General features: G+C 73.3%; 51 protein-coding genes and 3 pseudogenes (1 of these 54 only partly in view). 23 read left to right on the top strand and 31 right to left on the bottom strand.

The window, feature by feature from the left end:
- The 10 genes and pseudogenes from AVW11_RS14510 to AVW11_RS14470 form a co-directional block, all read right to left on the bottom strand.
- Positions 1-649: the 5' portion of an FAD-dependent monooxygenase gene (locus AVW11_RS14510; RefSeq protein ID WP_240528178.1), read on the bottom strand. It extends 413 nt beyond the left edge of the window; only the first 649 of its 1,062 coding nucleotides appear in the window; its start codon is at positions 647-649; the stop codon falls past the left edge of the window.
- A gap of 71 nt (positions 650-720) precedes the next feature.
- Positions 721-801, bottom strand: a pseudogene (locus AVW11_RS38335) (hypothetical protein); the annotation flags it as partial.
- A 190-nt stretch (positions 802-991) separates the two neighbouring features.
- A complete protein-coding gene (locus AVW11_RS14505) occupies positions 992-4,141 on the bottom strand; it encodes a DUF4132 domain-containing protein (protein WP_076044175.1) in 3,150 nt (1,049 codons plus the stop codon).
- 102 nt (positions 4,142-4,243) lie between these two features.
- Positions 4,244-4,819 carry a hypothetical protein gene (locus AVW11_RS14500; protein ID WP_060181092.1) on the bottom strand — a complete coding sequence of 192 codons (576 nt, stop codon included), beginning with the start codon at positions 4,817-4,819 and terminating at the stop codon, positions 4,244-4,246.
- Positions 4,816-6,198: a hypothetical protein gene (locus tag AVW11_RS14495; protein WP_076044174.1), complete on the bottom strand. Its 1,383-nt coding sequence runs from the start codon at positions 6,196-6,198 to the stop codon at positions 4,816-4,818. Before AVW11_RS14495 ends, AVW11_RS14500 begins: the two co-directional genes overlap by 4 nt.
- Positions 6,195-7,028 (bottom strand): ABC transporter ATP-binding protein, encoded by an 834-nt coding sequence (locus AVW11_RS14490; RefSeq protein WP_060181094.1) that lies wholly within the window; start codon positions 7,026-7,028, stop codon positions 6,195-6,197. Before AVW11_RS14490 ends, AVW11_RS14495 begins: the two co-directional genes overlap by 4 nt.
- Positions 7,025-7,882, bottom strand: a complete 858-nt coding sequence (locus AVW11_RS14485; protein WP_076044173.1) for a hypothetical protein — start codon at positions 7,880-7,882, stop codon at positions 7,025-7,027. Before AVW11_RS14485 ends, AVW11_RS14490 begins: the two co-directional genes overlap by 4 nt.
- Positions 7,879-8,442 carry an RNA polymerase sigma factor gene (locus tag AVW11_RS14480; RefSeq protein ID WP_076044172.1) on the bottom strand — a complete coding sequence of 188 codons (564 nt, stop codon included), beginning with the start codon at positions 8,440-8,442 and terminating at the stop codon, positions 7,879-7,881. The genes AVW11_RS14485 and AVW11_RS14480 overlap by 4 nt, the downstream gene beginning before the upstream one ends.
- Before the next feature lie 220 nt (positions 8,443-8,662).
- A complete protein-coding gene (locus AVW11_RS14475) occupies positions 8,663-9,889 on the bottom strand; it encodes a cytochrome P450 family protein (protein ID WP_076044171.1) in 1,227 nt (408 codons plus the stop codon).
- A 174-nt stretch (positions 9,890-10,063) separates the two neighbouring features.
- Entirely contained in the window at positions 10,064-10,609 is a 546-nt protein-coding gene (locus AVW11_RS14470) for a hypothetical protein (RefSeq protein ID WP_076044170.1), read from the bottom strand.
- A 249-nt stretch (positions 10,610-10,858) separates the two neighbouring features.
- On the opposite strand from AVW11_RS14470, the gene AVW11_RS14465 reads away from it, so the two are divergent.
- Positions 10,859-12,931, top strand: a complete 2,073-nt coding sequence (locus AVW11_RS14465; RefSeq protein ID WP_076044169.1) for a SpoIIE family protein phosphatase — start codon at positions 10,859-10,861, stop codon at positions 12,929-12,931.
- A gap of 32 nt (positions 12,932-12,963) precedes the next feature.
- Here the strand turns inward: AVW11_RS14465 and AVW11_RS14460 are convergent, their stop codons facing one another.
- The 11 genes from AVW11_RS14460 to AVW11_RS14410 all read right to left on the bottom strand — a co-directional run bounded on the left by AVW11_RS14460 (position 12,964) and on the right by AVW11_RS14410 (position 22,751).
- Entirely contained in the window at positions 12,964-13,716 is a 753-nt protein-coding gene (locus tag AVW11_RS14460; protein WP_107423275.1) for a class E sortase, read from the bottom strand.
- Positions 13,717-14,065: 349 nt separating this feature from the next.
- Positions 14,066-14,695 (bottom strand): hypothetical protein, encoded by a 630-nt coding sequence (locus AVW11_RS14455; protein WP_076044168.1) that lies wholly within the window; start codon positions 14,693-14,695, stop codon positions 14,066-14,068.
- Between the two features lie 64 nt (positions 14,696-14,759).
- Positions 14,760-15,164 carry a helix-turn-helix domain-containing protein gene (locus tag AVW11_RS36555; RefSeq protein ID WP_143568841.1) on the bottom strand — a complete coding sequence of 135 codons (405 nt, stop codon included), beginning with the start codon at positions 15,162-15,164 and terminating at the stop codon, positions 14,760-14,762.
- A gap of 148 nt (positions 15,165-15,312) precedes the next feature.
- The gene (locus AVW11_RS38970) at positions 15,313-15,921 is read right to left on the bottom strand and encodes a hypothetical protein (protein ID WP_167389226.1); all 609 of its coding nucleotides are present in this window, start codon (positions 15,919-15,921) and stop codon (positions 15,313-15,315) included.
- 1,176 nt (positions 15,922-17,097) lie between these two features.
- On the bottom strand, positions 17,098-17,958 hold the full coding sequence (locus AVW11_RS14435; protein WP_030854403.1) for an MIP/aquaporin family protein: 861 nt from the start codon (positions 17,956-17,958) through the stop codon (positions 17,098-17,100).
- A 267-nt stretch (positions 17,959-18,225) separates the two neighbouring features.
- The gene (locus tag AVW11_RS37695) at positions 18,226-18,396 is read right to left on the bottom strand and encodes a hypothetical protein (RefSeq protein ID WP_167389225.1); all 171 of its coding nucleotides are present in this window, start codon (positions 18,394-18,396) and stop codon (positions 18,226-18,228) included.
- 756 nt (positions 18,397-19,152) lie between these two features.
- Complete coding sequence (locus tag AVW11_RS14430) at positions 19,153-19,533, bottom strand: DUF3618 domain-containing protein (RefSeq protein ID WP_076044166.1); 381 nt, start codon at positions 19,531-19,533, stop codon at positions 19,153-19,155.
- Positions 19,530-19,943: a phage holin family protein gene (locus AVW11_RS14425; protein WP_030854397.1), complete on the bottom strand. Its 414-nt coding sequence runs from the start codon at positions 19,941-19,943 to the stop codon at positions 19,530-19,532. The genes AVW11_RS14430 and AVW11_RS14425 overlap by 4 nt, the downstream gene beginning before the upstream one ends.
- A 99-nt stretch (positions 19,944-20,042) precedes the next feature.
- Positions 20,043-21,104, bottom strand: coding sequence for a YihY/virulence factor BrkB family protein (locus AVW11_RS14420; protein WP_076044165.1), 1,062 nt, complete (start codon positions 21,102-21,104; stop codon positions 20,043-20,045).
- 356 nt (positions 21,105-21,460) lie between these two features.
- Complete coding sequence (locus AVW11_RS14415; protein WP_076044185.1) at positions 21,461-22,129, bottom strand: hypothetical protein; 669 nt, start codon at positions 22,127-22,129, stop codon at positions 21,461-21,463.
- A 193-nt stretch (positions 22,130-22,322) separates the two neighbouring features.
- Positions 22,323-22,751 carry a CBS domain-containing protein gene (locus AVW11_RS14410; protein ID WP_030854388.1) on the bottom strand — a complete coding sequence of 143 codons (429 nt, stop codon included), beginning with the start codon at positions 22,749-22,751 and terminating at the stop codon, positions 22,323-22,325.
- 191 nt (positions 22,752-22,942) lie between these two features.
- Between AVW11_RS14410 and AVW11_RS14405 the strand changes: the two genes are divergently transcribed.
- The 3 genes from AVW11_RS14405 to AVW11_RS14395 all read left to right on the top strand — a co-directional run bounded on the left by AVW11_RS14405 (position 22,943) and on the right by AVW11_RS14395 (position 26,020).
- On the top strand, positions 22,943-24,193 hold the full coding sequence (locus AVW11_RS14405; RefSeq protein ID WP_076044164.1) for a cytochrome P450: 1,251 nt from the start codon (positions 22,943-22,945) through the stop codon (positions 24,191-24,193).
- 278 nt (positions 24,194-24,471) lie between these two features.
- On the top strand, positions 24,472-24,855 hold the full coding sequence (locus tag AVW11_RS14400) for a VOC family protein (RefSeq protein ID WP_076044163.1): 384 nt from the start codon (positions 24,472-24,474) through the stop codon (positions 24,853-24,855).
- 511 nt (positions 24,856-25,366) lie between these two features.
- Positions 25,367-26,020 (top strand): DUF5701 family protein, encoded by a 654-nt coding sequence (locus AVW11_RS14395; RefSeq protein ID WP_076044162.1) that lies wholly within the window; start codon positions 25,367-25,369, stop codon positions 26,018-26,020.
- A 150-nt stretch (positions 26,021-26,170) separates the two neighbouring features.
- Here AVW11_RS14395 and AVW11_RS14390 read toward each other — a convergent pair whose 3' ends face one another.
- Positions 26,171-26,854: a response regulator gene (locus tag AVW11_RS14390; RefSeq protein WP_030854378.1), complete on the bottom strand. Its 684-nt coding sequence runs from the start codon at positions 26,852-26,854 to the stop codon at positions 26,171-26,173.
- Positions 26,851-27,978 (bottom strand): sensor histidine kinase, encoded by a 1,128-nt coding sequence (locus AVW11_RS14385; RefSeq protein WP_030854374.1) that lies wholly within the window; start codon positions 27,976-27,978, stop codon positions 26,851-26,853. Before AVW11_RS14385 ends, AVW11_RS14390 begins: the two co-directional genes overlap by 4 nt.
- Before the next feature lie 205 nt (positions 27,979-28,183).
- Between AVW11_RS14385 and AVW11_RS14380 the strand changes: the two genes are divergently transcribed.
- From AVW11_RS14380 to AVW11_RS14370, 3 genes and pseudogenes are all read left to right on the top strand, one after another.
- A complete protein-coding gene (locus AVW11_RS14380; protein ID WP_240528175.1) occupies positions 28,184-28,666 on the top strand; it encodes a DUF6223 family protein in 483 nt (160 codons plus the stop codon).
- 435 nt (positions 28,667-29,101) lie between these two features.
- Positions 29,102-29,435 (top strand): annotated as a pseudogene (locus tag AVW11_RS38320) (hypothetical protein); the annotation flags it as partial.
- A gap of 64 nt (positions 29,436-29,499) precedes the next feature.
- Complete coding sequence (locus AVW11_RS14370) at positions 29,500-30,708, top strand: alpha/beta hydrolase family protein (protein WP_079250625.1); 1,209 nt, start codon at positions 29,500-29,502, stop codon at positions 30,706-30,708.
- A 459-nt stretch (positions 30,709-31,167) separates the two neighbouring features.
- On the opposite strand, the gene AVW11_RS14365 is transcribed toward AVW11_RS14370, so the two are convergent.
- From AVW11_RS14365 to AVW11_RS14355, 3 genes are all read right to left on the bottom strand, one after another.
- Positions 31,168-31,593 carry a pyridoxamine 5'-phosphate oxidase family protein gene (locus AVW11_RS14365; protein ID WP_079250624.1) on the bottom strand — a complete coding sequence of 142 codons (426 nt, stop codon included), beginning with the start codon at positions 31,591-31,593 and terminating at the stop codon, positions 31,168-31,170.
- A 35-nt stretch (positions 31,594-31,628) separates the two neighbouring features.
- A complete protein-coding gene (locus AVW11_RS37130) occupies positions 31,629-31,955 on the bottom strand; it encodes an STAS domain-containing protein (RefSeq protein WP_051700730.1) in 327 nt (108 codons plus the stop codon).
- Positions 31,956-32,226: 271 nt separating this feature from the next.
- Positions 32,227-33,102 (bottom strand): universal stress protein, encoded by an 876-nt coding sequence (locus AVW11_RS14355; RefSeq protein WP_060181123.1) that lies wholly within the window; start codon positions 33,100-33,102, stop codon positions 32,227-32,229.
- A gap of 308 nt (positions 33,103-33,410) precedes the next feature.
- On the opposite strand from AVW11_RS14355, the gene AVW11_RS14350 reads away from it, so the two are divergent.
- Together AVW11_RS14350 and AVW11_RS14345 are read left to right on the top strand one after the other, a co-directional pair.
- The gene (locus AVW11_RS14350) at positions 33,411-34,130 is read left to right on the top strand and encodes a response regulator (protein ID WP_030854356.1); all 720 of its coding nucleotides are present in this window, start codon (positions 33,411-33,413) and stop codon (positions 34,128-34,130) included.
- Between the two features lie 49 nt (positions 34,131-34,179).
- Positions 34,180-34,644 carry a Crp/Fnr family transcriptional regulator gene (locus AVW11_RS14345; RefSeq protein WP_060181122.1) on the top strand — a complete coding sequence of 155 codons (465 nt, stop codon included), beginning with the start codon at positions 34,180-34,182 and terminating at the stop codon, positions 34,642-34,644.
- 8 nt (positions 34,645-34,652) lie between these two features.
- On the opposite strand, the gene AVW11_RS14340 is transcribed toward AVW11_RS14345, so the two are convergent.
- The gene (locus tag AVW11_RS14340) at positions 34,653-36,383 is read right to left on the bottom strand and encodes a sensor histidine kinase (RefSeq protein ID WP_060181121.1); all 1,731 of its coding nucleotides are present in this window, start codon (positions 36,381-36,383) and stop codon (positions 34,653-34,655) included.
- A gap of 449 nt (positions 36,384-36,832) precedes the next feature.
- Here AVW11_RS14340 and AVW11_RS14335 point away from each other — a divergent pair, with 449 nt between their 5' ends.
- From AVW11_RS14335 to AVW11_RS14315, 5 genes are all read left to right on the top strand, one after another.
- Positions 36,833-37,501: a CBS domain-containing protein gene (locus AVW11_RS14335; protein ID WP_076044159.1), complete on the top strand. Its 669-nt coding sequence runs from the start codon at positions 36,833-36,835 to the stop codon at positions 37,499-37,501.
- Between the two features lie 63 nt (positions 37,502-37,564).
- Positions 37,565-38,557, top strand: a complete 993-nt coding sequence (locus tag AVW11_RS14330; protein ID WP_076044158.1) for an Acg family FMN-binding oxidoreductase — start codon at positions 37,565-37,567, stop codon at positions 38,555-38,557.
- A gap of 141 nt (positions 38,558-38,698) precedes the next feature.
- Positions 38,699-39,034: an ArsR/SmtB family transcription factor gene (locus AVW11_RS14325; RefSeq protein ID WP_030854344.1), complete on the top strand. Its 336-nt coding sequence runs from the start codon at positions 38,699-38,701 to the stop codon at positions 39,032-39,034.
- Positions 39,035-39,134: 100 nt separating this feature from the next.
- A complete protein-coding gene (locus AVW11_RS14320; protein WP_076044157.1) occupies positions 39,135-39,773 on the top strand; it encodes a methyltransferase family protein in 639 nt (212 codons plus the stop codon).
- A 127-nt stretch (positions 39,774-39,900) separates the two neighbouring features.
- Complete coding sequence (locus AVW11_RS14315; protein WP_076044156.1) at positions 39,901-40,848, top strand: cation diffusion facilitator family transporter; 948 nt, start codon at positions 39,901-39,903, stop codon at positions 40,846-40,848.
- 85 nt (positions 40,849-40,933) lie between these two features.
- On the opposite strand, the gene AVW11_RS14310 is transcribed toward AVW11_RS14315, so the two are convergent.
- Complete coding sequence (locus AVW11_RS14310; RefSeq protein ID WP_030854336.1) at positions 40,934-41,911, bottom strand: phage baseplate protein; 978 nt, start codon at positions 41,909-41,911, stop codon at positions 40,934-40,936.
- A gap of 291 nt (positions 41,912-42,202) precedes the next feature.
- Between AVW11_RS14310 and AVW11_RS14305 the strand changes: the two genes are divergently transcribed.
- The 3 genes from AVW11_RS14305 to AVW11_RS14295 all read left to right on the top strand — a co-directional run bounded on the left by AVW11_RS14305 (position 42,203) and on the right by AVW11_RS14295 (position 43,812).
- Positions 42,203-42,466: a hypothetical protein gene (locus tag AVW11_RS14305; protein ID WP_060181116.1), complete on the top strand. Its 264-nt coding sequence runs from the start codon at positions 42,203-42,205 to the stop codon at positions 42,464-42,466.
- 154 nt (positions 42,467-42,620) lie between these two features.
- Complete coding sequence (locus AVW11_RS14300) at positions 42,621-42,863, top strand: hypothetical protein (protein WP_076044155.1); 243 nt, start codon at positions 42,621-42,623, stop codon at positions 42,861-42,863.
- A 10-nt stretch (positions 42,864-42,873) separates the two neighbouring features.
- Entirely contained in the window at positions 42,874-43,812 is a 939-nt protein-coding gene (locus AVW11_RS14295; RefSeq protein WP_076044154.1) for a sigma-70 family RNA polymerase sigma factor, read from the top strand.
- A 225-nt stretch (positions 43,813-44,037) separates the two neighbouring features.
- On the opposite strand, the gene AVW11_RS14290 is transcribed toward AVW11_RS14295, so the two are convergent.
- Together AVW11_RS14290 and AVW11_RS14285 are read right to left on the bottom strand one after the other, a co-directional pair.
- Complete coding sequence (locus AVW11_RS14290; protein ID WP_076044153.1) at positions 44,038-44,679, bottom strand: carbonic anhydrase; 642 nt, start codon at positions 44,677-44,679, stop codon at positions 44,038-44,040.
- Positions 44,680-44,747: 68 nt separating this feature from the next.
- Complete coding sequence (locus AVW11_RS14285; RefSeq protein ID WP_030854323.1) at positions 44,748-45,392, bottom strand: L-threonylcarbamoyladenylate synthase; 645 nt, start codon at positions 45,390-45,392, stop codon at positions 44,748-44,750.
- A 395-nt stretch (positions 45,393-45,787) separates the two neighbouring features.
- Here AVW11_RS14285 and AVW11_RS14280 point away from each other — a divergent pair, with 395 nt between their 5' ends.
- The 3 genes from AVW11_RS14280 to AVW11_RS14270 are packed head-to-tail and all read left to right on the top strand — an operon-like array spanning position 45,788 to position 50,673.
- Complete coding sequence (locus AVW11_RS14280; RefSeq protein ID WP_076044152.1) at positions 45,788-49,141, top strand: CHAT domain-containing protein; 3,354 nt, start codon at positions 45,788-45,790, stop codon at positions 49,139-49,141.
- Positions 49,138-49,659, top strand: coding sequence for a hypothetical protein (locus AVW11_RS14275; protein WP_076044151.1), 522 nt, complete (start codon positions 49,138-49,140; stop codon positions 49,657-49,659). The genes AVW11_RS14280 and AVW11_RS14275 overlap by 4 nt, the downstream gene beginning before the upstream one ends.
- A 3-nt stretch (positions 49,660-49,662) precedes the next feature.
- Entirely contained in the window at positions 49,663-50,673 is a 1,011-nt protein-coding gene (locus AVW11_RS14270; RefSeq protein WP_076044150.1) for a hypothetical protein, read from the top strand.
- Between the two features lie 516 nt (positions 50,674-51,189).
- Here AVW11_RS14270 and AVW11_RS14265 read toward each other — a convergent pair.
- Positions 51,190-52,119, bottom strand: a complete 930-nt coding sequence (locus AVW11_RS14265; protein ID WP_076044149.1) for a LysR family transcriptional regulator — start codon at positions 52,117-52,119, stop codon at positions 51,190-51,192.
- A gap of 79 nt (positions 52,120-52,198) precedes the next feature.
- Between AVW11_RS14265 and AVW11_RS14260 the strand changes: the two genes are divergently transcribed.
- From AVW11_RS14260 to AVW11_RS14250, 3 genes and pseudogenes are all read left to right on the top strand, one after another.
- Positions 52,199-52,951, top strand: coding sequence for an SCO6745 family protein (locus tag AVW11_RS14260; protein WP_076044148.1), 753 nt, complete (start codon positions 52,199-52,201; stop codon positions 52,949-52,951).
- Between the two features lie 51 nt (positions 52,952-53,002).
- On the top strand, positions 53,003-53,605 hold the full coding sequence (locus tag AVW11_RS14255) for a gamma carbonic anhydrase family protein (RefSeq protein WP_030854305.1): 603 nt from the start codon (positions 53,003-53,005) through the stop codon (positions 53,603-53,605).
- 318 nt (positions 53,606-53,923) lie between these two features.
- A pseudogene (locus AVW11_RS14250) lies at positions 53,924-56,037 on the top strand (hypothetical protein); the annotation flags it as partial.

The following is a 56,037-nucleotide window of genomic DNA, read 5'->3' as shown; positions in this document are numbered from 1 at the left end:
ACAGGTCGTTCTGGAGGACGTCGGCGGGGTCGAAGCGCCCGACGCGGTCCAGTAGGGCGGGGATCGGGTCGTGCCACGAGCCGAAGCGGCGGCTCAGTTCCGCGCGGGCGTCGGCCGGCCGGGTGCCGGCCGGGACGACCGCGGTGGCGTAGAGGTAGTACCGGCCGTCGGCGAGCGGGGTGACGCCGAAGCGTTCCCCTCGCCCCCACGTCTCGCTCATGGACGGGATCCGCAGGTCCGGGGCGTCGACGAGGGTCCGCCAGGCCGTCTCGCCGATGTAGTGCAGGCCGGGGTGGTCGGGAAAGCAGGCGCGGCGCAGGGGGCTGTGGATCCCGTCGGCGGCGACGACCAGGTCGGCGGGGAGGTCCGGGCCTTCGGCCGTGCGGACGGTGGGGCGGCCGGCGGGGTCGTCGACGCCGGTCACGGTGGTGCCGTAGCGGAGGGCTTGCGGCGGCAGGGCGGCGGCGAGGGCCGCGGTGAAGGCCGGCCGCGGTACGGCGATCGGCGCCATGCCGTAGCGGGCGGCCATGTGGGAGGTCTCGGCGCGGGTGAGCCACAGGCCGTCGGAGCGGCGTACGCCCATCGTGGCGGGTACGGCGCTGCCGGCGGCCCGGGCGGCGGCCACGCCGAGGGTGTCGAGGGCGCGCAGGGCGTTGGGGCGAGTCCGATGCCGGCGCCGGTGGTGGGCGGTGCGGGGGCGCGTTCGCAGACGGTGACCCGCCAGCCGCGGCGGTGCAGTGCGATGGCGGCGGTCAGGCCGCCGATACCGGCCCCGGCCACCACCGCGTGACGTCTCTGCATGGGCACCTCTCCGTTCGTCGCGTGCTGGTACGTCTTCAGGACCCGGTCCGACTCGGCGAGGGCCTCCTCGTAGTCCGGACGGCACCGGGGGGCGCGGCCGGCGAAGGCGGTGGCCAGGTCGTCGGAGGGATGCGCGATCACGCCTCCGGATCCTTCCAGACGTCCCTCCCGCGGCGGAGGGCGGCCCGCTTCACCGGAGGGACCGCCGGAGCGTCGTCTGCCACGCCTCGCACCACAGCACGCCCTGGACGAGCCCGAGCGCACGCGACCTGCAGGAGCCGTCCGCGATGTGCGGCAGGGACTTCTCGATGACGGGCAGCAGGTCCTGCGCGAACGCGGTCCCTTCACGGTGGTCGAGGTACCGGCTGCGACGGGTGACCGGCTCGACGGCGAACACCTGCGCATGGCGGTGGCGTACGTCGGGGTCCGTCGACTCCAGCAGGTCCCGGGCGTGGTCGGCGGTCACTTCCCGCAACCCGCACGGGGCCGTCCGGTCGCCGTCGTGCCCGTGGGCGAGACAGCCGGCGTGCAGGGTGTCCGCCAGCAGGTCGGCCGGTTCGACGGCCAGTGCCTGCCGGACGTGGGCATCGAAGTGCTTCGCGGCCCCGGCGACGACGAACGGTTCCACATGGAGCAGCAGGTCCTGGAGGGCGAACAGCCGGTCCTCGCCGCCCGCCGCCACGCGCAGCGCACGCTCGTCGAGGATCCCGGCCATCAGCTCCCGCAGTGCTTCGAGCGCGGCCACCTTCCTCGTGACCTTCGGGAACGGCGTGAGGTGGTGCCGGGTGACGGTGTATCCGAGGCTTCCCCGCACGCCGGCGGTCAGTTCTGCGCGGATCGCCTCCCGGAAGGCGGGGTCGGCCAGGACGGGCTCGACGCCGTCGGTCCCCCGCCGCTGTATCCACTGCAGCGCCCGCAGACGCCCGCCTCCGGCCGGGTCGTCCATCGGCATGTCGACCCGCTTCATGAGGGCGAGCAGCCCGAGGTCCACACCGACGCCCCCGAAATCGCCCGCCAGCGTGTCGCTCTGCAGCCCGAGCAGGGGATCACGCCGCTCGCCCGCCTCGCGCATGCGTGCCGCGATCGAGGCGACCACCGGCTCCAGGCCCGCGGCCGGCAGCCGCAGTCCGGCGTACCGCCGCAGGAACAGCGTCAGCCAGTCGTTCGCGGCCCTCGCGGACTCGGCGGCGGCGGCTTCCGGCCCGCCGGTGAACGGCTCCAGCAGGCCCGTGCGCGCCAGCAGCGCCAGCCATGCCTCGGCGGCCGCGGTCTTCGCCGCGGCCGAGGTGCCCCGGGGCTCGGGAAGGTGGGTCCGCAGGTGTCGGGCCGTGTCGGGGTGCTCGGACAGGTCCCGCTCCAGCGGCGCCGCCCAGGCCTCCCACACGGGCGCCGTGGCCTTCTCCAGTCCGCCGCCCCGCAGCAGCAGGTGGAAGATCTCCGTGTTGGTGTCGTCGGCGGGCAGGGGGCCACCGCCGGCTCCCTGCGCCAGGTCGACGGCGAACGACGCGGGAAGGCCCCGCGGCCGCGTGTGGGTCATCCCGTCCTGCACGAGGGACCCGGGAAGGCCGCTCTGTCTGCGGCACCAGGCCAGGACGAGCCTGCGATGTTCCTCGTGGGCCTCGCCCGCCGAGGAGCGCGCGGCGATGTCGTCCCGGTGCTGCCCGAGCAGCTTCGCGTCGACGACACCGAGCACGCCGAACTCCGAGACGGTCTCCCGCAGCGCGGACTCGTCGATACCGCCCAGCCGCTTCTGCGCGGCCCGTGCCTGCGTGTAGAGCGGCCTGGCCATGGCCACGCTGCCCGCCGCGGCCACGATCCGTGCGCCCTCGTCCAGGGCGTGGGGCAGGAGCTCGGGGTGAGCGGCGGTCAGCTTCACCAGATTCGCCCGGAGTTGGGTCGCGGCCCGGCCCGGCTTCGTCCGGGCCGTCGTCGCGCACGTGCGCAACGGTGCGAGCAGCGCCATCGCCTGCCGGGCCAGCCCGGGGTGGAGCCCGCAGACCCTGGTGAGGAAGTCCAGGGGCCGTACCGATGTCCTGCCGATCGGTGTGGCCCCGCCGGCGTCCGGTTCCAGGCCCAGGGTGCGAGCCACCGCGTCCTGCGCCGCGACCGCCCGTGCCGCGACGGGCCGTACGAACCATTCGCCGTCCTCCAGGAGCGGCGATCCGTAGCGGCGCGCGGTCAGCGGCTCCTCGCCCGGTCCGGCGGGTTCGCCGGCCAGGACCGCGCCCGCGTCCAGGAGTCGGCGTGCGTCGGCCGGTGGGCGCGGTCTCGGGGAATCGGCCTGCGGTGCGCCGGCCGCGGCGTACGCGGCGCAGTCGACGAGGAAGGACTGGTAGCCGGAGGAGGAGTCGGCCGGCAGGGCGCCGAGCGGGCGCCCCTCGCCGGGCTCCCGCTCGTCGTGGAGGGCGGCGAGCGCTCTGATCCCCTCGGACCAGACGGGCCGGGGCACCGCGTCGTACGCCCCCGATCCGTGGCGTCCCCGGCCGTCGGCGAACCGGAAGTCGTACAGGCTCACCGGCGCCGCGGGGCCCTGGTGGCGCAGGTCGGCCACCATGCCGTAGGTGCTCCCCCGGTGCGGGAACGTGAAGTGGGCGCGCTCACCGGCGATGCGTCCGCCGAACCGCGCGACCAGGCGCTCGAACCGGGCGCCGGACTCGTACGCGGCGCCGTGGAAGGCGGTGATGCCGTCACGGGTGGTGCCCGTTCCTCCTGCTGTCGGGGGTGGGGGCGCCGGGGAGCAGTCCGGGCGGACGTACACCGCGCGGTGCAGTTGCTCGATGCCCTGCTTCCCGCCCCACGCGTCCAGCAGCCCGCGCCAGCGGCCGAGCCGGCCGGTGCCGCGCGGGTCGAGGAGCACCGGGTGCGGGACCGCGACGAGGGTGTCGTGCAGCTCGTGTTCCCCGTCGAGTCCCGTCACGAGCAGCGGACCGTCCGGGCCCGCGGCGATGCCGGTGAGTATTCCGGCGCGCCGCACGTCCTGCCCCTCCTGCCCGTCGGCGGGGGCGCCCGCCCCGCCGTCGTAGGGTGCGATCACCGCATGGTGCAGGGCCCGCCGCCAGTACGGGTCGGGCCACACCTGTCGTATCAACGCCGCCGGCACCGGCAGGGATTGGGTCATCCACCGCTCGACGCTCGTGAGCGCCTGGCCGGCGTGGTCGCCGATCCATTCGGCCAGCGCGGTCAGTTCCTGCACCAGCGGATCGGCCTTGAGTGCGGGCGGTACCTTCTTCAGCTCGCGCCCCCCGGCCGTACGGCAGCGGAGCACGGGCTCGGGCCCGCTGCGGACGTCGAGCGTCAGCTCGTGGTCCCCGGCGGCCCTCCATGCGGTGCTCGGACCCATCGCGTCGTACCCCCGTGGTGCGTCGGTGCCCGCACGTCACCTTGCGGGCCCTGCCAACCTACCGGCAGGCACCGACAACGCCGGGGGGCGTCCCCGGCGTTGTCATCGTCTCGGCCCGGTCACCGCGTAGGCGGCCGTCCCTGCCGCCGTGACGGTCAGCGCGGTCCAGGTGCTCGCCGCCGTACCCGGCGGTTGCAGCATCCAGGTCACGACCTCCATCGGCACGCCGGTGAGGGGTGGGGCGAACGACGACAGGGCCAGCCACCCGACCGGCAGGGTCCAGGCGTGGGCCGCGCCGCACACGGCCGCCCCGAGGGCTGCGAGTCCCATCAGCCCGGCGGCGTCCCGGACGACGAGCGCGGTGGGTACCTGGTCCGCGCCCACGGCCCGGAGCCCGAGGAGCACCGCGCAGGCGACGGTGCCCGCGATCAGGACGTGCGCGGTCCTGCGGGTCCACCAGCGGATCGCGGCGGTCCGGTCCAGGGCGGGGTCCTGTCCGCCGAGCCCGGTCGAGGCCGCGGCGGCCGCGACGGTGAGGACGAGCGCGGCCGGCCGCGGATCGCCGGGCGCGGCGCCGCCGTCCCGGGCCAGCGCCCACACCACCAGTGCGCCGGTCACCGCGGCGGCGAGCGCCGCGGGCACCTGACGCGAACGCGCGTACAGCACCAGCCACCTCACGGCGACTCGCCCGTGCCCGCGAGCGCGCCCAGCGGGTCGCCCTGGCAGCCGAGTGCGGCCGTGCGCATGGCGTTGACCCGTGCGAGCTGTTCGGGCCTCGGCAGTGCCGTGAGCTCCCGCCACACCGGTTCGGCCAGGGCGAGCTGTTCTGCCCCGGAGTGGCCGTTGCCGTCGAGGGGCCGGAGGTCGCCGAGGACCCAGCCCGCCGCGACGCTCTGCGCGGCGCTCTCCGCGGCCGGACCGCCCTCGCGGTCGCTGCGCGGGCGGCAGACCGGGGCCATGCCCTGGGCGACCAGGGCCCTGACCAGGGCGTCGCCGCGCGCGTCGGCGATCGTCCCGTCGTCGAAGTCGACCACGAGGACGCCGTCGTACCGTGCCGGGGTGGCGCCGAGCTCCCGCGGCGTGGCGCTCTCGTGGATGACGACCGGAGCCCCGTCGCCCAGTGCCTCGCGCAGCAGGCCCAGGGCCTTCCTGCCGGGGTCCGCCAGGTCGGCGAGTCGCGCCCGGTGCGCCTTCGTCACGCACACGGGGCCGTCGCACACCTGCCGGGCGGCCGCCTCGTCGACGACGTAGGTCCGGCGGGGGTCGGAGGGCAGGACGAGCAGGGCGAGCACCGCACCCGCCAGGGCGGGTGCCAGGGCGAGCAGCCGGGCGCGCGGGGTCGCCGCGGCCAGCAGCGCGAGTCCGGTGGCGGCCAGCCCCAGGAGCCACAGGGTCTGTCCGACGTGCACGGAGGCGGACAGGGTGAACAGCACCTCGCGTACCTGTGCCACCGCCGGCGACAGCAGCGAGAGCCGGTTGGGGACGGCGGCCTGCGGTACCGCCGTCTCGTCCGAGACGCGCAGCACGTTGGTGAACACCAGTGCGCCCACGGCCAGTACGGGCGGGGTCAGTACGGACGGCACGGCCCGCCCGACCCCCATGCCCAGGACGGCGCCCGCGGCCAGGGAGAGCGCTCCCACCAGCGAGATCGGCAGCCATCCGAAGTGCGGGTAGGCGCTGTCGGCGAGCACCTGGACGGCTCCGACGAGGACGACGAGCGCGAAGGCCGAAGTGAGCGCGAGGGCCGTGGCGCCGGCGACCGCGGCGGCGCGGTGGCGGGCGGGCCGCGGCGTGCTCGCCAGGAGTTCGGCGGTGCCGGAGCGGTGGTCCCGCAGTCCCTGGAGCGCCCCCAGTCCCACGGCGACCGGCCACAGCAGGATGAGCAGGGAACGGGTCCACAGGGCCAGGGAGGTCCACTGGGCCGTCCACCGCGCGGTGCCGGTCCACCACGTTCCGGGGATCAGGTAGAGGAGTGCCAGCGGTGCCGCGAGGATCACCAGACCGGCCCAGGGGGCGACGGAGCGCCGCAGTTCGGTGCGCAGGACGCGGGGGTTCACCAAGTCCCCCTCTGCTGACGGGGATCGAGCAGGAGCGCCGAGTAGCCGCGCTCCAGCGGACTGTCGCCGACGTGCTCGGGGCCGCCCGCGGCGGCGAGCCGGTCGGGGGTGCCCTGGAAGACCAGCCGGCCCTCGGCGAAGAGCACGACGTCCGTGCACGCCGCGGCGACGTCCTCGACCAGGTGGGTGGAGACGACCACGCAGGCGTCCATGCCGAGTTCCTGGAGCAGTTGGCGCAGCCGCAGCCGCTGTGCCGGGTCGAGGCCGACGGTGGGTTCGTCGAGCAGGAGCAGCGCGGGATCGTTGACGATGGCCTGGGCGATGCCGACCCGGCGGACCATCCCGCCCGAGAGGGTCTTCATCCGGTGGTCGGCCCGGTCCGCGAGGCCGACCCGCTCGACGGCGCGTTGCACGGCGTCGGGGATGTCCGCTTCCGGCACTTCCTTCAGCCATGCCATGTACTCGACGAACTCGCGCACGGTGAAGCGCTTGTAGTAGCCGAACTCCTGCGGCAGGTAGCCGATCCGGCGGCGCAGCGCGCGGTGTCCGCCGGGGCCGCCGACGGACTCGCCGAGCAGTTCCAGGGTGCCGGCGGTGGGGCGCAGGACGGTGGCGAGCGCCCGGATGAGGGTGGTTTTGCCTGCTCCGTTGGGGCCGAGCAGGCCGTGCACTCCGGTGCCGAGCGACAGGTCGAGCCCGTCGACGGCCGTACGGTTCCTGCCGGCCGCGACCGTGAGTCCGCGGGCCTGGACCTCCCAGGCGTAGGCGGTGGGGGCGAGGTCGGCGGAGTTCACCGCGCGCATGGGGTGGTGGTCCTTCCGGTGGGTCATCGATGGGCTCCGAGTGCGCAGTAGGCGCCCCTGCGGGCGATGACGACCGCGGTGCCGAGGGCGAGGGCCAGGGCCCATGCGGGCAGTGCGGCGCTCTGGAGGGCGAAGGGGGCGCGGCCGGCGGCCAGGGCCGGTGCCACGATCACGGCGGCCCACACGGCCACGAGGGCGACGGCGGCGCGGGTGACGCCGACGGCACCGCCGAGTGCCAGGGTCGCGGAGGTGAAGGCCAGGCAGGGCAGCAGCCACACCGCGATCATGACGCCGGTGGCCCATCCGGCGACGAGCAGTACGGGGAGGAGCACGGCGAGGACGGCGGTGGTGCGCCGCAGCACCAGGGGCAGCCCGGCTCTGGGCGCGGAGGCCGTCAGTTCGTACGCCGGGTCCAGGCCGCGCGACCAGGACGCGGCGACGCCGAGCACGGGCAGGACCGGGGCGAGCAGCAGTACGAGCGACACCTCGCCGGCGGCCGTGGCGACGCCGGGGCCCGCGAGGTCGAGCACGAGGGCGAGCACCGTCACGGCCGCGATCATGGCCAGCCAGGGCGCCGCCGTCGGCGTCAGCGATCTCGACAGCCGCCGTGCCAGGCGGGCCGTCCGGCCGGCCGCACGACGGCGTCGCCCGTGCGGCACGGCGGGGGCGGCGGACAGCTCGGCTTCGAGGCCGGACCGCACGGTGTCGACCAGCGCCATCACGGCCGGCGCCTGTTCCGCGACGGCGGCCGCCAGCCGGTCACGGCAGACCCGGCATGTCTCCAGGTGGGCCTCCAGCGCCCACAACTCGTCGGCGGCGATGTCCTCGTCGCCGCGCGCGTAGGCGTCGACGGTCCGCCCCGAAGCGTGTTCCACGCTCATGACAGCGCCTCCCTCATCGCGATCCGGGCCCGGCGGGCGCGGGTCTTGACCGTGCCCTCGGGCAGTCCGAGCAGCACGGCGGTCTCCCGGACGGACAGCCCGTCGAGGACCATCGACTGCAGTACCTGTCTGAGCTCGGGCGCGAGGCGCCGCAGCGCGTCGCCGACGTCGGAGCCGACGGTCGCGGCGAGCGCCTCCTCCTCGGCGGCCGGCGCGGCCGGTTGCGGGGCCGCGGCGGGTGGCGGCTGGGCGTGGTGGGCCCGCCGCCGGAAGGCGTCGACGAGGCGGCGGGCCGCTATCGTCCACACCCAGCCGACGGCGGTCCCGCCCGCGGCGCTCCCGGCGAACGCGCCGGCCGCGCGCCACACCGCCAGGTACGTCTCCTGCATCACCTCGGCGACGATCTGTTCGTCGGCGCAGCGGCGGCGCAGCCGCACCGCCAGCCACGGCGACGTGCGCCGGTACAACTCCTCGAATGCGGCACGGTCGCCCTTCGCCACGAGCCGGACGAGGCGTTCCTCGTCCACTTCGCGCGGTGCCGCCGCCCTGACTGATCTCACGCCTGATAGACGCCCGGTTCGGCCTGCGGGTTTTCGATCACGAGTGATCTGGGTCACGGGTGGGATGGCGACGCCCGGTGCGGGACGCGGTGTCCGGCGAGGGGCACAACAGGCGGCGGGCGCGGACCGGCCCGGTCCGGGCGCAGACCGTCCGGGCGCAGGCGGGTCCGGGTGCAGACCGTCCGGAATCAGGCCGGTCCCGGATGGGGCCGGTCCGCGATCAGTGCGGGGCGGGCGCCGCGTCGTAGTGGACCGGAAGCTCCGTCAGGCCGCGGGCACGCAGGGAGGGCCGCCAGCGGGGAGCGGGGCTCGCGGGCTGGAGGACGGGGTAGCGCTCGAGGAGCGCGGCCAGGGCGATCTCGGTCTCGGCGCGGGCCAGGGGGGCGCCGAGGCAGTAGTGAATGCCGTGGCCGAGGGCGAGGTGGCCCGAGGTGTCGCGGTCCAGGTCGAGGAGGTCGGGGCGGGGGAAGCGGGCCGGGTCGCGGTTGGCCGCGGAGAGCGAGAGCAGGACCGTCTCCCCCGCCGGGACGGTCACCCCCGCGATGGTGACGTCCTCGGTCGGGAAGCGGCGGATGGCGAGGGGCGCGGGGCCCTCGTACCGGGCGAGTTCCTCGACGGCGCCCGGGAGGCCGGCCGGGTCCTTGCGCAGGCGCGCGAGCTCGTCGGGGTGCTCCAGGAGGGTGTGGATCGCGTTGCCGATGAGTTGGACGGTGTTCTCGTACCCGGCGAAGAGGATGAGGAAGGCGAGCGACATCAACTCGTCCTCACTGAGCCGGTCGCCGCCGCTGCCCCCGTTGCCGCCGCTGCCCCCGCTGCCCTCGCCGTCCCGGACGGCTATCAGGTCGGACAACAGGTCGTCGCCGGGCCGGCTGCGCTTGTGCGCCATGAGCTCGGTGAAGAAGCCGAGCATCGCCACCACCGCCTCCTTCGCGGCGCCGGGCCGGCCGGGGTCCGGGGAGATCAGCGCGTCCGTCCAGGTGCGGAAGTCGAGGCGGCGGTTCTCCGGGACGCCCAGCAGGTCGCAGATGACGACGATCGGCAGCGGGGCTGCGTACGCGGCCACCAAGTCGGCGGTCCCGGCCGGGCCGAGGGCGTCGAGGAGGCGGTCCGCGGTCGCGCGGATGGGCGTGCGGAGCTGCTCGGTGCGGCGCGGGGTGAAGGCACGGCTCACGAGCCTGCGGATGCGGGTGTGGTCAGGGGGGTCCATGTTGAGCAGATTGGCGTCCAGGGCCGGCGGCAGCGACAGCCCGCGGTAACCGCCCGCGGTGGCATGGGACTTGTCCAGGGAGAGCCGGGGATCGGCGAGGGCGGCGCGTACGTCGTCGTACCGCGTGACCAGCCATGCCGGTGTGCCGTCGGTGCCGGTGATGCGGCAGACGGGCGCGGTGTCGCGCAGCCGGTCGTAGACGGAGTGGGGGTGCTCGATCAGTTCGCCCTGAAGATCCATGGGCTCACCTTAGGGTGATGCGGCGGCCGGCCCTTTCGGCGAGACTCGCTCGTCGCCCGGGCCGGCCGGCGGGGGAACGCGTCCGCCTCCCGGTACGGGACCGGGAGGCGGACCGGGCGCCGGGCGGACGGCTCGGCGGCTCAGCGGCTCCGGGGAACAGCGGGCTCAGCGGGCTCAGCGGAACAGCATGGACGCGTCCCCGGCCGGGGTGGTCACCGAGCCCGGGCACAGGAAGCTGCCCGAGGCCTTGGTCGCCGTGAAGGCCCGGTTGACGTACTTCCGGCTCGTGCCGTCGCGGTCCCACACGATGTTCGTCGCCTTGTAGCGGCAGGAGATGAAGCTCTGCTTGCCGGTGATGTCGATCAGATCGGTCCTGGCTGTGCCCGCCGTGTCGTCGAACGTGAAGGCGGGGTTGTTGTTGAGGGTGGCGGCGATGCCGCCGCCACAGGCGAGGTTGCCTCCCGGCGTGTTGATCGTGGTGCGGTCGACGGTGAGGGCGTTGGGGGCGGCGGCGCTGGTGCTCGCGTCGGTCCAGCTACAGCTGTTGCCGGCGACGGCCATCACGCCGTCGACCTTCTGCTCGGCGGCGGGGGCTGCGCGGCCTGCCGCCAGGGCGGTGCCGGTACCGGCCAGGCCGGCGGCGACGACGACGACGAGTGTCGCGATCCCGGCGGCGCGGGCGAGTCGAGTGGTGCGGGGGATGGGCGGGGTGTGCCTCATAGGTCGCTCCTCCATGCCACGTACTGGTGGGGGTGGGCGAGGCGCTGGGCCTCTCAGGGGGTGCGGAGTGCGTGCCGGGAGCGTCCCACAGCCATCTCCAAGTGTCAGGAGCCTGTCAGGTGCATGGCAATATTTGGCTTGAATTACCGGTCGGTACGGCAGGGTGGCCGCCGCGGGACGCGCTGTGAGGTCCGCCTGCCCGATGACGGGCACAATGAGGTGAGACCTCGATCGAAGGGGGGCCTGGCGATGCCATCGGACCGGCCAGGGGGTGTGGACGCCGACACTCCTGGTCCGATCCGGTCCGAGCCGGGGTCCCTGTTGGAGCACGTGCCGGTCGCCGTGTTCGGCCTGGACGACGAGGAGCGGGTCCGCTACTGGGGCCCGGGCGCACGGAACCTGTTCGGATACCGGGCCGAAGAGGTGCTGTCCCGGCCGGCTTCGATCCTCTTCCCCGACCCGGCGCCGGAAACCCCCGGCGGGGCCGCGCAGCTGGTGGAGCGCGGCCGCAGCCTCGGCTACTGGCGGGTCCGGATGCCCGCCCGGCACCGTGAGACGGGGGTCTTCGACTGCGGCTTCCGCGTTTTCCCGGTGACCGGGGCCGCGGGGGACTCCGTGGTCATGGGCCTGGCCAGCAGGGGTGACGAGCTCGACCGAGTCAAGACGAACCTCGTCTTCCTCGACGCCCTCTTCGAGACCTGCCCGATCGGGCTGGTGATGCTCGACGAGGGGCTGCGGTACGTCCACCTCAACCAGGTGCTGGCCGACATGGACGGGGTCCCCGTGGTGGAGCACCTCGGGCGGCGCATGACCGACATCATGATCACGTCCGACGGGGGCGAGTACGAACGCATGCTCCGCGCCGTGGCCGAGAAGGGCGAACCCCTCGTCGGCGCGCTGGTGGGGCTGCGGACACCGGGCCGACCGGACCGGGACCAGGTCCGCTCCGTGAGCTTCTTCCCGCTGAGCGGCGCCGGCGACACCCGGCCCGGCGTGGGCGGGCTGCTCGTCGACGTGACCGACCGGGAACAGGCCCTGCTCGAAGCGACCGCGGCCCGCCAGCGGCTGGACCTCCTGGACCGGGCATCGGCCCAGGTCGGAACCACCTTGGACCTGGATACCACCGCCCGCGAACTGATCGACGCCGTCATTCCCGACTTCTGCGACGGCGCCGTCGTGGAGATGGTCGAGTGGATGTACGAGGACGAGCGGTTCGACCCCGCGCTGCCGCTGACCACCCGCCGGATCGCCGCCGACACGATCCTCCCGCCGCCCGCCCCCGAGCTGGTCGGCGGCCTGGATCGGGTCACCTACCCGCCGGGCTCCGGCATCCACCAGATGCTGAGCAGCGGCCGTCCGCTCTCCGTCGTCGTCGACGAGGCCTTCGCGACCCGCACGGCCGCCCACCAGGACCGGGCCCGCCTGCTGCTCGAAAGCGGTCTGGACGGCATCGTCCTCGCCCCGCTCATCGCGCGGGGCACGGTCCAGGGCATCGCCATGTTCGGCCGCTCCCCCGACCGCCCGGCCTTCACCGAACAGGACGTCACCCTCGCCGGCGAGCTGGCCTCGCGCGCCGCCCTGTGCCTGGACAACGCACGCCTGTACGGCCGCGTCCAGGACATCGCACTGACCCTCCAGCGCGCCCTGCTCCCCAGCGCCGTGGCATCGGGCGCCCACGTGAGCGTCGCCCACCGCTACCTGCCGGGCAGCCGGATCACGGAGGTCGGGGGCGACTGGTACGACGTGATCAACCTGCCCGGCGACCGGGTCGCGCTCGTCGTCGGGGACGTCATGGGGCACGGGGTGCCGGCCGCCGCGTCGATGGGCCGGCTGCGCATCACGGCCAAGGCCGTGGCCGCACACAGCCGCACCCCCGAGGCGCTGCTCACCGAACTCGACACGTGCGCCCGCGAGTCCGGGATCCAGCTGGCCACCTGCCTCTACCTCGTCTACGACCCGCACACCGGCCGCGCCCGCATCGCGAACGCCGGCCATCCACCGCCCCTGCTGCGCCACCCCGACGGCACCGTCCAGACCATCGGCGAGGGGCTGGGGATCCCGCTGGGGGTGGGCGGCGTCCCCTACCGGTCCTCGGCGATCGACCTGCCCGAGGGGGCGGTCCTCGCCCTCTACACCGACGGCCTCATCGAGGCGCGGGGCCAGGACATCGGAGCCGGTCTGGACGCGCTGCGCGAACAACTGCGCACGGTGTCGGGGTCGTTGGATGAGGCCGCCGACCGGATCATCGCGAACCTGCTGCCCGCCGAGGCGACCGACGACACGGTCCTGGTTCTGGCCCGGATCCGCCGCGCCGCACCCTAGGGGGCGCGGTCTCCAGACAGGGCGAGGGCGAGTTAGGGCGCAGTGGTCGTCCTGCGCAGGACACCGATCTTGTCGATGCGGTGTTCGGGGTTGCCTTGGGCGTCGCTCCAGAAGTTGCCCTCGGCGTGGTCTTCGGGCGTGGCGCACGTGGAGATCGTGATCATGGCCTGGGTGGGGGGCGCACCGGGCGAACCGGGTACCGCCGCCCGCTGCTCGTCGAGGGAGCGCTGCGACCGGAAGGACGTCTTGCGGGTCGCGGTGATCTCGTAGGTGTACTGCACCCCGTCCACCGCCACGGTCACCGTGTCGCCCTCACCGACGGCGGGCAGGTCCCGCAGCGGGCCGCCGGCCGACAGTCGGTGCGCGGTGACCAGGAAGTTCCCCACCTGGCCGGGTCCGACCCCGCCCCGTTTCCCGTAAGGGCTGGCCGCGTGCCCGCGGTCCTGGATACGGGTGCCGGGCACGTCGTCGGTGGTGCCCTCGTACGGCACCACGCGCAGCCCGGACACGCCGGCGGCGGGTATGGACAGTGTCGACTCGCGGGTGCGGGCGTCGGCGGGGTCGCGAGCGGGCGTGGCCGCGGGTGCGGGCGCGGAGGCGGCCGCGGACGGGGTGGGCGGGGCGGACGCCGGGCCGGTGGCGGGGACGGTGGCGGCGGGGGCCGTCGCCGTCCGGGGCGAGGCCGTGGGGCCGGCCGCGGCCGAGGGCCCGCAGGCCGCCACCAGGGCGGTCACGGCGCCGGCCAGAACGACGGGGAGGGCTCGGGGCGGGAACGGCAGGGGCATGGGCGCATCCGTGGGGGTCGGTCGCCCGGGTCGAGCGGCAGGTGGGTGACCCGGTTGACGGCCAGGGTGACATACGGAGCAAGAAGTCCATAAGGGTCCACGTCTGTGACGTCCCTCCCCGCCTCGCGGGGCCGAGGGGCGCCCCGCACCGGGCAGTGCGGGCGGGACCGCCGGGCGGGCGCGACGGCTCGGCGCCGGCGGCCGCAGGCCGCGGGCGTCGGTGGGGGCGCGCACCGACACCGTTACTGATCGGCGCACGTCGGCCGGCCGGAGGGCGATTACGGCGGCGACCCGGAGCCGGGGGGAGGCGGGGGTGGGGCGACACGGCGGTGGACCGGGGTCCTGCGGTTCACTTGACGATCACGCCTGCGGAGCCGTCGTCGGCCGACGCCGACCGTTCGCGGCCCGGTGAGTCGCCGTCCGGCCAGTCGTGCGTGGAGGGCTCGTCCGGCTCCCAGGGCTTGTCGCCGTGGTCCTTGTGGTCATTGTGGTCCGGGTTCGACGGGGTGGGGTCGGGGCAGTACGGCTTGCCACCGCCACCGCCACCACTGCCGTTGCTCCCGCTGTTGCCGTTCCGGCCGCCGCACGCTCCCCGGCCGCCGCGTCCGCCCGCGCCACCGGTGCCGCTCTGGCCCGGGGCGGTGCAGACGGGGGTGGTGCCTGTGCCGTTGCCGCCGTCACCACCGTTGCCGCCGTCCCCGCGCCGGCACATGTCCTTGTCACCGTGGCGCCGGTGCTCGTCGTGCCACCGGTCGTGATGCTTCCCATGGCGATGTCTGCTCTTGTCCTTGTGCTTCTTGTGGTCGTCGTGCTTGCGGCCGGAGTGCCTGTCGGCGTTCTCCGTGGTGTGCGTGCCGACCTGGGCGTGCGTCGCTGGTGCTGCGAGGACTGGACCCGCCGGCAGGAGGACACCACCCATGGTGAGGAGGACGGAGGCGGCTGCCGCAGCCAGGGAGTTCCTGCGGGTGTTGCCGTTCATGAGAATCCATTGCCTTTCGATCGTGCCGAAGTACAGGGGCGGGAAGGGTGAGGGTTTCGAAGCTTCAGGAATCATTCATCAGCACGGGCCAGTCACGCTTCAGGTAGGCCTTTTTCCAGAGCCTGACCGTGTCCGGCGACATCTTGTACTTCTCGGCGATTTGCGCCTCGGTCGCACCGTCGTTCATCAGGACCAGCACCACGCGGACCTTGTCGGCCACGGTGAGTTTCGCCTTGGGTTTGTCCGGCAGGTCGCTGTACCGGGTGCATTCATGGGTGCCGGGCTTGCCGGGCTCACCGGGTCGGCCGGGGCTGCCGTCCTGTCCGCCGTCGCCACCTCTGCCGCCTTCGCCGCCCGAGCCGCACTCAGGGGAGCCGAGGGGGCCGAACGCCGCGGATGCGGGAAGGGACGAAGGCGGGTGGACGGGCAGGGCACGGGCGGTGCCGGCGGCAGCAGCGGCGGCTGCCACGGCCGCCGCCAGGGCGATCGCTCGGTGCCGCAACTTCTTGGACATGGGGCGCCTCTCGGTGGACGAGGACAACGGGGTGGAACGGCGGGGGTGAAGGGGCTCAGCCCTTCCCCCCGCCGTCGGCTGTCAGGCGTTGCCGTCGCCCGGGTCAGGCATCGCCACCGGCTCCGCCGTCGCCGCCCTTGACTCCGCCGTCGCCACCGCGACCGCCGGTGCCGCCGGTCTCACCACCGTTGCCACCGCGACCGCCGTCGCCGCCCTCGACTTTGCCGTCGCCTCCGCGACCGCCGGTGCCGCCGTCGCCACCGCGACCGCCGTCACCGCCCTCGACTCCGCCGTCGCCTCCGCGACCGCCGGTGCCGCCGGTCTCACCACCGTTGCCGCCGGGACCGCCGTTGCCGCCCTTGGCCCCGCCGTTGCCGCCGGGACCGCCGTTGCCGCCGGTCCCGCCCTTCGATTCGTGCCCCTTGCCTTCGTTGTGGTGCTTGCAGTGCTTGTGGTGGTCGTGCTTGCAGTGCTTGTGGTGGTCGTGCTTGTGGTGGTTGTGGTGCTTGTGCTTGTGCTTGTGCTTGTGGTGGTTGTCGTGATGGGCGACCACCGTCACCGCTGAGGATTCGGGCATACCGGCCGCCATCGCCCCGGTGGCCGGAAGAAGTACACCTCCGGCGACCACCACGGCCGAGGCGGCGACTATGGAGAGACGGAGGCCGCGCTTCGAGGAACGCTTTTCCTGGGGGTTGTCGTGGTTGCGCTTCATATTTTTCTCCTACGTGAAGGAGCCTTTTCGGTCACCGGTTTTCCGGTGCGGCTCGTGCTTCAAGTAGGCACGACCGTGGAATGCGGGGTCATGTTCCGATGACTCGGGACTTGACGATCGGGCCGGCGCGTGGTTCCACCGGCCGCGGTGAGGGTTCCGGAGGGTGGGGGGCCGTCATCGGTCGGGGGATGAGGCGTTGACAGCGATCATCTTCGTGGCAGCCTCGGGCGGCACGTGGCGGCAGAGGCCTCCGGTGTCCGGCCCAGGCTCCGCATCGCGCGCAAGGGTGCCGAGTCCTGGCAGCGGCTGGTCCGCCGCCGCTGGGTGGTGGAGAACCGTGCCGTGGGGCGGGCCGGGGGCGGCTCGGACGGCAGTCCGGCCGATACTGGGCCGCCCGCGGTGCCGGGGGCGGGCGGCAGGGGGCGCGGTGGTGTCGGCACCGCGCAATTCCGAGCTTCCGACTCAGTGACGTACTCCCACTCGGGGCAGGCGAAGGTGTCGAGTCCTGGATCGGAAAAGGCGACGGTCGTCGGCATGCCGGGCCGGGGGGCGACTGTCCCCGTGCGCGCCGCCGCGTCGAAGATCGACGCAGGTGTGGGAACTACGACGAGGCCGGCCGGCCTGCCGGGACGACCCACATGTCACGCCCTCCGTCTCTGTGCCCGGATCGGCTCGCGGAGCGGCGAGGTGCTTCTGCACGCACTCCTTGCCGCCGTCGACGACGAGGTCTCGAAGGTCACGAGCGCACCGGTCGAAGTCCTCCGCGAGCGTCAGCACCGATCGCGGGGCAGGGCGCGGTGAACGTGTGGTGCCCGCACTCTTCGTCGGTCAGCACGAGCCCGGGGAGCACCCGCAGCCTGGTGCGGGTGCTCCCCGTAGGAAGCGAAGTACCGCGCGGAGACCTCGGGCTCAGCTCGGGCCGTTCCCCGGCACTGCTCCACGAGGAGGGTCGTGTCGGCAGGCGGCGATCGCGCCAGGAGCGTTTCCGCGAGGAGCAGCCACGTCATCCCCCGGCCCTCGGCCGGCACGGTGCTCCTCGACATCGCATCCGCTCCCGGCGTCACGGGGCCGGGAACCGCGGCGCCCGGTGCGGGACCCGGGCGGCGGTCGTCCCCGGGATGCCGCGGGCGGGGCTCCGGTCGGGACGGTCGGCGGACCGGTCCGTCCCGTCCGGGGTCAGCTCTTCTCCGGCTCCGGTTCTGGTTCCGGAACGAGCCCGGGCGGCTCCGCTTCGGCGTCCGGCAGGAACCGGCCGATGAGCACCTTGTAGAGACCCGCTCCGAGCACACCGCCGATGAAGGGCCCGACGATCGGGACCCAGAAGTAGAGCTGCCCGTACTGGTCTCGCCACGCCCCGCCGTATCCGGTGAGGAAGCTTGCCAGGCGGGGGCCGAGGTCACGGGCCGGGTTGATCGCGTAGCCGGCGTTGGTGCCCCACGCCATGCCGATCGCCACGACGATCAGTCCGACGATGAACGGGGCGAGGTTGGCGCCGGGCGGCGTGCCCAGCAGGTCCGTCACGGCGAAGATCAGCAGGAGCAGGATGGCGGTGCCGATGATCTGGTCGCGCAGTGCGCCCCACTCGGTCACCGGCAGGTTCGTGTTCCCGTTGGCCGGAAGCGTCGAGAAGACGCCCTGCGTCTTGATGGTGTGGCCGGGGTCGGCTTTGGCCAACGCCTCGGTGTAGTTCCAGCGGACGATGAGGGCGGCCACGAACGCGCCGGCCAGCTGGGCCAGCGCGTAGGGTGCCACCTTCTTCCACGGGAAGCCCTTGAACGCGGCCAGCGCGACGGTCACCGCCGGATTGAGGTGAGCACCGCTCAGCCTCGCCGCGACATAGACGCCCAGAGTCACTCCGAGACCCCAGGCCCAAGCGATGCTGTCGTGGTTCCCGAGGCCCCCGGCCGGATCCGTGAGGGCTCCGCCGGCGACCACCTGGGCCACCACACCACAGCCGAACAGGATGAGGATCATGGTGCCGGTGAACTCGGCGAAGAGCTCGCCGGTCAGGCCCGATCCCTTGAGGCGCTCCGTCATGGATGCCTGCTTCCCGCCGGGCCGAAGACCGGCTTCGAACTGCCCCGAGTCCTCTGTCTGACCGCACGGCGGGCCCGCTCCGCGCGAGGGACGGCGGGCCCTGCGCAGTGATGCCCGACTGCGGTTGGCTCGTTCCTCCCTCGTCCTGCCGCCCGTTCGGCGGAGCCGACGCGGATGTGACAGGGCCCGGCCGGGGTGACTACAGGCTCCGGCCGGGCCCTGCGTGCGTGGGGTGTTGCTCGGGAGCGGATGCTCTGCCGCTCCGGGTCAGACGGTTTCGCCGCGCAGGCCCTCTTCGGAGGGCTCGACCTCGCGGCCCGGCCCACGGGACGGGCGGCGGGGCTCGGGATGCACCGGGTCCAGTCCCGGGCGCCGAGGACGCTGCTGCTCCTCGCGGCTCTTGGCCGGTTCCTGGCGCTTGTCCTTCATTCCGCCCATGACGGCAGGCTCCTTCTGACGGGGTGAGGGTTCCGAGGATTCCCTCCACCACGCTGACACAGGCAGTCACCTTCCGCATCATTTCGACTACGGGATGGAGTGTGGCGGGGTGGAGGGCCCGCGCCCCGGCAGGGCCTGTGGCCGCGTCGCGTGCCGGGTGGGATGCCATGCGCCGGGCGTGTCCGGCGCCGCCCTTTCGGCCGTACCCTGTGGGCCACCGGCTCGGCGCCCCACCCATCGCCCGGGGGTATCTCCTGCCCCGGGCCCGACTCTGGGGGTGTGCTCGCCGCCAGCGTTCGGTCCGGCGTTGCGCACGGGCTCGACGGGATCGCGACGCCGCTTGCGGTGCGGTCGCGCCGTAACCGGCCGCACGGGCCGACAACGGGGCCGTCGACGGTCGGCGCACCCGAAGCCGCGGCAGCTGGTTCGGCCGCAGGCCGTGCCCCCGCTGACGCCGCGCCTTGCACTTCCGGCGCTGTCCTGCCAGGCCTCTGCCCGTCCCGCCGGTGACACGCCGTAGGCGCGAGGGCCGGCAGGGCTCTGCGGACCTGCCGGCCCTGCCGGTCCTGCCGCCTGTGTCGCCGTCCGGCAGCTACGCGTCGTGCGACACAGAATCCTGATCCGCCTACGGGCGCGGGTGCCGGTGCCGGGCGCTGCGCCGACCGGGCTGCCACCGCCGGATCGGCGAGGGGGATCAGCGCTCTACTCGTTCGGCTGCGAGCACCGCAGTCAGGGGCCCGTCACCGCACGGGCCTGTCACCGATGCCGGCAGCCGCGCCGTGCCAGCAGGAAGACGACCAGGGCGGCGCAGCAGGCGATGAGCAGCGGCTTGGGGTTGGCGCGTGCCGCCGTGGCAGCCTGCCCCGCCTTGTCCAGCACCGGGTCCGGAGTCGCGTCCTTCACCCGCTGGGCCGCGTGCGCGGCCGTCTCGTGGATCCTGTCGGCGACGTGCGCGGCCTTCTCCTTGGCCTGCGCCGTGACGTCCGCCTTGTCGGCCAGCGCCTCTATGGTCTGCCCCAGTTCGTCACGCGTGCGCTCCACCTGCGCGCGCAGCTCGTCGGGGGTGGGCGTGCCGCCTTCGGGTCGCGGTTCGTCGGGGCGGTCGGGTCCGTCGGGTTGGTCGGATTGCCGGTTCATCGGTGTGCCTTCTCCCTCATCACGGCCAGGTCGGTCTTGACACTGTCGATGGTCCGCGCCGGTACGGGGGCGCCGGCGTCGGCCACCTGCTTCTTGCCCGCCAGGGCCAGCACCGCGGCGACGACTGCCAGCACCCCCGCGACGATCAGGGCCGAGGCCCACAGCGGGAGGACCAGCGCGAGGGCTGCGATACCGGTCACCGTCAACGCCTGGGCTGCCAGGAATCCGAGCAGGCCCGCCCCGCCGAAGAGGCCGCCGCCCTTGCCGAAGCGCTTGCCCTTCTGGGTCATTTCCGCCCGCGCCAGGTGCATCTCCTCCCGGAGCAGTTCCGAGATCTGTCGCGAAGCGCGCGAGACGAGCACGCTCACGGATTCATCGGCCGTGTGGGTCTGCCGCTCTATCGTGCTCATGCCGAGTATCCCCTTCACGATGCGCACGCCTTGTCGAGGCGCGCCTACCCGGGATTCGACCCCGCACCCGCTCGTGCGCCCGGTCACCTGGTCACGCGGTCACCGCTCCATGCGCCGGCGGGCCTCCGCGTTCCAGGCACGGGTGTCGCGCGGCCGGACGTAGGGCTCCTCGCCCTCCGGCAACCCCCCGGCCGTCGCTCGCTGCCGGGACAGTTCCGCGTCGAACTCCAGCCCCAGGAGGATCGCGAGATTGGTGATCCACAGCCAGACCAGGAAGACGACGACCCCGGCGACGGCACCGTACGTCTTGTTGTACGAACCGAAGTTCGCGACGTAAAACGCGAAACCGGCCGAGGCGAGCGACCAGATCAGCAGGGCCAGGAAGCTGCCCGGCGTCACCCACTTCATCCCACGGCCCTTGGCGTTCGGCGCCGCCCAGTACAGCAGCGCGATCATGACCGTGACGAGGACGACGAGAGCCGGCCATTTCGCGATCGACCACAGCGTCAGGCCGCTGTCGCCGATCCCCAGGGCCGCGCCTGCCTGCCGGGCCAGGCCGCCGGTGAACACCACGATCAGCGCGCCCGCACAGGCGAGGACCATCAGCGTGACGGTAAGGGCCAGGCGCAACGGCAGCACCTTCCACACCGGGCGCCCTTCGGGAATGTCGTAAACGGCGTTCGCGGACCGGATGAACGCGGCGACGTAGCCGGAGGCCGACCAGGTCGCCACGACGAGGCCGACGACCGCAATCAGCGACCCGACGCCGCTGCGGCCCTGCAGCTGTCCGACGGCATCCCTGATCACGTCCTGGGCGGAGTCGGGAGCCAGGTGCTGGAGGTTGTCCAGCACCCGCCCCGCCGTCGCCTCGCCCGCCAGGCCCAGCAGCGAGACGAGGACCAGGAGGGCGGGGAAGACCGCCAGCACCCCGTAGTAGGTCAGGGCCGCGGCCCGGTCGGCCAGCTCGTCGTCGCGGAACTCCTCCGCCGTGCCTCGCAGGACCGCCTTCCAGGCACGGGCGGGCAGCTCGGCAGGCCGGTCAGGAGCCCTCTCCTCGACCAGGGCGTCCGGGCCCGCCCCGGCGTCCTGGCCGGGCTCGGTGTCGGTTATGGCGGCACGCCGGGGGTCGCCGCCATGGCCTTGCTTCGGTGGACGTGTCATACCCACCGCTTGTCCGCGCCGGCGCCACTCATGTCGGCCCGCTCGCGAAAAGCCAGGCTGCGCCGTGGGCCGGGCGGGCGACCGCGCCCATCGCGGGAGATCGCGGCTTTCCGTATCACGCTTCGGAGGGGCTGCGAGGGGTCCACGGAGCGGGAATCTACGTCTGGGCGCAGGTCACCAAACGCGAGCAGCGACTCGCCCCCTGTCCACCTGCAGCCCGGAGTGACCGGGGCGACACTACCTCACACACGAAGCAGCACGGCTACACAGCTCTCAAGCGCACGCTCGACACCCACGCCAACCACTTGTCCGCAGCAATCGAGGCCTGTACCGCCAACTGCCGTCCTGGCTGGCTCCTAGCTTGACCGCGGATAGCCGATCTCGGAGATGTCATGAGCCAGGTCCGTCAGGCTGACCTCAGAGTTCAGCAGGGACACAAGCTCCTGACTCAGCGGCCGCAGGGCAAGCACGTGGCTCACTGCCCCCAGGTCCACGGAGACCTCGTAATAGTCCTCGGCAAAGCGCTGGAACGCTTCCGGCGAACGGTCGACCAGGAGCTCGAACAGGCTCGTCGCACCATCGGGATCGACAGCATCCTCGGGGAACTCCAACGTGCCATGGTGCCACCGATCGTCCGTCGCTCCTCGCCACAAGCAGGCTGTCACGACCGGTACGTCGTCCTCGTCGGTGAACGCCGCCTCCTCGACGAAGGGCCTGAAGAGCTCGGGGACCTCGTCGATCACTCCCGGCCACGGCTCGCCATCGTTGCCATATGGGCTCATCGGAGACTCATGGCAGAAGCCGCGCACATAGACCCCGGCCGCCGAGAACACGATGGAATACTCGTCCCCCGACCCGTTGCGCATCGAGGCCATCTCCTCACCGTCGGCCCAAGCCGCGTTGAAGGAGTGGTACCGGCTTTCCCAGTCCGGGCTCAGGATCGCATCGAGCATCGCCAGCGAACGGCACAGGTCCCGCAGGTCGGCGATGGAGGGGAGGCGGCGGGCCACGTCATAGACAGTCACGCGCTCATCCAACTCGATGCCTCCGACACCCGACCCGAGGCCTACCGTGTCCCGGCTCAACGCAGGACACTCAGCCGGCCGGATTGCACATGCACTGGTGCGGGGCATCGGGGGGGCTCGCACTACCTGTCCGGACTGCCGTTCAACGTGCCACCGTCGCCGCTGGCCGGGTCCGCTGCCGCGCCCGTGGCCGTCACCGGTTGCGGGCGTCCTCCGCGGCAGCGATGGAGGCGAGGGGCGAACCCGGGTCACGTTCGACTTCCAGATCGCCGAGGGTGACGATGCCGACGAGCTCGCCGCTCCCGTTCCGCACGGGCAGCCGCCGCAGCGCGTGTCGGCGCATGAGGTCGACGGCCTCGTCGACGTGGTCGTCGGGTCCGACCGTGACCGGTTCGGCGCTGCAGATCGCCTGCACGCTCGTCTCGGCCGGGTCGCGGTCCTCCGCCATCCCGCGGACGACGAGGTCCCGGTCCGTGAGGATGCCGCAGAGCCGGCCCTGGTCGACGACCAGTACGTCCCCGATGCCCGCGTCCCGCATCACCCGCGCCGCTTCCGCCAGTGACGTCCCGCGCTCCAGGGCCACCGGGTTGCGCGTCATCACCTCGTGCACTCGTCGGGTCATCGGTCCTCCGATGGTCGAAGCCGCGTACGACACTGCAGGCACCTGCTGCCGCGGCGTCTACCCCTCCGCCGGCCAGGTAGGCCCAGGGCCCGGGTGGGCCCGGGTGGGCCTGTTCCAGGCCCGTTCCAGTATCCGGGTGAAGGCGGCTGTGCGCGTTGTGTGCGGGCGGCCGCCCCGGGTAGCCGCATCCCATGCCGACACTCAAGCACCCTCCGACCGTGTGGACCGACGGCACCCTGTCGCTGCTGACGCACGGCTACGCCTGGCTCCCCGACCACATGCGCGCTTCGCCGGACGGTATCGTCCGCACGCGTCTCCTCGGCCGCCGGACGGTCGCGCTGCGCGGTCCGGAAGCGGTCGACTTCTTCTACGACGAGCAGCACGTCCAGCGGCGGGCCGCGCTCCCGGACCCGGTGCTCGACACGCTCTTCGGGCAGGGCGCGGTGCACACCCTCGACGGCCGCGCCCACCGCGTACGCAAAGCGATGTTCCTGGGCCTGCTGAAGGACGAGAGGGGCATCGAGGCCCTGCGGGACCACGTCCTCCTGCGCTGGCGGGAGGCCGTGGGCCGGTGGGGTGACGCGCCTGAGGAGGGGGTGGTCCTCTTCGACGAGACGGCCCGGATCCTCGCTCTGGCGGTCTGCGACTGGACCGGCGTAGCGCTCACCGCCGAGGACGGCGAGCAGCTGGCACGGGACTGCGTGGCCATGGTCGACGGTTTCGCGACGGCCGGGCCGCGGCATCTTCGCGCCCGCCACGCCCGTAAGCGTCAGGAGCAGGCCCTGGCGCAGCTGGTCGTCCGCGTCCGCGAGCGGCAGGAGACGGCCCCCGACGGCTGTGCGCTGGAGGTGGTGGCCCGGCACCGCGACGCGGACGGCACCCTCCTGGACCCGCGTCTGGCGGCGGTGGAACTGCTGAACATCATCCGGCCGACGGTCGCGATCGCGTGGTTCGCCACGTTTGCCGCGCACGCGCTGCACCGGTGGCCGCAGCACCGCGGTCCGGTGCGCGGTGACGTGTCGGGGCACCTCGCGACCGGGTTCGCGCACGAGGTCCGACGCTTCTACCCCTTCGCGCCGTTCGTCGGCGGGATCGCCGTCCGCGATCTCGAGTGGCACGGCGAGAGCGTTCCGGAGGGCACGCTGCTCCTGTTGGACCTGTACGGGCAGCATCACGACGCGCAGTGGTGGGACCACCCGTACCGGTTCGATCCCCACCGCTTCGGCACCGGTGAGAGCCTGCGCCATCTTGTCCCCCAAGGCGGCGGCGACCCGGCGGAGGGGCACCGGTGCCCGGGCGAGGACATCACGGTCACGCTGCTGGCGGCGCTCGTCACGGAGCTGGCCGGACTCGACATCGGTGTTCCCGATCAGGATCTGACCATCCCGCTGTCCCGGATCCCTACGCTGCCCCGCAGCGGCTTCCGGTTCCACCTCTCATAGGAGCGGCGGCCCGCACCCGTACGGGTGGGCCCCGACCGGCCGGGGGGGTGGCCGATCGGGGCGGCCCCAGCCGGCCGGGGGGAGGCGGGCCGGGGCGTTCGGGGCAGGGGCGGGAAGGGCATCGCGTCGCCTCACGGCGGAGGCACCGCGGGCATCGGATCGGGCCCGGGGACGTCATTCCCCTCCCGCACCCCACACGAAGATGAACGGTCAACAAGCATGCGTTGTTCCCGGCAATTCGCTGGCGCTCGACATCAAGATCAGGAAGGCTTGCGCGCATGGTCTCGATGGTGCAGAACGTGGCGATCGACTGCGCGGACGCCTATGAGCTGGCGCGATTCTGGAGCGGAGTGACGGGCCGGCCCATGCATCCGGACGTCAAACCGGGCGACCGGGAGACCGTGGTCCCGCTGGCGCAGGGCCCTGCGCTGTACTTCAACCAGGTGCCCGAACCCAAGACGATCAAGAACCGGATCCATCTGTGCCTGCGCCCCGAGACCTCGCGGGACGCGGAGGTGGACCGCCTGCTGGGGCTCGGTGCGACCTTCGTCGCCGATCACCGCAACCCCGACGGCTCGGGCTGGGCCGTCCTCGCCGATCCGGAAGGCAACGAGTTCTGCGTCCTGCGCAGCGACTCCGACCGCGCCGGCCGGGATTCCTAGCGCCCCGACCGCAACCAGGTGCGGGGCCGGGAGGCCGGTACGCCCGCGGGCGAAGCCACAGTCCGGCGGCAGCGAGCGCGCGGGCACGGACACGAGGAGCCGCGAACTGTGAGCCGTGCCAGTGGGCTGTGGCCAGTGGGCCGCGCTCGCGTGCGGCCGACAGCGCATCGAGCACAGCGGAAGCGCGAGCTTCACGGGCCGAAGACCTCGGAGACGATGCCGACGGCGAGCATGGCGACTCCCCCACCACGCCGCGCTGGTTTACGAGTCGGGAGGCGCTGCTCAACGGCGCAGGCCGGGCCCGTGGCACCTACGGACGGCCGCAACGACCGCTCCCCCGCGACCCTGCACCCGTGCGGGTGCCTGCGCGCCGGCCTCAGCATGCCGATCCCGACGCGCATATGGCCCCGAGGCAAGGAAGTTGGCCGATCCGGCGTCACACCGGGAATATGTCGACACCCCCGCCCTGTTGACAGGTCGCCAGGTCACACACTGCAAAGTGAGGAGTCCCTTGCCCGACAGCGCGTCCGCCCACCACATCGCCCTTCCCCCGCTCGCCTCTCAGGCAGAACGTCTGATCGAACTCGGGGTGCACGAGCTCGCCGGGACAACCGCCGAGGACCTGCGTGCCTTCGCCGAAGACGGCGGCGGCGCCGACGGCAACACCCTGCTCGCCGTGCATCCGGGTCTCGTGCCCGCATCGGCCCTCGCGCCGCTGCTTCAGCTCAACGGCAAGTCCGGTTTCGTCGTCGTCGACATGCCCGACGTCGACCTTTTCGCACCCCACGGCGTCGATCTGCCGGACGCGCCCCTCTACCTCGTCACCGGCGTCGACCGCGGCGACCACATGGCCAACTGGAGCCCCGAAGAAGCACTGCCCGCCCTCACCGAGGAGCACCGCACTCCCCTGCTGCTGACCGAGGGCATCCACTGGGTGCTGCAGCAGCCGGACGCGCTGGAGCGCAACCACTGCTTCATGACCATCGGCTCCCGGCTTCGCAAGGCGGGTGGTGCGTTGGACGCCCGCACCCCGGCCATCTGGATCAGCAACGGCTCGGGACGCGACGGCCGCGAGCGGCGCAACGCCCCGAAGGTCGGATGGTGCTGGTGGGGCAACCGCCACACCTGGCTCGGCTTCGCCTCCGCCACGGGTCGTCGGCCCTAGCGTGCCAACGCCCCCCACTGCGCATGCCGCGACGCGGGTTCAGCGGCATGCGCAGTGCCGTGCCGTGCCCTGGGTGTCGGGGATCCCGAGTGCGCGACCACGTACCGGGGCAGGACGGTCGCGTTCGACTTGTCGCGACGGAGCGCCGCGTCATCGCGGACCGGTGTGCCCGGCCGGCTTCTGCGGGGTGACCAGGCCGGATTCGTAGGCGAGGATGACGAGTTGGGCGCGGTCGCGGGCGTGGAGCTTGGTCATGGCGCGGTTGACGTGGGTCTTCGCGGTCAGTGGGCTGATGCCCATGCGGTCCGCGATCTCGTCGTTGGACAGGCCCTGTGCGACCAGTACGACCGCTTCACGTTCGCGGCCGGTGAGTTCGTCCAGCGCGGGCCCCTTGGTGCTGGGGAGCGGCTGGCTGACGTAGCGGTTGATCAGCTTGCGGGTGATCGAGGGGGCGAGGAGGGCGTCGCCGCGCGCGGCGACGCGTACGGCGTGCAGGAAGTCCTCCGGCACGATGTCCTTGACGAGGAATCCCGCGGCGCCTGCGCACAAGGCGTCGAAGACGTATGCGTCCAGGCCGTAGTTGGTGAGGATGACGACGTGGACGCCTCTGAGGGCCGGGTCGGCTGCTATGCGCCGGGTCGTCTCGATGCCGTCGAGGACCGGCATCTGGATGTCGATGAGTGCGATGTCGGGCAGGTGTTCTCCGGCGAGTTCCAGGCCTTCCTGGCCGTTGGCGGCTTCCGCCACGACCTGGATGTCGTCCTCGAGGTCGAGGAACGCGCGGAATCCGCTGCGGATGAGCGGCTGGTCGTCGACCAGCAGGACACGGATCACGAGGCACGCTCCACGGGGAGTTCGGCACGGACGGTGAAGCCGCCCTCGTCACGCGGTGCCGCCCGGAGGCGGCCGCCGAGGGCGGTGACGCGTTCCCGCATGCCGAGCAGGCCGATGCCGGGCACGGGGGCGGTTTCCGGCGTGGCCCTGCCGTTGTCGTCGACCTGCAGGGCCACGGCGTGCGGGTGGTAGTCGATGCGGACCGATGCCGTGGTGGCGTCCGCGTGACGGGCGATGTTGGTGAGGGACTCCTGGACGATGCGGTAGACGGTCCGGCCCACCGCGGCGGGGACGTCGTGCCGCTGCCCTTCGATCGTCAGCGTGGCCCGAAGGCCCGTCCCGCCGGCCCGCTCCACCAGTTCCGGCAGGTGGTCGAGGCCGTGCGGCGGGGTGGTGTCGTCGTCGCGCAGGGCCTCCAGGGTGGCGCGGAGCTCCCGGGACGCCTCCCGCCCGGCCTCCCGGATGGCCAGCAGGGCCTCCGGGACCGGTTCACCGCGCTTGCGGGCCACGTGGACGGCGGCTTCGGACTGCACCTTGATGACCGAGATCTGGTGGGTGAGCGAATCGTGCAGTTCCCGCGCGATGTGCAGCCGCTCCTCGTCGGCGCGGCGCCGCGCGGTCTCCTCCCGGGTGCGTTCGGCTTCGTCCGCCCGCTGCTCGGCCTGCCGCAGGGCCTCCCCGGCCGCTGCGGCGGCGACGAGCCAGGCGATCTGGAGGGCGCCCCGGGCCTGCGCGAACGCCTCGCCCGTGTCGTGCAGGCCCGAGGCGAGGGCCGCGAGAGGGAGCGCGGCCAGCACGGCCACGCTCACCGCCACCGTGACGAGGCGGTGTCCGGCCCGCATGGCCGCGTACACCGCGAAGAGGAACGCGACGGCGGCCACGTCGAACCCTGCCGCCTGGTACCCCACCGCGCACAGCCCGGTGACGGCCAGGACGGCCACCGGAGCCCGCCGGCCCGCGGCCAGCGCCAGCCCGCCCACCGCCAACAGCACGTAGCCGAGCAGGCCCGGTCCCGTGGCGGAGTGCTGACCGGACAGCCCGGTGACCAGCAGCGCCCCCGCCACGCCCACGGCGACCAGCCCGTCCCTGACACCGGCCCGCACCCGGAACCGTCCTTTGCCCATACGCGCACCGTAGCCGGAGGCTGCGCCGGGCGGATCCCGCTCGCGGACCAGTTGCCGGCTACTGCGCACGCAGTAGCTCCGCGGCACCTGCCGCGTCCGTGGTAGTGCGAAGTGCCTGCGCCTGCCGGACGACGGGCCACGGCCCGGCCGCCATGCTCGAACCACATCCACTCGTGGGAAGAGTAGGAAGAGAAGGAGCACCCCGATGTCCGCTCGCCTGTCCGCCCGTCAGTCCGCCCGTCTGTCCGTTCGTCCGGCCGCCCGTCCGTCCGCCGGCCGCCTGTTCGCCGCCTCCGCGACCGTCCTGCTCGCCGGGCTCGTCATGGCAACCCCCGCGGCGGCGCACGCCCCGGTCCCGCCGCTCGCCGCCGACGTCACCGCCTTCAGCCTCGGCAGGCTCGGAGCCGCCACCGGCGGGCTGCTGGGGCTGGCCGCCGTGGTGATCGCCGTGCTGGCGCTGCGACGGCCCGCCGGTCGACTCGCCGTCGCCGGCGGGTCGCTCGGGGCCAAGGCCGCCGTGGGCGCGGGGCTGGTCGCGACGGCCCTGGGCGTGCTGGTCGCGGCCACCGCCGGCGGTGGACTCGGCACCGGCAACGGACTGGGCGGCGCCTATGTGGCCCTGCTGCTGGGTCTGACCGGCGCTGCCCTCGGCCGGCGAGCTCTGCACCGCACCCGCCACACCCGTTGACCACAGCGGATCGATCCCTGCCTGCCGTAGTCCCATCCTTCGGGCCGCCGCCGCGCGACGGACGGCGTACGGAGCGGCGCCTGATCCGCGAGACAAACCCGCCAAACTCCCTTCATGCGCCTGTCGTTGTATGGCACCTGTATCGGGCGCAGCGTCTTCGTACAGGCTGCTCTTCGCGCTGCCGCATCGGTTGGTGTCCGCGTTCATCGCCACCCGGAATTCGTCCGATGCCGCATGGGTTTCCCTTCTCGTCCGGCCGATCAGGAAGGCGATGACCTCCGTGTCCGAAATCCATCTCGCCGTCGCGCTCGACGGCGCCGGCGGGCACACCCGGCCGCCTGGCGAGTGGACCTGGGCCTGGGCCGCTCGGCCGGCGCAATCCGGGCCGGCCGTCCCGTCCCCCGCCCCGGTCGTGGACGGGTACACGCCGACACCGAGCAGATCGACGACGTCCTCGCCCTGCTGCGCGGTGAGTACCGCAGCCCGCAGGGCGTGGAGGCGCACGCCGTCCCGGGCAAGGGGGCCGACTGGCCGTCGGCTACGCGCCGTGGGTGCGCGGCATCCGCAGGGCCGAGGCCGCGCGCTGCCCTGGACGGACGCGGACCGGGAGCTGGTCGCCGACCGGGTGGAGACGCGGTTCGTCGGTTCGCCGCACACGGTCGCCGGCCACCTCGAACGTCTCCGGGAGGCCGCCGGTGCGGACGAGCTGGTCATCCCCACGATCACGCACGGCCACGCGGACCGGGTCCGCTCCTACCGCCTGCTGGCCCTGCGCGTGCGGCCGTCCGGGGGTCCTCGTACCGTGGTGGTGTATTCCGGTTCCGGGAGGCATCGTGGCGTACCGGTTCTGCGAGAACGACCAGTTCGACTTCGAGGTGATGGCGCTCCTCGGGGCGGCCTGGCAGAAGGGCTCCGACCCCGGCGAGGTGCTGGCCACGGCCTCGGCGCTGCGGGATGCGGACGGCCGCGGGTGGTTCGAGGGCTGGACGGAGCTGGGCCGGCGCGTCCGCTCGGACGGTGAACGGGCGGCCGCGGCCGGGCTGCGGACGAGCGCACGGGACGCGTGGCTGCGGGCCGCCGGCTACTTCGGGATGGGCTTGGTCGCCGCCGACGCGCTGGGCGACGAGAACCGTCTGCTCGCCGTGTTCCGGGAGCACCGTGAGTGCTTCGACCGGTTCGCGGCGGCGTGGGAGCCGGCCGCGGAGCGGGTGGCTGTGCCGTACGAGGGGGGCACTGCGCTGCCCGGCTACCTGTTCCGGCCCGCCGCGGCCGACGCGGAAGCACCGACGGTGATCGTGAACAACGGCAGTGACGGTCCGGTGAGCACGGCGTGGACGATGCTCGGCGCGCCGGCGGTGGCACGCGGCTGGAACGCCCTCCTCTTCGACGGGCCGGGCCAGCAGTCGATGCTGTTCGAGCACCGGGTGCCGTTCCGCCCGGACTGGGAGAACGTGATCACGCCGGTGGTGGACTTCCTGCTGGGCCTCGACGGCATCGCGCCCGGCCGGCTGGCGCTCGCCGGGATCAGCCAGGGCGGCTACTGGGTGCCCCGGGCGCTCGCGTTCGAGCGCCGGATCGCGGCGGGCGTCGCGGATCCGGGTGTCGTGTCCGTCGTGGATGCCTGGTGGAACAACTTCCCGCCGGAGCTGCACGAGCTGTTCGACTCGGGCGACCGGGACGCGTTCGACGGGGTCATGCGCGAGGGCATCGCGGAGGACGGGGAGTTCGCCGCCTTCTGGCGGTGGCGGGCCAAACCGTACGGGATCGACTCCCCGTTCGATCTGCTGACCGAGATGGGCCGGTACGACCTGACGGGGGTGCTGGACCGGATCACGGTGCCGCTGTTGGTGACCTCGCCTGAGGGCGAGCAGTTCTGGCCCGGCCAGCCGCGGCGGCTCTACGAAGCCCTGCCGGGCGAGAAGGCGTTCGTGGAGTTCACGGCGGCGGAGGGCGCGGACAAGCACTGCGAGCCCCTGGGCCGGGCCCTGTTCGAGCAGCGGGTGTTCGACTGGCTCGCCGCCCGCCTCGGCGTCACCGCCTGACCGTCGCGGCGACTCGTCGAGCGCGAAGGAGCCTGCCGAACGGGTCGGCCGGGCTGTCGACGACCTGGGCGGAACCGTCAGGATCACCCGATCGGCGGTCTTCGCGCAGCGCCCCGGGGACCGCGAGCACGGCCCCGGCCTGCGGGAACGCCCCCGGCCTGCGGGAACGCCCCCGGCCCGCGGGAACGCCCCCGGCCCGCGCGTACGCCCCCGGGCTGCAGGCACGGGCGGCCTGTGCCGTCGGCGAGGCGGCCACCACTCTCGGCCATCCGCCGCCCCTGGGCGCGGAGGGCCTGCTCGACAGCGGCGTACCGGCGCGGATCAACGACCACGTCTCGGCGGTGCTGGGCGAACTCCTCGGCAACGCCGCCCGCCACGGCCGGGCCACCCGGGCCGGCGGGAGCCTCAGGGCGGGGGCGCCGCTGCCCGGCGGCGGCCGGCGAGAGCGCCCGGCCCGGTTCACACGCTCTGCGCGGGGCGCGGGGCTTGCGCCTCCAGCCGGAATCCGGTGACGAGGTCGGGGCGGATCCGCAGCGCGCCGGTCGTCGCGGGGCCGACCCAGGGCGGCAGCAGGCCGGCGTACCGGTCGGCGTCATCGGCGTCGGCCACCGGGTACGCGTAGCCGGTGACGACGACGCTCCAGCCGAGGTGCGTGTCCGGGTCGATGACGTCCGCCTCGTAGGCCACGACCACCCCGGGGGCCTCGGCCGGCTCCGCCAGCGAGGCCAGGGCTCCGCCCTCGTGGATCCGGATGATGATGTCCTCGCCGTCCACGAGGTGGTTCACCGGTCGGACGGCGGGCAGCGCGTGCCGGGTGAAGACGATGCGTCCCAGCGACACCGTGGCGAGGAGCCTCAGGGACTCGGCCCTGTCCAGCTCCCGCATGTGTCGTCGGCCTGCGGACCGGGACGGCTGCGCGATCACGAGACGACGAACTGCAGGTCGCGATCGGCGGCGAGCACCCGCATGGACTTGATCACCTGGGGCGGCACGTCGCACAGGAGGAGCCGGGTTCCGGCCGCGCGGGAGCGGTGGTTGAGTCGGGTGAAGAAATCTATGCCCGCGCTGTCGCAGAAGGAGAGGCCGCGCAGGTCCAGGATCAGGTTGCGGTGGCCCGACTCGGCGAGTTCACGCAGGCGGGGCCCCACGTGCTCCACCGTGTAGAAGTCGAGCTCTCCGGCCAGGGCGATTCTCAGGCCGCGGTCGTCGCGCGCCACGGTCTTCAGGTCGATCAGGGTGGTCCTCATGGCGTCCTCCGCGCTGCGTGCGGCTCCGTGGAGTCGCGCGGTTTCCCCGTGTGCCCCCAGTCCATCCGGTGCCGCAGGCCACCGGGAGGGCCCGGCAGGCCTTCGGGACAGGGCCGAAGGTCCCTTTCCGGGTGCCGGTCGGCCCTCCCGGGGTGCCGACCGCCCCTGCCCTGGGCGGCGGCCATGGTTTCCGCGGCGGGCACCGGGTGCCGGCCGGGCAGCGCCCGGTGCCCGCCGCGGAACAGGAGCCGGGGGAGCCGCCCGCCGGGGTTCAGCGGTGCGGGACGACGGCCACGGGGCAGGCCGCATGGTGCAGGACGGCATGGGCCACCGACCCGATGCGCGTCCCCAGCACGGAATCGCGGACCCGCCGGCCGACGACGAGCAGCCGGGCGTCCGACGCCGCCGACAGCAGTGCGTGGCCGGCGCTCCCCTGCTCGACGTGCGCGACGACGTCCACCTCGGGGTACCTCGAACGCCACGGTTCCAGGGCCTGTTCCAGCGCGTCCTTCTCGAAGGGTTCCAGCCCGCCGAGCTGGTTGGCGACCCACAGTGAGCCGGGGCTGTAGCCGTAGACCGGGGGCAGGCTCCAGGCCCGTACCGCGCGGAGCGGAGCGCCGTGCGCCGCGGCCGCCTCGAAGGCGAAGCGCAGTACGTCGGCGGATTCCTCCACGCCGCCCTGCTGGCCGACGACCACCTCCGCGCCGTCGGCCGCGGACACCGGCCCGCCCCGCCCGGCGCGGACGGAGACGACGGGGCACTCGGCGGCGGCGATCAGCTGCTGTCCGTACGAGCCGAGCAGGAAGCCGGCGACGGCGCCGTACCCGCGGGAGCCGAGTACCAGCATCTCCGCCTCCTTCGCGGCGCGCAGCAGGGCCGGAACGGGGACGTCCGGCACCACTTCCGCGGTGAGCGCGAGCGTCGGGTGGCGGCGGGTGAGCTCGGCCTCCGTCTCCTCCAGGATCTCCCGGGCCCGGCGGGCCTCGACGGCGCGGTCCTGGACGACGGGGACGGCGAGGGGCTGCCACAGCCAGGCGTGGACCACGTGCACGCGCAGGTCGCGGCGCACGGCTTCCCGCGCGGCCCAGTCGGCAGCGGTCCTGCTCTCCGGGGAGCCGTCGACTCCTACGACGAGGGTGCGCTTCACAGGTCTGTCCTCCGTACTGACGCGCGGGGCGTCCGGGTCGTCGACAGTGATGGGTGGCGCCGGCCGGGGGAAGGGCCGGGCGCCACGCATTCACCTTCCCCGGGCCGGGCCGGTGCGGGAAAGGGCCGACCGGCCCTCCCCGAGGGCCGGTGGGCGCCGAGTGCCGGGGGGCGGGGTGTCGTCGTCGGCCCGGTCGGCGACGCGCCGGGGCGGCGTACGCGGGAGCGGACGGCGGGTGGGCTCGCCCCCCTCCTGAGACAATGCGGAGAGAAGCAGGTACGGCGTCACGCGGAGCAGGCGAGGCGAACATGTCCGACGTACCGGGCGCCTCCGTGGAGGCTCCCATCACGGTGTTCCTTCTCGACGACCACGAGGTGGTGCGGCGGGGGCTGCGGGATCTGCTCGACGCCGAGGCGGACATCACCGTGGTGGGCGAGGCTGCCACCGCCGAGCAGGCCCTGGCCCGGGGGCCGGCGCTCCGCCCGGACGTCGCCGTCCTCGACGTCCGGCTGCCCGACGGCGACGGGATCGCGGTCTGCCGGGAGCTGCGCTCCCGGATGCCCGGCCTGGCCTGCCTGATGCTGACGTCGTTCGACGACGAGGACGCCCTGCTGGACGCGATCATGGCAGGGGCGGCCGGGTACGTGCTGAAGCAGATCAAGGGGACCGACCTGGTCTCCGCGGTGCGTACGGTCGCCACGGGGCAGTCCATGCTCGACCCGGCCACGACCGCCCGCCTGATGCGTTCCCTCCGCGCTCCGGAGGCGGAGAAGGCACCCGAGGACACCCGCCTGGCCGCCCTCTCGGAGCGGGAGCGTGCCGTGCTCGGACTGATCGGCGAGGGCCTCACCAACCGCCAGATCGCGAAGCGGCTCTACCTCTCGGAGAAGACCGTCAAGAACCACATCTCGCGGCTGCTGGGCAAGCTCGGAGTCGAACGGCGGGTCCAGGCAGCCGTGATCGCCGCGCAGGTGCACGACCAGGACCACCATGCGGGGCCCGACGGCGAGGCTGCGCCGAGGCATTGACCTGCCGGTCCGGAATCGGGTCGGACGTGAACCAGGAGGGCCGTTAGCGATGAATTCCACCTCTTCCATCCGCTTCACCACGGCGCTGCCCGCCGACGTCCGTACCCGCCTGATGGAGATGGCCGCCGAGGTCAACTTCGAGGAGGGGGCGCATCTCTTCCGCGAGGGCGGTCGCGCCGACCGGTTCTGGATCGTCCGGTCGGGCACGGTGACCCTGGACGTGCACGTGCCGGGGCGGCGTGCCGCGGTCATCGAGCGGCTCGGCGCGGGCGAGCTGGTGGGCTGCTCGTGGCTGTTCAGCCCCTACACGTGGCGCCTGGGCGCGGAGGCCATGACGCCGGTCCGCGCCCACGAGTTCGACGCGGTGCGCGTCCGCGAGCTGATGGAGGCCGACACCGCGTTCGGCGCGGCCCTCGGCCACTGGGTCGGGCAGGTCCTGGCCCATCGGCTGCAGGCCGCCCGGGTCCGCCTGCTCGACCTGTACGCGCCCTACGGCAGCGGCAGCTACCTGTGACGGGGCGGTCACCGCGGTCGTGAGACGAGCGGCACCCACCATTCGAGGCGGGTGCCGGTCTCGCCGGCGGCCCGCGCGGTGACGTCCATGCGGCCGCCGAGCCTCTCGGCACGCTCGGCGAGGTTGCGCAGTCCGCTGCGCCGACCGCCCTGCGGGATACCGACGCCGTTGTCCGTCACGGTCACGGTCAGGACGCCGTCCGCCACGACGACCGACGCTTCCGCCCGCGTGGCCCGGGCGTGCCGGGCGACGTTGGCCAAGGCCTCTCCGAGGACCGCGAGGACCTCGTCGGCGACAGCGGGCGGCACGTCGGTGTCGATCAGCCCCTCCATCCGCAGGGCGGGCACGAATCCAAGGCCCTCGGCGGCCTCGTCCATGGCCTGGACGGTGCGGGAGCGCAGCGTGGGAACCGTTCCGGGTGCGTGCCGGTCCCGCAGCCCGAAGATGGTGGACCGGATGATCTTGATGGTGGCGTCGAGGTCGTCCACGGCACGGGCGAGGCGTTCGGAGGCCTCCGGGTGGTCGACGAACCGCTGGGCGCTCTGCAGGGTCATGCCGGTGGCGAAGAGGCGTTGGATGGCCAGGTCGTGCAGGTCGCGGGCGATGCGGTCGCGGTCTTCGAGGAGGCTCATCTGTTCGGCGTCCCGGCGCCGGTCGGCCAGTTCGAGCGCGAGGGCGGCCTGATCGGCGAATCCGGGCAGGGAGACGACTTCGGCCGGGGTGAAGGCCGGGCGGCCGTGGCGCCGGGCCAGGATCAGAATGCCGCTGAGCCTCTCCTTGGTGCCGACGGTGACTCCCACGGCCGGGCCGAAGCCCGTCCACCGCTCCGGCTGCACGGTGACGCGCGCGTCGCTCGACACGTCCGCGACCGTGATCAGGCCGGCGCCGGCGAGGGCGGCCTCGGCGAGGGTGCCGTCGGTGCTCGGCAGGACGATGCCCCGGTGGGCCTCGGCCCCCTGCCCCAGCGCGATCGAGCCGCGCAGCTCCCCGGCGGGGCCGACGAGGTAGATGACGCCCAGGTCGGCGCTGGTGATGTCCTTCGCCTGCTCCAGCATGCCCGCGAGGACGTCGTCCTCACGCACGCCGGAGAGGAGGGCGCTGGTGATGTCCGAGCTCGCTTCCAGCCAGCGCTCGCGCAGGCGGACCTCCTCGAAGAGGCGGGCGTTCTCGATGGCGATGCCCGCGGCGACCGCGAGCGTGGAGAGGACGGCCTCGTCCTCGGCGTCGAACTCCGCTCCCCCGCGCTTCTCGGTGAGGTAGAGGTTGCCGAAGACCTCCTCCCGCACGCGGATGGGGACGCCGAGGAAGGAGTGCATCGGCGGGTGGTGGGGCGGGAAGCCGTACGAGGCGGGGTGCTCGGCCAGCTCGGACAGCCGCAGGGGTTCCGGGTGGCGGATCAGTTCGCCGAGGATGCCGTGGCCGGACGGCAGGTCGCCGATCCGGGCGCGGATCTCGTCGGTGATGCCGACGGGCAGGAACTCTGCCAGCTTGCGGTCGTCCCCGATGACGCCCAGCGCGCCGTACTCGGCGTCCACGAGGACGACGGCGGCCTCGACGATGCCGTTGAGGACCTGGGGCAGGTCGAGCTCGCGGCCGACCGACATGACGGCCTCGAGGAGGCCGTTCAGCCGGTCCCGGGTGCCCCGGACCTCGTCGATGCGCGCCTGGAGCTCGTCGAGGAGTTCGTCCAGCCGCAGCCGCGGCACGCCACCGGGAGCGGGCCGGTCGTCCGCGCCCATGTCCCACCTCCGGCCGACGGGATCGGTGAGGCCACCTCACTCCCCACGGTAGTGCCGGCAGCGGTCTCGGGCCCGTCGGCCGATCCGGTGGCCGGTTCCCGTACCGAGCCCCGCGAGCAGCGCACGCGCTGGTCGCGGCCGTGGTCGCGGTCGCGGTGCCGGCGCTGCGCACTGCGCGGAACACCGCGGCCGTCCGGCGGGCGGCCGGGAGGCTGCGCGCGGCCCGCCGGTGTCGCCGCGAAGGTGACCTCCGGCCCCGACCGCGGCCCCCCGGTGTCGCCACGTGCGTGTCGCCGCGTGCGCAGGCCGCCCGTGTCCTGAGGGCCCTTACGGCCCCCGGAGGGGACCGTTCGGCCCTCGATGACCGGCGTGTGCGGGCGGATGGTGGGGGGACACACCCCGAAGCGGACGCACGTTCCCCGCGTGACACGACGGAGCAGGAGGACGTCATGCAGCACATCAAGGTGGCGGATCTGATGACCGACGAGGTCGTCTCGGTGGCCCCGGAGACCGCCTTCAAGGACGTCGCCAAGCTCCTCGCCCAGTACGGCGTGTCCGGGCTGCCCGTCCTCGACGACGAGGACCGCGTCGTGGGTGTCGTCTCGCAGACGGACCTCCTCGCCCGCACCGCATCGGCCTCACAGCCTCTCCAGGAGGGCGGCGCACCGGCAGAGCCGCCCACGGCCCGCGACGTCATGTCCGCCCCCGCCGTCACCGTCCGCGCCGACGAGACGGCCGGTGACGCCGCCCGGCTGATGACCCGCCGGGGCATCGAGCGGCTGCCCGTGGTGGACGAGGAGGACCGGCTGGTCGGCATCGTCACCCGAAGGGACCTGCTGCGCCTCTTCGTGCGCCCGGACTCCGAAATCCGCCGGCGGGTCGCCGAGGAGGTCCTCGCGCAGGTGTTGGACGTGCCGCTCGGCGACATCGACGTCCACGTGGTCGACGGCATCGTCACGCTGGAAGGCCGCATCGAGCGCAGCAGCCAGCTCCCGGTGCTCCTGCGCCTGGTCGAACAGCTCGACGGGGTCGTCGCCGTGGCGTCCCACGTCACGGCCCGCACCGACGACACGCCGACTCGTGCGGCCGGGCGCGCCGGCCATGCGCTGATGTGGTGAGGGGTGCCGCACCCGGGAGAGCCGACCTGACCGTACGAGCACGCACACCCACAGGACCGCGCCATGACCACAGCACGCCTCGACCCCGACATCGTCGCCCGGCTCGTCGGCGACGCCGTGACCGCCCCGTCCATGCACAACGCCCAGCCATGGAAGTTCGTCTTCCGCCGGGCGGACGACGTCATGGAGGTGCACGGCGACGCGGAACGTGCCATGACCCGCGCCGACCCGCATCACCGGGCCCTGCACCTCGGATGTGCGGCGGCCCTGTTCAACCTGCGGGTTTCCGCCGCCCGGCACGGGCTTCGGGCCCGGGTGCACCTGCTGCCCGACGATTCGCAGCCGTGGCTGCTGGCGACAGCGGCGATCGGCGGAGTCCCCGGCGAGGACCAGGAGCTGGCCGCACTGCACACCGCTCTCCGACGCCGGCACACCAGCCGCTTCCCGTTCAGTGACGAGCCGGTGCCGGACGCTCTGCTGGACGGCCTGCGCAGCGCGGCCCGTTGGGAGGGCTGCCGGCTGACCGTAGCGGGCGACTGGCACCTGGACACCCTGCTCGGCCTGGTGCGCGACGCGGAACACCGGGAGGACATCGACCCGCTCGTGCGGGCGGAGACCGCCGCGTGGGTGTCGCCCGCGCACGCCACGTCCGGGGAACGCCGCGACGGCATGCCCGCCGAGGTGTTCGGCCCGCGCAGCTCCGCAGGCTCCTCCGCCGTGCGGGACTTCGGCCGGGACCGCTCCATGGCGGACCGCGGCTGGGCCGTCTTCGAGGAACGGCCCCAGCTCGCCCTGCTCGGCACCCCGACGGACACGCGGGCGGACTGGCTGCGGGCCGGGCAGGCGCTGGAGCGCGTGCTCCTCCAGGCGACCGCCGACGGCCTGGCCACCTCGATGACCTCGCAGCCCCTGGAATGGCCGGAACTGCGCTGGACGGCCCGCGATCCGCTCGACGCGATGGGCCACGTCCAGATGGTCCTGCGCCTGGGATACGGCCCGCAGGGGCCCGGTACACCGCGTCGCCCCGTCGCCGATGTCCTGGAGATCCGGGACTGAAGGCCCGGCGGGGCGGCGGGTCCGGCACCGGCATCGGCGTGAGGGTCCCGGGTCCGGAGAGGCCGTAGTCGCCGCCGGTCCGCCGGCCCATCCCCATAGTTCAGGATTTCCTGAATTCAGGAATCGATGTACGGTGGAGGTGTGCTGAACACCGCCGAAGACATCGAGGTCCTGGCGCGCTTCGGGCGCGCCCTGGCCGATCCGATCCGCTGCCGCCTGCTCCTCGAGATCCGCGAGGCCCCGGCGCACCCGTCCGACCTCGCCGACAAGCTGGGCATCTCCCGCACCCGGCTCTCCAACCACCTCGCCTGCCTGCGCGACTGCGGCCTCGTGATCGCCGTCCCCGAAGGCCGCCGCACCCGCTACGAGCTGGCCGACGCCCGACTCGGCCACGCCCTGGACGACCTCCGCTCCGCGGTCGTCACCGTCGCCGCCGACCGGACCTGCGCCGAGGCCGACGAGAAGGGGTGCTGCTGATGACGCCCCCGGCGCTCGGCCCGGCGCCCGCCCGGCGCGAGGTGCCGGCCGCCCGCGTGTGCCGCACCACGGCCACCCGGAAGACGAAGGGGGCGGCACGGTGAACCACTGGGCCCTGACCGCGCTGGCGCTGTTCGCCGTGTGGGCGGCGACGGCGTTCGGCATACGAGCCGCGGTGCAGCGGCGCCGCACCGGAGACGCCGGCTTCCGGGGAATATCGGGGCAACCGGGATCCGCCTCGTGGTGGGCGGGCATCCTGTTCGCCCTCGCCCTCCTGGGCGGAGCTGCGGCTCCCGCCGCCGCACTGGCCGCGATGCCCGGACTGCCGGGGCCGGCCGGGGCGGCCGACAGTACGGGCCTTCGCGGGGCGGGGCTGGCCGTGGCCCTGGCGGGAATGGCCGCCACCCTGGCCGCACAGAGCGCGATGGGCGCCTCCTGGCGCGTCGGCGTGGACGCCGCCGAGCGCACGGAACTCGTGACCTCCGGACTCTTCGCGTACGTGCGCAACCCGGTCTTCACCGCCATGACCGTGACCGCCGCGGGGCTCGCGATGATGGTGGCGAACGCCCTTGCGGTCATCGCCTGGCTCGCGCTCGTCCTCGCCGTCGAGCTCCAGGTCCGCGTGGTGGAGGAACCGTACCTGGCCCGCGTGCACGGCCGCGCCTACCTCGACTACACCGCGCGGACGGGCCGGTTCGTCCCCGGCATAGGCCGACGCGCCGGCGGCGCCGGGGCCTGATCCGGAGCCGGATCGGCCACGGCCCGACACGCCCGATCCGCCGCCCGCGGCTTCCCGGGCTCCGGGCCCACCCCTGCCAGGCTGACCACGGGCTCAGCCGGCGCGACAGACCAGGAGGACCAGCACCATGGGACACGGCCACAGCCGCGGCGCCTCGCCCGGCGACGACGGTGGTGACGGGCACGCCCACGGCCCGCGGATCGGCAGTGCCGGCGAGCGCCACCAGAGGCCGCTGGCCATCGCCTTCTCCATCACCGCGGGGTACGCCCTGGTGGAGGTCGTGGCCGGCGTCGTCACCGGCTCCCTGGCCCTGATCAGCGATGCCGCCCACATGGGCACCGACGTCCTGGGCCTCGGTCTGGCCCTCGCCGCGATCCGACTCGCGAAGCGGCCGGCGTCCGGCCGGCGCACGTACGGCACCTACCGGCTGGAGGTCCTGGCCGCGATCATCAACGGCCTCCTGCTGTTCGGCGTGGCCTTCTACGTCCTCTACGAGGCCGTGCAACGCTTCCGCGAGCCCTCCGAGGTCCCGGGCCTGCCCGTGCTGGTCGTCGCCGTCGTCGGCCTCGTCGTCAACGTCATCTCCTTCCGCCTGCTCACGGCCGGCGCCAAGGAGAGCCTCAACGTCAAGGGCGCCTACTTCGAAGTCCTCGCCGACATGCTCGGCTCCGTCGGCGTGATCATCGGCGCCCTCGTCATCTGGACCACCGGCTTCGAGTACGCCGACCCGATCATCGGCGCCGCCATCGGGCTGTTCATCCTGCCGCGGACCTGGAAGCTCATGCGGCAGGCCCTGCGGATCATCATGGAAGTGGCGCCACCGGGTGTCGACGTCGAGGCGGCGGAACGGGACCTCGCGGGCATCCCCGGTGTACAGCAGGTGCACGACCTGCACGTCTGGACCATCACCAGCGGCATGGAAGCGGCATCGGTCCACGTGATGATCAAGGACGGCGCCGACTGGCACGCCGTCCTCGACCAGAGCCGCCTGATCCTGGCCGAGCGGTACGGCGTCACGCACCCCACGATCCAGGTGGAGCCTGCCGACCACACGGAGGAGCCGGTCGGATTCTGACAGGCATCGCGCTTCCTTGAGCCGCCAGGCGCCCGGTGGCGTCGACCGGTCACCGGGCACAGGCGTCTCGAACGACTCAGACGACTCAGACCAGCGCGTTCTTGTAGAAGATGCTGGAGCGTCGGTCGCCTTCCACGCCGGTGGCGAAGCCCAGGAAGAGGCGGCTCTCGCCGGCGTCGGTGCGGTAGACCGCCAGGCCCTCGGGCTCACGGTGGTGGAGGGTGGAGCCGGCCTTCGTGAGGACGGGGCCCTGCTTCACCGTGCCCGTGTTGATGTCGACACTGGTGAGGTAGCTGTTGCCGTCGCCGACCGGGACACCGGGCTCCGGGTAGGCGTCACCCGTCAGGTAGTACATGTACGAGCCGTAGAGGGTGTAGCCCTGCGGGGTTCCGGGGATCGCCGGCTGCTTGAAGTCGACCAGCGGCGCGCCGAAGTTGCGCGTCTGGAAGGCGGAGAGGGGGAACACGGCGATGCGCTTGCCGTCGCTGGTGTGGTAGCGCACGATCATGCGCTGGTAGACCGGGTCGACGGAGCAGGTGTACTCGGTGGCACCGGAGATCGGCCGGTAGGCGGCCGATGCGGCCGGAGAGCCCAGGGTGGTGTTCGCCATGTAGGGGATGGGGGCGAGCGCGGTACCGAACCCCTTGGTGTTCGCGGCGCACTCGATCCACAGCTCGGTGCCGGAACCGTCCGGCAGGGCGGCGAAGGCGACGCCGTGGCCGAAGCCGTTGAGGTGCATGTACGAGATGTAGTTCCCGGCGAAGTCCATCTTGTTGATGCACAGGTCGCCGTCTGCCTCGGTGCTTCCGCTCCGCTTGGTCGCGACGAAGAGGAACTTGTTCACCCAGTCGAAGGCGAAGCTCTGCTGCACCCGTGCGCCGTGCGTGTCCTTGGAGCGGAACAGGTCGTGTGACGGCTGTGTCAGATCGAACCGCTTGGTGGCGGCCACCGCCGCGGAGGCGGTCTGCGCGCCGACGCCGAGCCCGAGCGCGGCGAGTGAGACGCCGGCGCCGGCGCGTATGAGGCCGCGGCGGGTGAGGGGAAAACCGGAAGGGTGGTTCATGGGGGGGAACTCCCGAGCGATCGTGCGGGGTGGGGACCCCGTGATGTTACGCGCCACTGGCGTGACGTCACGGGCCGGGTCAGGCACGGCAGTTGGCCTCGCTCCTGACGCAACGGGAGGCTCCGCCCGCCGTCAGGAACGCGCGCCTCGACGGTCCTCGGCGCCGACGCCGAGGACGGCTCGGGCCGCCGCCGGACCCCCTGCGGGCCCGCGGCGGGCGGCGCAGGCGCACCCGCCCGTGGGACACTGGGCTGCCGGCGGGCTCCCGGCGGTCTTCCTTCCGGAGGCGGTATGGCGGTCACCCTGCTCACCGTCGCGATCATCGTGGCCGCCCTGGTGGTCAGGACCGCGGTGGCAGAGCTCCGCGCCCCGGGGAGCGGACGCAGACAGTGGGCCTTCCTCACCGACCGGCGCGCCTGGGCCATCGGGGCGGGCACAGCCGTGGTGCTCGGCGTCTTCGGATGGGCCACGGCCGGACCCACCGCCGCGCTGTGGGCGGCACTCGCGGGCCTCCTCGTAGCCTCACTCGTCGGCACCGGGGAGAAGGACGACTGAGCGGGCGGGTCCGCCGTCCGGGATCCGCCACTTCCCGACGCCCGCCGCGTACGACACGCCCGCCGCGAGTGTGAGCCACCTCACCTTCGACTCCTGTCAGGAATCGGGGCGCCGTCCCGTTCAAGGGGGACGCGAACGAGACAGGAGCCACGACATGAAGCACCGCATCGTCGTACTCGGCGCCGGATACGCCGCGGCGCTCTCCCCCGAGGCCCGCCGTCACCTGCGCCAGGCTTTCGGCCGGCCCGCGGGCGGCGAGACCCCGTCCACCGGGCTGAAGTACCAAGGCGACCACGTCAGCCTGGGCCGGCGCGACGCGATCTTCCAGGAGCGCAGGCGCCGGCCGGCCGCCGCGGCCGGCGCACCCGACCGGATCGGCGCGAGCGCCGCCGCATAGGCTGATCGGCATGGACATGGCGACGATCGATCGGTTCGAGGCCGGCCGGGGCCGGCTGGCCTCGCTCGCGTACCGTCTGCTCGGCTCGGCGGCCGATGCCGAGGACGCCGTGCAGGACGCGTTCCTGCGCTGGCAGGCTGCGGACCGGGAGCGCATCGAGGTGCCGGAGGCATGGCTGACCAAGGTCGTCACCAACCTCTGCCTCGACCGGCTCCGGTCGGCGCAGGCACGCCACGAGCGGGCCGTCGGGGACTGGCTGCCCGAGCCGCTCCTCGACGGCGACCCGATGCTCGGTCCCGCCGATACCGTCGAGCAGCGCGAATCGGTGTCCCTGGCGGTCCTGACCCTCATGGAACGCCTCTCGCCGGTCGAACGGGCCGCATACGTGCTGCGCGAGGCCTTCTCCTACCCGCACGCGGAGATCGCCGGGATCCTCGACATCACCGAGTCCGCGAGCCAGCAGCACGTGCACCGCGCCCGGCGCCGGGTCGCCGCCGAGCGCCGCGGCGGCGGCGAGGTGGACCCCGCGGCTGCGCGCCGGGTCGTCGAGGAGTTCCTGACGGCCGCCATGTCGGGGCGCACCGACCGGCTCGTGGCGCTGCTGACCGCCGACGCGACCGCGGTCTCGGACGGCGCCGGCCTGGCCAGGCGGCTGTTGCGGCACCGGACGCCCGAGCGCATCGCCTCGTACGTGCGGGCCGGGTTGCGGCCCACTGAGGCCAAGCGGCGGTTGGCCGGCGGCTCCCCGGCGTTCCACCTGGCGCGGGTCAACGGCTCCACGGCCGTCATCGCCGTGGTCCGCAACCGGGTCGTGGGCGCGGTCGCGTTCGAAGTCAGCGACGGGAAGGTCGCCTCCCTGCGCGGCGTGGCCGCAGCGCACCGGCTCGCGCGCCTCAACGAGACCTGGGCGCGGTACGAGGGGGAGGCGCCGGTCGTCGGCGCCTGGTGACCGGGGGCGCCGGTCGGCGGCCGACGTCCCGCCGCCGCTGCCCGAGCGCGTCCGCCCGGCCCGCGCGGGTGGTGATGATCGGTGTGTGGCCACGTCACCACCGGCGTCTCCCCGATCGGAGCGGCGTACGGGTCACCGGGCGCCCGGTGACCGGCCGCGCCCTTCCGCATCGGGACACCGCCGGATCGCCGGACGGCGGCGCCGCCCGGCGATCTCACCGGAGGGTCAGGCGGGCACCTCGTGCGCGAGGCCTCGGGTGGTGACGACCCGGGCACTGCCGTCGGCCAGTCGGTAGGACAGGCCCACCACGGCGGCGCGCCCCGCCGCGACCTGGTCGGCGAGGACGCGGGAGCGGTCCAGGAGAAGGTCGACGGTGTGTCGGATGTGCTCGGCGATGATGTCGTCCTCGTCGGTGAGTCCGGCGGCCCGGGCGGCGAGCACGCTGGGGGTGACGCGTTCGATGACGTCGCGCACGTACCCGGTGGCACCGACGCCGTCGGTCAGGGCGGCCCGGGTCGCGGCCACCGCACCGCACGTGTCGTGGCCGAGCACGACGACCAGCGGGCAGTCCAGCACGCTCACCCCGTACTCGATGGTGCCCAGGACCTCGGTGCCCGTGACGTGGCCCGCGGTGCGTACGACGAACAGGTCACCGAGTCCGCGGTCGAAGATGATCTCGGCGGCCAGCCTGGAATCGGAGCAGCCGAAGAGGACGGCGAAAGGGCGCTGGGCCGGAGCGGTCTCGGTACGGCGGGCCGCGTCCTGGTTCGGGTGCTCGGGTGTGCCTGCGGTGAAACGCCGGTTTCCGGCGAGCAGCAGTTCGAAGGCCTCGGACGGAGTCGGTGTCGGTGTCAGCGATGTACTCATGACCGCAGGCTACGACGCCGCCCTGAGCACCACCTGCCGAGGGTCGGACCGCGAGTCGGGGCCGGGGGTCACGCCTCCAGCAGGTCGGGCACGACGCCGCGCAGGGCTTGGGCGCTGATGGCGCCGGCGCGCTTGAGGACCGGTACCGGGCCGGTGAGGTCCACGATCGAGGAGGCGACGGCCGCCGCGGTGGGGCCGCCGTCGAGGTAGACGGAGACGCGGTCGCCCAGCATGGCCTGTGCCGCGTCGCAGTCCTGCGGGGAGGGCCGGCCGGTCAGGTTGGCGCTGGAGACGGCCATGGGCCCGGTCTCGGAGAGCAGGGCCAGGGCGACCGGGTGGGAGGGCATCCTGACGGCGACCGTGCCGTTGGTCTCCCCGAGGTCCCAGGTCAGCGAGGGCAGGTGGCGGGCGACCAGGGTCAACCCGCCCGGCCAGAACGCCTCCACCAGCGCCCATCCCTGCTTGGGGAGGTCGGCGACGAGGTCGTGCAGCGCGTCCGGGGAGGCGACCAGGACCGGCGACGGCATCGCACGGTCGCGGCCCTTGGCTCCCAGCAGCCTGTCCACGGCGTCGGCGTCGAAGGCGTCCGCACCGATGCCGTAGACCGTGTCGGTCGGGAGCACCACGAGCTCGCCCCGCCGGACCGCGAGGGCGGCCGCGTTCAGGCCGTCGGCCCGGGTCGAATCCGTGGAGCAGTCGTAACGAAGGGCCATGGCCGATCTCCATCCCACCGGGCTCTCGGCCCGCACCTGCCGGTTACATCGGCAGGCTACCGGAATGGGCGGCCCCGCCGAGCCGCACAGCCGCACGCGCTCCTCCGACCTGCTGCTTCACGGCGGAAGGACACGCGGCAAAGTGGCGGGGCGTCACCCTCGCAGGCTGTGGTTCCCCCGGTCGGGGGAACCACAGGCCGCGGCCGAGGCGGCCGGGCAGCGACGCGCCGAAGCACGTCCCCGCCGCGGCCCGGGAGGGGTGAACTCGGGGCACGTGGTCCTGCCGCGCCCTCCACGGCCGCTAGGATCCTCTCCGCACTTTCCGTTCATGTGCACGCACAGGGAGTGAGATCTTGCAGCTCGGGGGGCGAGGGGTCTGGCGGACGCGCGCGGGTGTGATCCAGCCGCCGTACCTCGGCGATCACCTGTGCCGGTGGCTCCATCTCGCGGTCGGCACGGTGCCGTTGCTGCTCTGGGCGCGCGATCCGTCCGCCTCGGGGGTCGCGGGGCTGGTGCTGGCGCTGCTGCTGCTCGGACGGATCGCTCTGTACGACCTGCGGCTGCGGGTGTTCATCCGGCTGTTGCGGGGCCGGGAGCGCCTGAAGCGGGTTCTGGTCCTGCTGCTGTCCGGCGGTGCGTTGGCGCTGTGGCCCGCGGACTGGCTCGCCGGTGCCGGGGCGGGAGAGGGTGCGGCAGGCGCGGTGTCCTGGGCTTCGGTGGGGTGGGCGTCGGCCCTGCTCCTGGTCACGGCGCTCGGCTGCCTCCAGGAGTGGCGCACGTGGCCGGACGTCCGCGGCGTCCCGTCGTGCGGGCTGCAGCCCTTCTGGGTGCAGCGCCGGCTGCTGGGGTGCGGCTGGGGCCCGGCCCTGCTGGCGGTCACCCACCCCGGCGTACGCGGATTGCTGCTGCCCGCCATCGCGGTCACGGCGGCCGAACTGGCCTTCTCCGGGTACGCGGCCCGCACCGGGGACTGGCAGCTGCGGGTGGTCGACGCGTTGCGCCTCCCGCTCCAGCCGTCGTTCCGGGTGCCCTGGGTTCAGGGGAGCGCGGTCGGGTCGTGGGCGTACGACTCGGTGGTCCGCCGACCTCGTCGGCCCGATCTGGCTCCCTGGGAGCTGATGCTGCGTCATGACGAGGTTCTGGCCGGGTCCGTCGCCCACGACGTCGTGGTCAGGACCTGGCAGGCGAACGCGACCACGCCCACCGCGGACGCCGAGCCGTGGGTGAGCACGGCCGAGGCGTACGCGGACTCCCTGAAGGCTCTCTTCCAGTACCAGGCGGGGACAGAGATCCCGCCGTCCGAGCGCCGGGCGCTGTTCGCGACGTGGCAGGCCGTCGCCGCCATGACGGCCATGGCCCGGGCCGAAGTGAGTGCGGCCACCGGGTTGTTGGACAATGCCGTGCGCAACCGGCGTTATGCGGCGGAGCTGTTCGCCGCCGCCGGTCTCCCGTTGAACGCGGCCGCTGCCCGGTGCCTGACCGCCGACCTCCTCGCCTTCCAACTGTCGCGTCCGGACGAGGCGCTGGCCGAGGTGGACGAGATGGGCGACCGCGCCGTGCTGCCACCGGCCCTGCAACGGCTCGCGGAGCTCGTGGAGGGCGTCGCGGGCCGGGCGCCCCGCAGGGCCGGCGGGGATCGGAGACGACCGTCGGCCCTGCTGCCGGGCGCGGCGACCGCGTTGTTCGAGGAGCTTCCCAGTTGGCTTCCCTTCCTCTCCGTCCACCACCGTGAGATCGCCTTCGTGCGGCACGTCGAGCAGCGTGCCGACAATGCCGCGCACCTGTCGGACCGGCAGCCCGACGTGACGTTCCCCGGCATCCACCGGGGCTTCGCGGGGAGGTACCGCTCATCCGCCGGCGACGACCTCCGGCAGGTGATGGCCGACGCGCAGCGGTCCTACGCCCACGGGTCCTTCGACGTGGCCCGGCGCGCGGCCATGGACGTGCTCGAAGCCGCCCGGTCGGCGAACGACCTGGCCCAGCAGACGGCCGCCCTGCGGTTACTGGCACGGACCGCGGCCGGCTCCCGCAACTGGGCGGAGCAGTACGCCCACCTGATCGCCCTCGTCGCCTCGGTCGAGACGGCACGTGACCGTGTCGCCGACGCCGATCTGCGCATCGATCTCGACCTCGCTCAGCCCTGTGCCGAACTCGTCGCCCTCATCGTCGACCGCCGCGTACCCGGCGTACCGCTGACGGCGGCACTGGACGTGGCGGAGCGCGGCCGGGCCCGTGTCATGCTCCAGACGTTGGGCGGCGTTCACGAGGCCGTTCTGCCCGCGGGGCTGCGGGAGTTGCAGGAGAAGGAGAAGGGTCTGCTGCAGAGCGTCCGCAGCGGCGATGGGATCGGCTCACGCGGCCCGTACGGCTTCGCGGTGCTCAACCCCTACTGGGGCGAGGTGGAACGCGCGAAGCTGGAGGAGATCTGGCGCGCCATGGAGGCGACGGGAGCGATCGGCGCCGCGTACGTGAGCGGCCGGCGGGGTGCACCGGCGGAGTTCGCGCAGCTTCGGGCCATGCTCGAACCGGGCGAGGTGCTGTGCGAGTTCGTCCACACGGGCGCCCGTACGATCGTCCTGCTGGTGCGCCGGGACCGGCCCGAGCCGGTGGTCGTGGACCTGCGGCTGACGGCGCGGTCCCTCCTGCCGGGGAAGCCGGACGCCGGACGGCAGGCGCCCTCCTGGGTCACCGAGCTGGCGCCGCTGGCCCAGGCCCTCGCCGCACACACGCGGCCGGGTGAAGTGCTGTGGCTGGTGCCCGAAGGCCCGCTGCACGATCTGCCGCTCCACGCCGTGACCTTCGAGGGGATCCCCTGGGGTGAACGCAACCCGATGAGCTGTACGCCCAGTGCGTCGCTCATGCGGTACCGGCTCGGGCCCGCCGCACCGAAGGGAAGCACCGGCGGGAGCGGGCGGGGAAGCGGGAACGGGACCGGTGCGGCTCTGGTCCTGGCCGATTCCCGGGGGGACCTGGTGCACGCCCGGGCCGAGGCCCGGGCCATCCGGGCGGTCCTGCCCTCGACCGAGGTGCACACGGGCGCGTCGGCCACGCTGCGGACCTTGCGGGAGCGCCTCTCGCAGGCCCGCTACGACGTCGTGCACCTGGCCTGTCACTGCCGCCTCGACGGGGAACGGCCATCCAGGTCGGGCATCCTCCTGGCCGACGGGGAGTTGACCGCCGAGGACTTGCACACGGTACGGCTCGATGTCCGCCTGGTCGTGCTCAGCGGCTGTGACACGGGCGCCCAGGAGCAGCGCAGGGGCAACGAACTGATGGGGCTGACGCGGCAGTTCCTGCATGCGGGAGCCCGGTCCGTCCTCGTGACCCGGTGGCGGGTGGACGATGTCGCCGGTGCGCTGTTGATGGAGGACTTCTACCGGCGGCTCAAGCAGGGCAGCCCCCTCGCGACGGCGCTGTCCGCCGCCCGGCACCGGGTGCGGACCATGACCCTCGAACAGGCGCTGGAGCACTGCGAACGCGAGCGGCTGCGCACGGCCGATCCCGACTGCGAGCACTCCCTCAGCCACGACATCGCCCGGCTGCGCCTGCGGGCGGGCGATGTCGGCGGGGCCCTGGAGGAGATCGAGGCCCGGCTCGCCGACGCTTGCGCCGGCTCCGCTCATCGGCGGCGCATGCTCGTGCTGCGCGAGCGGGCCCGCTACGCGTCCCCGCGCCGCGACCACCACCTGCCCGCCTTCGACCACCCGTACTACTGGGCTCCGTTCACCTTGGTAGGAGATTGGCGATGACCCTGGAAGAGCTGCCACTCGCGCCCGTCAGCACCCGTCCCGGCGAGGTGACGGACGGGTACGTCGTGACGCTGGACGCCGCCGGAGTGCCGACCGGCCTGGGCCTCGCCGCTCCCCCGGGCACCGCGGGCGCGGTGCCCGGGACCGGCGGGGGCCTGCCGCCCGCCGTGCTCCTGCCCGCCGGCCTCAGCCTGCACGAGCTGCTGACGAGCGAAGCGGTCACCCTGCTCCCGCTCAACCCCTTCGGGGCCGTGGTGATCGACGCGTCCGGCATTCTGGGCGTCCTGGAGCACCCGACGATCGCACGCCACGCCACCGGCGCGGAGGTGCCGGCCGGCCGGACCCGGTCGGACCTCGCGCACCCCGAGGACGCGGTCCTCGCCGGGGCGGTCGGTGTTCCCGTCGCCCGGGTGCTGTGCCGGTGCGGGCAGTTGAACCAGGTCACGCTGTACGACCCCGACTACCCGCCGACGTGTGGCGGCGAGGACGGCCATCCCCTCGATCCGCAGGAGCGGTGAGGGATGTTCAGCGCCACCCTCGGTGAACTCTCGGGCGTGGCGGGGCGGCGTTCCGTACGCGGTGTGCTGCTGCCGAGTCTCGTGTTCTGCTGCCTGGCCCTCCTCGTCGTCGCGACCGGCCGGGGCTCCCCGCAGGACGCCCTGCACGCCTGGCGGCACGGGTCGTGGGAGTCCAAGGTGCTCGTGGTCGCCGGGTTCCTCCTCGCCCTGGTCTGTGTGGCCACGGCGCTCGGCAGCGCCCAGACGGCGCTGATCCGGCTGGCGGAGGGCTACTGGAGCCCGCCGCTGCGCAGGACGATCGGCCGCCTGGGCCGCGGCCACCACCGGCGTCTGGTCCGTCGTGCGGACGACGCCTCCACCCACGACCGCTATCCCCCGCGCACACGCCCCGACGACCTCATGCCCACCCGGCTCGGCAACGCCCTCAAGGCCGCCGAGCTCTACCCGCGCCTGCGCTACGGCATCGACGCCGCCCTGGTGTGGCCGCGGCTGCACCCACTGCTCCCGGACACCTTCCTGGCCACGCTCGGTGCGGCCCGAACGGGTCTGACGGCGCTGCTCGGATCGGCGTTCCTCTCCGTCGTCCTCGCGGTCGGCGGCGCCGGCTACCTGTGGGCCGTGGACGCCCCGACGCGGCTGTTCCTGCTGTGCCTGTGGGGCGGAGGGCTGGCCGGGTGGCTGTGCTACCGCGGTGCCCTGCTGCGGGCCGTGGCCTACGGACAGCACCTGCGCGTGGCCTTCGACCTGTACCGGGGACACCTGTTGGACGCGGTGGGGCGCCCGGTGGGCGACGGCGAGGACGAACGGATGCACTGGCAGCGCCTGTGCCTCTTCTGGCATCGCGGCGTCCTCCCGCACCATGCCGCCACCCCCGACCGCCCCGCGCAGCCCAGCCCCACACCCGCTGCCGCTGCCGACCGGCCTCCGTCCGGCTTCTCCCCGTCGATCTCGCACCTGACGGCGGCCGTCTTCGCGGCCGCGGGCCTCGCGGGGGCCCTCACCGGCGGGGGATGACGCCGGTCGGCCGGGGTGTCATGGCGGTGGGGGCCGCGGGCGGACGCCGGCGCCCGTGAGGCCCGGTGACCGGTCGTGTCTGACGAAGGCGTTTTAGAGCCGGATCCGGATCGGCTCGGCGACCCGTGGGGCCGCAGGACCCCGTACGGGCGCGGCGAACCCTGGCCGGTTCGCGTCGACTCGTACCTGGAGAAAGCACGTCGCGCCGTGTGCGCGTGCTCACCTCTCGCCGACTGACAAGCAGTTCACCGACCCAGGCGGCGCAGGCCGCATGCCTGCAGAATTCCGGTGGCGGGGTCAGTCCCCTCCGGTAACGGATGGCGCAGGAAAACCACGAAGCCGGTCGACCACGTGATCTGAGATTCGCAGGTCGAGTGCCTCGCCTGTTGGTGACTCTGCGCGAGGCAGGCACCGTCGCGAATGCCGCGCTGGCGCCGTGGCCATCAGGGGCGGTCTGCCAAGGACGCGATGGGCGGGCGTCCTGGCCCTGTTGGCCCCCTGCGCTCGGTCCTGTTCTCAGGCCGGCGGACGGTGCGGGGTGCGGTGCTGCCGCGCTGCTGTGCGGAGCGCCGCGATGACGGCCGCGGTCGTCGGGTTGGTCGTTTCGGTGCGGCGGGTCGCGGCGAACAGGAGGCGCTGGATGGGATGGTCCTCGATGGGGGCCGTGCGGATTCCTGGTGTGGCCGGGTCGATGGCCGTCCGGGGGACGAGCGCGGTGGCGAGGCCTGATCGGGCGAGGGCGAGCTGGGCGGCAATGTCGGCGGTGACGTAACGGGGCGTGGGGGTGAAGCCGGCCTGCTGGCAGGCGTGCAGGATGGCCTGTCCGCAGTCCGTGGTCGGCGGTGGCACGACGAGGTGATGCGCGGCCAGGTCGCGCAGGGCGACGGACCGTTCGTCGGATCCGCTGGTGGCTCCACCGGCGGCGGTCACGACGAGCAGCGGGTCGTCGAGCAGCGGCGAGACCGCGATGCCCTTGGGCGTGGTCTTCGGCAGGTGGTGGTAGTGCTGCCCCAGCACCACGTCGACGGTGCCGAGTGTGAGTTCGCGCAGTTGTGCCTGGTCGGTGACAAGACAGGTGACGGCGAGCTGCGGATGGTCCGCGCCCAGCGCGGTGAGCGCGGGGGCCACGATCCTGGCGACGGTCGACGGCAGCGCGGCGAGCGTGGCCGTGGTGCCGACCGTGCCCTTGACCGCCGCGACGGCGCATTCGGCTTCCTCCATGGCGGCGAGGATCCGGTCGGCGTGTTCGAGGAGGACGCGGCCTGCCTCCGTGAGCGCGACGGTTCGCCCGTCGGGGCGCAGGAGATCGACCCCGACGTCGTGTCTCAGTGCGGCGAGCTGCTGGGACACGGCGCCGGCGGACAACTCCAGGGACTGGGCTGCCGCGGTGATGGAACCGCGCGCAGCGACGGTCTTGAGCATGTGAAGACGGCGGATATCCAGCATGACTCGATAGATTACCTAAATGGTCCCATCGGAAATCATCCTCTTGACCTGCTGAGTCGTGGTGAGCGACCTTCTGTGCATGGAGATCTTCGACTGCATCGCCGCTGTGGCCAGGCCGGTCCACGACTTCGGCGACGAGTTCATGTCCGACGAGGCCACCGCGGCCATCGGTCTGCGCGCCGGGTTCACTCCGGGACGCGGCTTCTACTGCCGCGGCCGGTTCGGGGTGCTGGGCGAGGCGCCGGCCGCTGTGGTCCAGGCGGTGCAGGGCTTCCTCGGCCCCGATCTCGTCGTCACCGGCTGGCGGGCCGGCCGGCCCGTGATGCCGGCGGAGAAGGCCGCCGCCTGCTACGCAGAGGCCGTCCGGACGTGGGGGCGCGCCCGCATTCCCGCCGACGCCGACGTGGAGCACTTCAACCGCCTGGCGCAGCGGCTGATCGACGCCGCCGACGCCGACGCGCTGCCCCTGTTCGCCGGCTGGCGCGCGCAGCCCGTGCCCGGCGACGACCCGCTCGGGGCGGCGATGCAGCGCGTCCACGTACTGCGGGAACACCGTGGCGCCTGCCATCTCGCGGCGGTACGCCTGTCCGGGTTGAGCGCCCGGGAGGCGATGGTCGTCAACCTCGGCGTCGAGCAGGCAGCCCACTACGGCTGGCGCGAGCCGAATCCGGCCGCCGCGGCCCTGATTCCCCGATGGCAGCGCGCCGAGCAACTCACCGACGAGATGCAGGCGCCGCTCTACGCCACGCTGACCGCCCGGCAGCGTGCCGACTTCGCTCAACTGGTCAGCGCGTTGACCAGCACCCACCCCGCATGCACCCACCCCGCATGACCGTACGTCGCAGACACTGGCAGGCATACGAAAGGACGGCTGATCGCGGCCATGCTTCTCACTCATGAAGGCCGTTCGCCCTCCGTCCATCCCACGGCCTATGTCGCTCCGAACGCCACGCTGTGCGGGGACGTGCGCGTGGGGGCCGGATGCCGGGTGCTGTTCGGTGCGGTGCTCACCGCAGAGGGCGGAGCGGTGGAGCTGGGCGAAGGCTGCATCGTCATGGAGAACGCGGTCCTGCGCGGCACCCGACGGGATCCGCTGGTCCTGGGGCGACAGGTCCTGGTGGGCCCCACCTCCTACCTGACCGGCTGCAGGGTCGAGGACGAGGTCTTCCTGGCCACCGGCAGCCGCGTCTTCAACGGAGCCCGGATCGGCACCCGCTCGGAGGTCCGGATCAACGGCATCGTGCACCTGCGCACGGTTCTGCCCGCCGACTCGACGGTGCCGATCGGCTGGATCGCCGTCGGCGACCCGGCGCGCATCCTCCCGCCGGAGGACCACAACGGGATCTGGGAGGTACAGAAGGAGCTCGACTTCCCCGGCTACGTCTTCGGCTTGGACCGGCCCGGCGAAGGCCAGAGCCTGATGCCGGCCATCTCGGAACGCTTCGGCCGCAGCCTCGGCCGCCACAGCAACGATCACCAGATCTGATCCAACCTGGAGCGTATTCGGTCCAGGGGGGACGGAGCGGAGCGGCGCGTTCCCAACCTCGATCGAACGCTCCCCGGTGCCGGACACGCCGAGCAGATGGCGGCCATCCGGACGTCTTGACCACCCACCCGATGTCCGTGGACGTCACGGGGCACAGCCGGACCCGGCCGGACGGGGCGGTGGCGGCGCGGTCACGGGGTGCGCAAAAATCGGTCACGCCGACCCCGTACGGATGTGCGACGATCTCTCGTCGCACATCACCCTGGGGGGTCCATGACAACCGCATCGGCGTCCGGAAGACGCCTGCTTTCCACCGTATTGACGGTCTTGCTAGGCGTCCTCGCTGCGCTGCTCCTGCCGGTGGGCACCGCTCAGGCCGCGCCGGTCGCCGAGGACTGCGTCGGCGTCACCGAGGGACGGTACGCGGGCACGTTCACCGCGCCCGGGCAGACGCACTGCCTGGAGCTGCCGAGCCCGCAGGGCGCCCGGATCGCCGCCCTCACCTCGCGCGGCGGCGCGGGCCTGACCGTCCAGGTCGAGGTGGTCGACCGGAACGGCACCGCGCAGTGCACCGCCGGTGACCTCGCCGAGGGCGTCTGCGGGCTGACCGGCACGGCGCCGTTCCGCGCGCTGGTGCACGCCGACGACACCGAGGCCACCGGTCCGTACGGCGTCCACTTCGTGCGCACGGACGTCCTCCAGAAGGAGTGCCGGACCCTGCCCGCGGGGACGTTCGCCGACGACTCGGGGACGGTGCGGCTGGAGACCGGCAACGGCGTCTTCTCGCACTGCCTGACGATCCCGGCCGACGCGCACTCCACCTCCGAGCTCCTGCGCATCCGCTACGGGTTCCCGGAGGACGGCGAGCTGATCCCGCGCTACGTGGTCAGCATGATCGACACCGATGGCGACGGCCCCTCCTGCTACAGCCACCCCACTGCGAACCAGCCGATCCGCACGGACGGACTCACGAGCTGCTCCTTCAGCGCCGGCAAGGCGTACACCGTCCTCGTGCACGGCCAGGACGCCCCACGCAGTCACACCCTCGACCGCTGGGACGTCACCGCCACGGCCCGTGGCTGCGCCGTGTCTCCCGCGACGGCGGTCGGCGCCCCGGCCGTGACCAGCGCTTCCGGTCAGAGCGGCACCCCGCGCTGCCACCGGATCACCACGTCCGCTGCCACGGACCGGCTGCGCCTCGACGCGCGAGACGCCCACGACAGCACCCACACGCTGGTCATGGACGGTGACGGCGGCATAGCCTGCTACCAGAAGAACCTGGCGTGCGCGCCCACCAACTCCACGAGCTACCAGGTCGTCACCCAGGTACCGGACGGCTGGGACCTGTCCGACTCCTACCGCCTGGACGCCTGGAAGATCGCCACGGCCGCCGGCCCCGCCCCCGAGTGCGTACGGCCCGCGTCGATCGCGTACGGGTACGGCCCGCTGACCGGCACGCTGTCCGAGGAACGCACCGGTGTGTGCGCCGCCCTGCCGAGCGTCGACGACGACCGGTTCAGGGCCGACATCACGGCCACCGACGGCGGGACGTACGCTCCGGTCCCCTCGCTGTACACCAAGGACGGGACCAACCTCTGCACGGGCAGGCCGCCCTCGTACGACTGCCAGGCCTCCGACCAGAGCCTGTACGTCCTCGCGCTGCCCGACGGGACGGAGCGTACGGCCTACCGCGCCGAGCTCGTGTGCACCACCGCTCCGTGCGGCGGGGAGGAGGTGACCATCGGGACGATCACGCCGACCACCGTGCAGAGCGGTACGGTCGCCACCCTCACCGTTCAGGGGACGGCGCTGGGCATGAGCACCACTGTCGACCTGACCGGCGGACCGGCGCCGCTGACGGCCACCACCGTCTCGGTCTCCGACGATGCCCGCACCCTGAAGGCGACCGTGGACCTGCGCACGGCTCCCGCCGGCAACTGGACCATCAGCGTGAGAGCGCTGAGGCACCAGTACGCGGCGGGCACGCTGACGGTGACGCCGCCTGCGGTCTCCGGCCTGGGCACGTACAAGCCGGTCACGCCGACGCGGTTGATGGACACGCGCAGCGGTCTGGGCGTGCCGAAGGCCAAGGTCGGCCAGGGCGGCACGGTGACCCTGCAGGTCGCGGGTACGGCGGGGATCCCGGCGTCGGGTGTCACGGCCGTCGTCCTGAACGTGACGGCGACCGACCCGACCTCGGCGAGCCATGTGTCGGTGTACCCGGACGGGACGCCGCGTTCGAGTGCGTCGAACCTGAACTTCACTGCCGGGCAGACCATTCCGAACCTCGTGATCGTCCCCGTGGTGAACGGGAAGGTCAGCTTCTACAACAACGCCGGATCGGTGGACCTGATCGCCGACGTGGCGGGCTACTACACCACGGACGGCTCCGGCTCCTCCTACAAGCCGGTCACGCCGACGCGGTTGATGGA

The organism is Streptomyces amritsarensis (assembly GCF_001953875.1).
Taxonomy (GTDB): domain Bacteria; phylum Actinomycetota; class Actinomycetes; order Streptomycetales; family Streptomycetaceae; genus Streptomyces; species Streptomyces amritsarensis.
The sequence above is the reverse complement of the archived record's forward strand: the minus strand, read 5'-3'. Positions and strand labels throughout refer to the sequence as shown.

Coding starts and splice junctions, on each gene's coding strand:
- AVW11_RS14435 (WP_030854403.1), bottom strand. CDS start 17,958: ATGACGGAGCGCCTCAAGGGATCGGGCCTGACCGGCGAGCTCTTCGCC.
- AVW11_RS14365 (WP_079250624.1), bottom strand. CDS start 31,593: ATGCGGGAGCTGGACAGGGCCGAGTCCCTGAGGCTCCTCGCCACGGTG.
- AVW11_RS14330 (WP_076044158.1), top strand. CDS start 37,565: ATGACCACAGCACGCCTCGACCCCGACATCGTCGCCCGGCTCGTCGGC.
- AVW11_RS14255 (WP_030854305.1), top strand. CDS start 53,003: ATGCTTCTCACTCATGAAGGCCGTTCGCCCTCCGTCCATCCCACGGCC.
- AVW11_RS14270 (WP_076044150.1), top strand. CDS start 49,663: ATGTTCAGCGCCACCCTCGGTGAACTCTCGGGCGTGGCGGGGCGGCGT.
- AVW11_RS14405 (WP_076044164.1), top strand. CDS start 22,943: ATGCCGACACTCAAGCACCCTCCGACCGTGTGGACCGACGGCACCCTG.
- AVW11_RS14295 (WP_076044154.1), top strand. CDS start 42,874: ATGGACATGGCGACGATCGATCGGTTCGAGGCCGGCCGGGGCCGGCTG.
- AVW11_RS14400 (WP_076044163.1), top strand. CDS start 24,472: ATGGTCTCGATGGTGCAGAACGTGGCGATCGACTGCGCGGACGCCTAT.
- AVW11_RS37695 (WP_167389225.1), bottom strand. CDS start 18,396: ATGGGCGGAATGAAGGACAAGCGCCAGGAACCGGCCAAGAGCCGCGAG.
- AVW11_RS14455 (WP_076044168.1), bottom strand. CDS start 14,695: ATGAACGGCAACACCCGCAGGAACTCCCTGGCTGCGGCAGCCGCCTCC.
- AVW11_RS37130 (WP_051700730.1), bottom strand. CDS start 31,955: ATGAGGACCACCCTGATCGACCTGAAGACCGTGGCGCGCGACGACCGC.
- AVW11_RS14465 (WP_076044169.1), top strand. CDS start 10,859: ATGCCATCGGACCGGCCAGGGGGTGTGGACGCCGACACTCCTGGTCCG.
- AVW11_RS14305 (WP_060181116.1), top strand. CDS start 42,203: ATGGCGGTCACCCTGCTCACCGTCGCGATCATCGTGGCCGCCCTGGTG.
- AVW11_RS14430 (WP_076044166.1), bottom strand. CDS start 19,533: ATGAACCGGCAATCCGACCAACCCGACGGACCCGACCGCCCCGACGAA.
- AVW11_RS14425 (WP_030854397.1), bottom strand. CDS start 19,943: ATGAGCACGATAGAGCGGCAGACCCACACGGCCGATGAATCCGTGAGC.
- AVW11_RS38970 (WP_167389226.1), bottom strand. CDS start 15,921: ATGAAGCGCAACCACGACAACCCCCAGGAAAAGCGTTCCTCGAAGCGC.
- AVW11_RS14475 (WP_076044171.1), bottom strand. CDS start 9,889: ATGGATCTTCAGGGCGAACTGATCGAGCACCCCCACTCCGTCTACGAC.
- AVW11_RS14410 (WP_030854388.1), bottom strand. CDS start 22,751: ATGACCCGACGAGTGCACGAGGTGATGACGCGCAACCCGGTGGCCCTG.
- AVW11_RS14460 (WP_107423275.1), bottom strand. CDS start 13,716: ATGCCCCTGCCGTTCCCGCCCCGAGCCCTCCCCGTCGTTCTGGCCGGC.
- AVW11_RS14420 (WP_076044165.1), bottom strand. CDS start 21,104: ATGACACGTCCACCGAAGCAAGGCCATGGCGGCGACCCCCGGCGTGCC.
- AVW11_RS14275 (WP_076044151.1), top strand. CDS start 49,138: ATGACCCTGGAAGAGCTGCCACTCGCGCCCGTCAGCACCCGTCCCGGC.
- AVW11_RS14345 (WP_060181122.1), top strand. CDS start 34,180: ATGAATTCCACCTCTTCCATCCGCTTCACCACGGCGCTGCCCGCCGAC.
- AVW11_RS14470 (WP_076044170.1), bottom strand. CDS start 10,609: ATGAGGCACACCCCGCCCATCCCCCGCACCACTCGACTCGCCCGCGCC.
- AVW11_RS14340 (WP_060181121.1), bottom strand. CDS start 36,383: ATGGGCGCGGACGACCGGCCCGCTCCCGGTGGCGTGCCGCGGCTGCGG.
- AVW11_RS14300 (WP_076044155.1), top strand. CDS start 42,621: ATGAAGCACCGCATCGTCGTACTCGGCGCCGGATACGCCGCGGCGCTC.
- AVW11_RS14380 (WP_240528175.1), top strand. CDS start 28,184: ATGTCCGCTCGCCTGTCCGCCCGTCAGTCCGCCCGTCTGTCCGTTCGT.
- AVW11_RS14350 (WP_030854356.1), top strand. CDS start 33,411: ATGTCCGACGTACCGGGCGCCTCCGTGGAGGCTCCCATCACGGTGTTC.
- AVW11_RS14290 (WP_076044153.1), bottom strand. CDS start 44,679: ATGAGTACATCGCTGACACCGACACCGACTCCGTCCGAGGCCTTCGAA.
- AVW11_RS14315 (WP_076044156.1), top strand. CDS start 39,901: ATGGGACACGGCCACAGCCGCGGCGCCTCGCCCGGCGACGACGGTGGT.
- AVW11_RS14485 (WP_076044173.1), bottom strand. CDS start 7,882: ATGAGCGTGGAACACGCTTCGGGGCGGACCGTCGACGCCTACGCGCGC.
- AVW11_RS14285 (WP_030854323.1), bottom strand. CDS start 45,392: ATGGCCCTTCGTTACGACTGCTCCACGGATTCGACCCGGGCCGACGGC.
- AVW11_RS14335 (WP_076044159.1), top strand. CDS start 36,833: ATGCAGCACATCAAGGTGGCGGATCTGATGACCGACGAGGTCGTCTCG.
- AVW11_RS14310 (WP_030854336.1), bottom strand. CDS start 41,911: ATGAACCACCCTTCCGGTTTTCCCCTCACCCGCCGCGGCCTCATACGC.
- AVW11_RS14265 (WP_076044149.1), bottom strand. CDS start 52,119: ATGCTGGATATCCGCCGTCTTCACATGCTCAAGACCGTCGCTGCGCGC.
- AVW11_RS14260 (WP_076044148.1), top strand. CDS start 52,199: ATGGAGATCTTCGACTGCATCGCCGCTGTGGCCAGGCCGGTCCACGAC.
- AVW11_RS14490 (WP_060181094.1), bottom strand. CDS start 7,028: ATGACCCACCGGAAGGACCACCACCCCATGCGCGCGGTGAACTCCGCC.
- AVW11_RS14385 (WP_030854374.1), bottom strand. CDS start 27,978: ATGGGCAAAGGACGGTTCCGGGTGCGGGCCGGTGTCAGGGACGGGCTG.
- AVW11_RS14505 (WP_076044175.1), bottom strand. CDS start 4,141: ATGGGTCCGAGCACCGCATGGAGGGCCGCCGGGGACCACGAGCTGACG.